We start from the raw sequence: 57,671 nt of genomic DNA on the forward strand, positions 1-57,671 counted from the left end.
TGCGGATGAGAACAAGGAATTGAAAACGGAAATATCCCGGTTAACGGAAGTTGTCAATAATCAGTCGGGACGTATAGCCGGTTTGGAGACGCAAGTCACAACATTGGAAGCTATCAGTGAGAAACAGCTTACGGAAGCCGAAGAACGTCACAAGGAAGCACTAGAAAGACTTTCGGAGCGAAAGGACATGGAGAAAGAACGTGAATTGCTGGCAATCCGGACGGAGTATCAAGCAAAGCTTGAGAAGGAACGTGAGGACGCAACCGGGAAACTCCGCGAGCAATATGAACAACGTGATCTGCTCCGAGAAGAAATTGCCAAGCTTAAGCAGCCGAAGTCCGACGACGGCGGCAAGTCATCAGAGAAGAAGTAAAAGATCGATCCATACTGAGATTTGTTTCTATCTCACATCTTCTGATGACAGGAGGGGATACACTTGAGCGAAAAGCTTCAAACGTACTTCGAAGAAGATATAGACGATTTTCAAACTTATCTTCAGAATCGAGGGTACACCCTACGTACACAAAATGAATATGTTCGTGAGGTTATCGCATTTCTGGATTATGTTAAAGCACCGACCGCCTCAGTAACTAAAGGGGATATAATGAGATTTCAAAAAGTAATGCGAGATCGAGGCGCCGGTGACGGAGCAATTAACCGAATGATCTCATCTATACGATGCTTTTATAAGGCTCTTATCGAATTCGAAAAGATCCAGGTTAATCCAGCCATCACCGTTCCCAAATCAAAAGTCGAGAAAAACAGGTCACCGGTATTCTTGAGTGAGGAGGAGCTCGCGGATTTTCTTGAATATGTAGATGGACGACACAAAATCCGTAACCTTGCAATATGTCTTCTTATGGCTTATGGGGGTCTGCGCGTATCAGAAGTCCACGCTCTAAATATCGAACATTTTCAATCTGGAGAAAATCCGACACTTCACTTTATGGGTAAAGGAAGGAAATGGAGAACCGTACCGCTCCATGAGAGTGTTGCAGTCATACTTGAAACATATCTGCAGGAGCGGGTAAATCCCAAGGATGGAGATTCCTCAGCTTTCTTCATTTCACAAGAAGGCCGCCGGATTGGACGTAGAACGATACAAAGTATAATCGATCGAGCTACAAGCATCATAAAACAAGCCCGCCCAACTCTTAAGGACAAAAAAATTAGTAGCCATAAATTAAGGCATACCTTTGCTACTAATCACTTCCGGAGCGGCACGGATCTACGAACTCTGCAAGAGCTCCTTGGGCATTCAGATATCTCAACTACGCAGATTTATACTCACGTCGATACGCAGCAGTTAGCCGCGGCACAATCGAGGATTCGTCCGAGAATACCCGCAAATTATTAATGCTTAAAGCAATAAGGGGTTATTTTTTATGGAGTGGCTAGCAATGATTACGATGATCATCGATCATATAGGTTATGTCTGGTTTCCGAATATCCCCGATTGGAGGATCATTGGAAGGATAGCTTTCCCGATATATGCCTTCGGTGTGGCAAGAGGGATGTCGTTTACTCGTGACCCCCAAAAATATATTTTTCGTTTATTATTCCTGGCAGTCATATCCCAACTACCATATTCGCTCTTGTTCAAGAACGAGTCAATAAATGTGATTGCCGCCTTTACTATTATCGTATTTGCTTTATACCGTGTAGAAGCTGCAGAGAAGTTAAGAGAAAAGCTGTTTTGGTTTATTGGAGCGGGGCTGCTGCTTGATATTTCAGGAACTGATTACGGATCATATGCGTTGTTGCTAGTCGCAATTTACCGTTATACACGTGGGTTTGAAGCGATTTTTTTACATATTCTAATCAATATTTTTGCTTGGTTTGCTTTTCATATGCCTTTACAGGTGTGGAGTATCATTCCAACACTCGCGCTGGCTTGGGTACCTCTCAGTAAAGCAGAGATTTCACCTAAGTTTAAAGTTCCTTCGTGGCTCTGGAGGAGCTTTTATCCGGTGCACTTAATGATGCTCTGGCTTCTTGCCTACTTCTTGCATTAAAATAAACACTCGGAGATTGAGGGAGAACCTATGTTGCAATGTAACCAGTGTAATCAACAGATCGAAACAAAGACGTCAACAAATATACGCCAATTTGACGGGGGGACCTTGTACGTTACGGATGTCTCTGTGCAAAAGTGTGATTGCGATGAACAGATTTTACTCGGAGATGGGGCACTGATCGCTGGTTATGCAAGATTTCTTAGTGATCGTAAGATCATTGGTAATGTCACAGTCTCTTTCACAGAGCTGAAACTGAAATTCGTTATAGAAGATTTTTTTCAGACTAATGCAGAACAATATGACACGATTTGAACGACGTGCAGCTTGATTGTCACGCCGACGACGACGTTTTACGACTACTATCATTACGTAAAATAGAGAGGAACAGGAATTGTATGGACAATCGTGAGTTTCTAACTGGGGAACGTATTTGCGAATTTTTTCAAATACCTGTCCCTCCCGCTATATGGGAGGAGTCCGGACTATCTGTAAATGACCTCCTGGGATTTCATTTTGACGCCGTAACAGGAGAAATTATTATTCGTCGAGAGAATCAAAATTCAGGAGAGAACGAGGAAGAATCACTTCATGCAATCAAAGTGATTCAAAAATTCAAGTCATATACGTTGCAACGTGGGGAACGAAGTGAATTATCTAAAAAAACTGTAACATCGTATATACAGAATCTTGAAAAAATACTCAAATTCTTAGCTGAAACTGGACGAGAGAACCTTAACTTAGAGTATCTCAATGAAGAGATCTTCGATGAGTTTATGCGAACGATCCCAAACGCTAAAAATAATACGATCAAGTTCTATCGAGCGCTTATTAATTTGATTTTTCAATTTGTAAATAAGAGTGACCTTGCAATAACTTACATCAAAAACGGAATTGATCCCAAACAAGTTGAACTGCACGAAATCGAATATTTTACTGAAAGCGAAGTTGCCAAACTTCTGAATCCTAGAGAGTATTACGCTGAACTGACGGGCCCTAAACGTCACGCTATAATAAAATTCTTCCTTGAGACCGGTTGTCTTTCAGGAGAACTATCACAAGTTAAGGTCCGTGACTTTGATATCGAGAATAATCTTATTACATTGCCCATTAGAGAGTCTGCTGAAACTAGAAAAGTACCTATGAGTGATTCTCTTAAAGATACCATTATTGATTATTTGAATTACTCTGGTTGTAACGAATGGTCCAGAGATAACGATGGGTATTTATTTATTCCACTTACTTTCGGAGATAGAACGAAACCCTATTCTCAAAGGTCAACAACTGGTCTAGTAACAGAACATTTCGAGAAAGTTGGTTTAGTAGGTACGCCGATAAAATTGCGTCACACATATGCTATGAAACTTTTGCGGACAGGCACACCTTTAGAAGAACTGGCAGCTCTAATGGGATATAATGACACGAAAACAGTAATTAGATATGCCGTCGCCTTAGATAAGGAAACATCCCTTGAATGAGCAAATGAAACGTCAGTGCTTCCTGGTCCCAGTAGGCAATCTTGCTTGTGTCGAGGGCTCGACGATGCGAATGCGAACTCGTACTGAGGGTGATCAAAGTCAAATGTCTCTCTAAAACTGATACAAAGGAAATATTTGCTAATTTGTCGAATCTAATTATAATAGTTTCATTCTAATTAGGGAGGCATATTTGAAAATGGATCATCCCGCACACTCTATTAAAAATAAACCCGAAGATGCATCTAACAAATCACCCGAAGAAATTCGGACACACGCCCCTACATCAAATTTTCAACTGCAAAGAGCTTTATCTCCATCAACGCCCATTAGTCCGGCACATATTTCGCTACTGCAAAAGACAGTAGGCAATCGAGCGGTCACTCAACTCATGCAATCCCGAATGAACGAACCGCTTCAAAAAAAAGAAAATAAAACGGGTATGCCGGAACAATTGAAAACGGGAGTAGAAAACTTATCGGGAATAGATCTGTCCGATGTGAGGGTTCATTATGGATCGGATAAACCGGCACAGCTGCAGGCACTTGCCTACGCCCAAGGAAATGAAGTACATATTGGTCCCGGTCAAGAGGAGCATCTGCCACACGAAGCGTGGCACATCGTGCAGCAACGGCAGGGCAGGGTATCCCCTAGCCTTCAGGTCGGAGGAACAGCTATCAATGACGATCCTGAGCTCGAGCGGGAAGCGGACGAGCAAGGACAACGGGCTATTTCCATGTCTCTACAGAGCGAGGAGACTTCCTTTGCGCAACGGAAGCCAAAAGAGCAGGCAGAGCAGACCAGTGCCTCTGTCGCCCAACTGAGCAATGCGGTCGATTTTGTTCTTGGTGTTGGCTCGTACAATTTGATCACTCAATCCATAATCGCAAACGGAAGAAGTTATAACGATGCTCCATTTTTGGCCTCAAGTGCGCAAAATTTAATTGATTCCGGAATGTCTGCACAAGAAGCAAGAGGATTGTTAATTGCTATGTTTCCAGTAATCGACAGACAGCCTGTGCTAGGTAGAGCGGTCGGTTACGCCGCGCAAATGAGGCAAAACAATGTACCTTATGCGACCATTATAGGGGTTCTGACGCAGCATCCCGACATATCTCTTAGTCAGCAACAGTCCGCAGGCGTCATTCAATTGACCTCCTTAAACGCCTGGACATTTCTTAGTATCGACTCGATTTTGCAAGCCTACGCAGCAAATGCCAACGGGCTTTCGCTGCAGCAGTGGGCGACCATTGCGGCCCGCTTTCCCGCCAACAATTTTGCCGACGCTGTCGCATTCTCGCAAATTGCGAATTGGAACTCGGTCGCAATAATCGCATTGGCGCAAGCCTTTACCGCCAATGCTAACACTCTGACGGCAGCCGAATGGGTGACGGTTGCTGGCATATTGGGTAATAATCAGCACGCAAATACAATCGCTTTCGCCCAGTTAGCCAATTGGGGCGCGGCTGAGATCGGAACGTTGGCGCAGGCATTCGTCAATAACGCCAACGGGCTGACCGCAGCCAATTGGATTACGTTGGCCGGATACATGGGCAACAATGCTCATGCCGATACTATCTCTTTCGCGCAGATTCCTGGTTGGAATGCTGCTTCCATCTTGGCGATTGCCCAACATTTCGGCAATAATGATTATGGCAATGACGCTGCGACCTGGACAGCGCTGGCTGCACGCAGATTAAATAACCCGGAGTACATTAGAGAGCTTGCACATTATGTCGGTAACGGTTGGCCGGATCAAATCAATTTCAACGGAGGCGTCGCCTTGCTTGGATTGGTTTCGGACGGCATCATGTACGGGAGCGGCAATCCCCATGTCACGATTCACGGACATGACGAAAACACAGGAGTCGGAGCATGGCGTTCCAATCCGGAATACCACGTGAGACTGGATGCAGGCAGTGCCAATGTATATGATTTCGTGGGCAATCAGGATAGTTTTTACAATAACGTAGATATGGACAATGCGCAGATTGCTCGCAATTTAGCTGTTCAATTCCGCAATGAGATGAACAGATGAAGAGAAGAAGTTCCCGAATAATCAAGTCGTTCATTTTATGAAGAAGTATTAACTCAATGGAGCGGCAGTCTTGGACTTTATTCTTCTCGTCCAAGGCTACCTCCACTGTTTCTTAATTTGAAGTAGTTCTAAAACTTATTTTTAGAACCTTTTAATGCCTCTCGCATTTCAATAGTCATGCAGGCTCGGGCAATTATAGATTCAACGCATGCCTCCACCTCGTAACCTCTTGGAATCGGAATTATATCTTTATTTTCTTCGATCTCCTTCAAGTCGTACCGAACCATCCCCTCATATCTATACTTATTCACTCCTTGGTTGTGCAATAAATTATAGACCTGCGCGTTATGCTTATACATAAATTGTTGTTTTAGTTCTTGAAGACTGTAAAGTTTGTCTGGAATTTCATTGACAGAAAGTAGTATCGTGTTCTCTTGGAATTCTTTCTTGAACAAGCTTAAAGAAGCTTCAACCAAAAGAGCTAATTTAGATTGGCTGCCAGCCAATTGTGCAAAACTTTCAAACATAGCATGTGATTGGAACGCCATATATGTAAGAAGATCGTAACGGTGTTCTCGCTCAACATGCACCTGCAGAAACTCCTCAAATGATGATCGGTGAAGTAAAATCCGTTTTTGTAACAGTGAGATAGTATCCACGGAGAGATCCGCAAATTCCTCAGACTCCCGAATTGCCTTGCGAATAATCGAGTTGATATTAATATGTGGCACTTTCGGTTTCAACTCCTGTAATACGTACACATAGGAGCAACCCAGGTAGGCACCCGCTTCCTCTAGAGAAAGATTAAACCCGGTATCCATGTATGATAAATAAACCACGACAATATCACGCATTTTTTTGCCTTTCCCGTCGATTTTAATGGCCATCTCATTTTTTTGATTCCATTCCCTTTTAGGAAGCGATGAATCTATGTTGTCCTTGTACATAACGTATCACCAAACCTTCTTAAGTTATATATAATTATAATTTAAAGAATGGTTATATGAAAGGTCGTAGCCGTGTACAATGTCCTTGTCCGCCAGGATCAAAGCCATTGATTGATAAAATATTTTGCGATGTGAGCAGCATAAATGTAACTTGCAATTCAGGCTGCTCTTTGACTGTTCCCGATATTAGCAAATTCACATAACTAAGAAAAGGTGATTCATTTAGAAGAAGAGTGCTTGCGAAATTCAGTTTTGCTGTAGCAGCGGTTTGTACCGCTAGGCACCGTTAATTTATGATTGATCAGAACTTTACAAAAAAATTTGATATAATTGTATTAGTCATTCGTAACCATTAATTTAGGCGGAGATAATTCATGGTCAAACTAGGCACTCCTCAATTTAGGGATCTTAAGAATTCTTTTAATTTATCCCCTAATGACATACTAAAGCTAAATCAGAATTTGAAACGAAAAGTTCGTTTAATTTCAGGATATAAAAGAGTAGTTCATTCTAAGGCGGGATTGTTAAATAGATACCCATATCTAAAATTGTACTGGGATTATGAAAAGAATACTGGCATAAATCCGAGGCACTTATTTCCGAACAGCGAAGTTTATGTATGGTGGACATGTCGCTTAAACCATTCTGTTAGAATGAAAGTGAAAAGTAGAATAAAGTTTGTTGATTGCAGGATCTGTGAGAAAATGATTACGCCCATCGATGGTTCCCTGCTTGAGCTATATCCTCATATTGCTAAAGAGTGGGATTACGAAAAGAACTATCCACTTTTACCCACCGCAATTAAACCGAAAAAACGCGATAAAGTCTGGTGGTTGTGTACCGAAAAGCAGCACAGCTATCAAGCTAGTCCTGATAATAGAGTTGGGAATTGGTCAGGATGTAAACGTTGCGCCAGTAGTAGGCCAAGAAGAAGAAGGCAACATTATTTATCTGATCACTGAAGCGGGGGATGTGGGAATCAGTACATAATATCAATGGTTTCCATTCAAGTCCCATTCAATCCTCGAAGAGGTGATTAAACTTTTTATGCTAGAAATCAAAGCAGCCTACTATAGAACACTAATTGAAAGATTGGACTACTTATTAATCGATCTATACAAAAGCAACCCTGAGTACGGAATAGCATCGGATATAGCCCAAAACCCCGTCATTACTTCTTTAACTAAAGAGCTTAGGAAAAACCCTTTGGATTACGTGGCTCCCACCAGAAAGGGAGTTATATTCCACCTCGATCATCTCAAAGACTTGCGATCTGAATTGGCAGCGAAACTAGCAGTAGAACTTCAGGTAGCTCAAAAGGTATTTGAGTTCGAATTGGGACGCATCGGAGCAATAAATGATATTCAAATTAGTATAATCGATAACAAATTTAGACTTCAAAATAATGATTATTATTGGATCGGAGACGCTGAGAGTGTAATTAATCATGTTCTTTTATTAGAAGATGGAGCAGGTGTAATGCGTTTATTGGATAAAATTAACACTTAGTGCGTTTGGAGTCTTTTTTTGTAAGTAGCACATAGGTGGGTCTTGCTCTTCTAGTTGGGGCGTTTTCTATAGCAACAATGGAGATTTCGGATATAACGAAATCCGACGAAGAAATAGAACGAAAGATACTCATATTTAAGCATCATACTTTACCAAAAAAACAACAAGGTAGGTTCAATGAAAAAGAAAATATTATATTTATCCTTAATCATGTTTCTAATAATAGGCGTATCTTATCTATATAAAATAGGATTACTCCCACAAGAATCTTACTCAACTAATCAAGACGCATCAACTCAATACACAATCATAATACCATCAGATCGTTTCCCAGAAACCGCGGCACATGTCAAAGCAGCTATTGAACATGGTGAAACTCCAGTATGTACAATTGACCGCAAAGGTGCAGAAGAGAATCGCAAGGAGTCATTAAAAGGTATCCCTACAAAACCTAATAAAGACAGAGATGAGTTTCCAATGGCAATGTGTGCAGAGGGTGGTGCTGGTGCAGATATTGCTTATGTAACCCCATCAGACAATCGTGGAGCAGGATCATGGGTAGGAAACCAATTAGAGAATTATCCTGATGGAACTAAAGTGATGATAATGGTAAAGTGATATTTATGAGATCAATTTAAGGCTATTCGGGGTCCATTTTTCCGATGATGGGAATTAGGAGGCGATTTTCATGTGCGGAAGGTATACTATTACTGCCACTTTAGACGAATTGCTAGAACGCTATGGAGTTCACGACACACCCATCCAGAATTATCGAGCAAATTTTAACGCAGCTCCTACACAGATGCTCCCGGTTGTCATTAACGATGAGAACAATAATTTTTTGGAGCTTATGAAATGGGGACTTATCCCATCGTGGGCAAAGGATCCAAAGATTGCATTTAAAACCATCAATGCTCGGGCAGAAACTGTCGCTGAGAAGCCCGCATTCCGCACATCTATCCGGCGCAAGAGATGCATAATACCTGCCTGCTCTTTTTATGAATGGAAAAATGTCGGGGCAAACAAGCAGCCGATGCGGATTACTTTGAAATCGGGTGAATTATTTAGCATGGCTGGAGTTCATGACTCATGGACAGACCCGGAAGGAAAACAGGTTAATTCATATTCCATTGTTACGACCTCTTACAACGATCTAATGAAGGACATCCACGACAGAATGCCTGTGATTCTTAAGCGAGAAGATGAGGCGCTATGGTTAGATCGTGGCACGAATGAACCCGAGTTGATCCGACATTTAATGGTTCCCTTCCTTTCAGACCAAATGAAAGCTTACCCCGTTACGACGCGTGTAGGGAATGTGAGAAATAACGATCCGGATCTGATTAAAGAAGCCTAATAAAGAGAGGAGAATGCCCTCATGATCGATAAATACCTTTACTCAAGGAAAAGGATAAGACTATGTTCGTTTTTGAAAAATCAGGCAAATATTATGGTCATATTGTCAAAAATAAAACCGACAAGGCACCGGCAAAATTGATCTTTGAAACTCCTAAATTCGGCACCGTTGAAGAATTAAAAGCTGAATATCCATCAGCGGAAGTTTAGGGCAGTGTCATTGCTTTACGGTCGCTTAGCTACGGTCTGTATAAGTTCTTTATGTTAAAATTTCTTTCGTACAAGGGTGATTTATGAATCATGAGAAAATCCACCTTTCATTTCATTATGAAACCTGCAAATCCGAACTAGAGTTAGCCAGGATATGCAGATCTATGGATCAATGTGGCGGCAGAGTGGACGAAAAATATTTTATACATGGCTCTGCATCTATTACTGTCATCTTTAGTAATGAAAAAGAAAGTAATATGTTTTTGGAACGATTTAAGGAAACTGAAGAATATAAAAAATCTGAAGAAGGTCTACGAGAACATGAAGCGATGGATTTTGTAAATACGGTTCGTCGCGGCTTCATGCAGTGGACCGATGATCGTCTTAAGTCGATCCTTGCCAATCATGACGGCTGGTGGCGTAAGCGTGGTACTCAGGAAACATGGGATCAACTGGTTGTATTTTTAAACGAAAGATACATCACGATTGAGCCTCATTTCTATGTGGAAGTTGATCCACCCCAAGATCCTGATGAATGGCAAGAGAATGACTTGTCTCGAGTTGTGTATGAATGTTTCCATGGTCGTGGTAATGGTGCTATACAATACATGAAATGGTGCGCATATCACTGGCTAAGAGCGCAAGGAATCTCCGACGATGAGATAACATTTCCAACGAGCCTTGCGAACATTGCAGCGAACTCAAAAGCAATATCGATCAAAGTCGGTGAGGGCGACCCCTTTCAAATTATCTATCACATATTAGCAGACCCTGAAGCGACATATATCCATTTTCCATATGGAGAACTGCCGGTTCTTTATCGACTGAAGGGAACTCCAAGGTTGTACCAGTTTCTCCAGGGCGATAAGTTTCATCGAATGTTTATTGCTAATTGCATCGAGATCAATCAGCAGAGAAAGGCAGTATCGTATCAAGAAGAAGAACTGGTTAAGGAAAAGGAGCAAAGGGAGTTACTCGAGGAACAGGAGCGGGAGAGAAGGGAAAGATGCATCCTTGACCGATATGAGGATACAGCGGTTTTCTACGCTTCTGAGGTTCATGAATTTCTGCAGAATGATCCATCTATCGATAAGTCGTTGCGGCACTCAACCTATGATGACGTAAAAAAGTGGATCAAATCCTTGGAACTTTACGCGACGAAGCACGGTAATCGGTGGGTAGTAAGTAAACAACATTTAGTTCAATTCATCAAGTGGAAGAAAAATCCTCCAAATCGGCTTGATTGGAGAAGATGGGATCATAAACTGAAGATTGATTTCATGGAGTATCACAATAAAGCAGTTAGGGAACAAGTCAGTGAGGATTTAGTACTCTATAATTTCGCTATAAAGCATGAACTTCATCTAGATGATTGCAAGTTGAGTCGAACGATGAACTTCGAGTCCGAATATGATGAAGAATTTACTAGATTCCTCAGGCTTGAAGATCCAGTGCATGAAGAAAATTTATTATCAGAAATTCATAGATATGTTTTTAATGACCGGTATATAAGTGAAACAGCAACTGCGGTTGAGCACCCTCATACTCCAGATGTGTGGGATGACCCCCAAAATGTGGAGACGTTCAAAAACCATGCACTTAATGGGATTAAGGCGGGAACTTCAATGGACAATATTTTCAACGAGGTAGCCGAATTAATTGTCATCCCTCCCGAGAGGTGCAAACAATACTGGTATCTAATCTTACTGCCTAAGATTCGAGAGACGGTTGAGCAAATCCGTTCTGAACTCTATCCAGAGTGGGATTCCAAACATGACCAACTTTTAATTGATGAAATGATCGATGGGGCTCGTACTGGTCAAACGGTAGAGCAAGTAGTAAGAAAAGTGTCAGCGTTGATAAACATACCCTCAAATAAGCTTAAAAATCGTTGGAATACGGCCCTTGCAAAACAATATAGAGAAGAGATAACTAACATCAAGAAAGAACTCGAAAATTCATGGGGCGAGGAACATGATCAAAAGTTAACTGCCTTGATTAAAGATGCAGGTGTTAAAGAGGGAATTGACATTGCGAGGAAAGAGTTGCAGAGGCACTTACATGACGTCGTGAAGCGAGTTCACTTCTTGGGACTCACTAAAGACAAGCTATCTGATTAACTTTAATAAGATACTCGATACTCTGAGGACGGACCGGAAGAGAAAATAAAAAAGACTTTAATCAACCTGAGGAGGTAAAGGTGATTACAGTCTTTTTTGCGGTTTTTTGCTAGTATAAATTAGAGTCTAAATCCTGCAGTTGAACCTGCCAATTGTTGTTCAGTGATCTGAACCATTCTCGGCAAATGACATTAAAATAGTCCCATAAAATTAACTTGCTGATCCTACATAGAAACGAGAGACGTCAAAAATGGTACTGAAACATTTGATAGTTGCCGCCTTGAACACTAAATATTTAATTGAGAGACAGCTATGATGCAAACTCTGTGGCATCGATTTTAGAAAAACAGGCAAAAGTGATAGGATTAAAGATATAATAAATATATATTACATCACAACAAAAAGAGATTACAATTCCCTGAGGAGAAAAAGGTATTGTAATCTTTTTTGTGCTTGCTCCTACATCAAAGTATTAGCGTTGGAAGCTGGATAGTTGTTGCTCAGCTATTTGCACTAATCTCTTTGTAATATTGCCACCTATGGCACCTGCATCACGTGTGGCAATGTTTCCGTTGTATGCGTTTGGTTGGAATGGAATTCCAAGTTCTTGAGCTATTTCAATCTTCAACTGATTTAAGGCAGCCTTTGCTTGGGGAACTACTAAAGTGTTGTTATTAGCCATTTATGCAACTCCTTCTCTAGGTGTAATATTATGATGTGGAGTGTAAGGAATTCTTATACATTTAAATTTACTGATGTCAAGTTTCTAGCTCTGTTCATGATATTGAGAAAGGTTTGAATATCATCTACTCCAAATTGATCATTAGTTTTTGCTATATCAGAATTTTTCTTTATAGATTTCAGTTCAAGTATTTGATCCTTAAGTTTTTTATTCTCTTGCAATAATTGTTCAAATATATGTGCTTGATCTTGAGCTATCTTTATAATTTGGCCGAATGGATTATCATCATATTGCTGAGATGGATTATCCGATATAGCTGTATTTGATACAGTAACAAATAGTTCTCTTTTCTGTGCTTTTTGTTTATGTTTACTTCTATAAGCTTTTGCTTCTAAAATTTTGTTCTCATACTTTTTTCTTAATTCTTTATTCCAACGAAAACCACAAGCTGCCGCGGTACGATTTATTTTTTCTCCAGTTTCTTCAAAAGCTAGTAACTGAGTACTTCCAGTTTTAATATGGTTTATCACTATCTCAGCTAGAATTGCATCATGGTTATCATTCCAAGCATCTTCGCGCTTCTTATCTTTCAATTTTACTCCACCTACTTCAATATATTGTTGTTATGCATTCTTGCCTATGATATTAAATTTATTCAAAGTTAATGCATAAAAGACCGTATAGAGTATATGCGAGTAATTAAGGATCCGTATATATAAGTTTAATACAGATATACGCTTTCCGGATTCCGATGATCCTCTTTGGGGTTTGGGGTCGAATAAGGTATGGGCCAACCCCTGAGAAATCATTCGCAAATTTTGTGATCCTATACATCTAGGGTCATTTTTGTTGTTGCTAGTTGCAACAAATCTGGTAAAATATTGCTTGATATACTAGATGTCTGGGAGGAAATTATGTCCAAGAATCAAAGAGTAATGCCGCGGAGTGCTGAAACAGTCAGACAAACTATGATGACTTTCCTCAATGGTTGTATCGATGGAATGGAAACGTTACGTGATAGGGAATGGGTTTCGAAGGAACTAGATAAATTACGGAATCCCGCCAAAGCAGTAGAAGGAAGCACTGCGGCCAGACAGATCAAATCAACCGGTGTAGTACGTGCTGTAGATGAGCTTGGCCGTATTGTAATCCCGATGGAACTGCGCCGAACTATGAATATTGGGCATAAAGAGGAGCTAGATATTTACGTAGAGGGAAGTTGGATCATCATTGAGAAGCTGGACAAAGAGGAGAAATGGTGTCGCTTTTGTAAAAGCGAAAATGACCTAAACGAATTTATGGGTGGATACATATGCGAGCCTTGTGTTGGGAAATTGTTCGATACGGAGGAGGAGGCAGCGACAAATGAGTGATGTGATATCATACGAAGAGTATGAGAAGCTTTCACGCGAAGATAGGATCGACATCATGATGCACATGCGCAAGGAGATTCCCGAGAAGGTGATCCGCGAAACGTGGGGCATGGATTACAAAAAATTTTATATGCACTTATATCATTTAGGACTCAAGGGTAAAAATGAATCAGTGGTCTTCCCGTCTCAGGAAAAGAAGAGGAGAGGTCGGCCATCCTTGACTGAAGAAGAGAAGGCAGCGAAAGCAAAAGCCAAGACGCAGAAGAAACAAGACCAAGTCAATAATGGTCGCAAGATCATCGATGCAGAGTTTTCAGTAGTGTCCATGGATAATGGCCAGAGTAATAACAAGGAGATAACTGAGCAAGAGGTAGCAATGGCACTCGCTCAAACCTGCTCAGCATCCCATGAATCTAACCCTAGACTGTCCATAGAGCAAAGTGAGTCTTACATGCGTCGGGAGTTCAAAGGCAGCCCAGAATCAATCGTGAAACGTCTGGCTGCTATATCTGGAATGCTTGAATTAGAAGATTTCGATATGGTTTTAAAGATAGAGGTATACAAAGCATAAAAAGGAGTCCGGGTTTAATCAGACCTCGGGCTCTTTTTCTTAGTTGGCGATATTGGGGGCAGGTGAAGCTGATACCAACAAAACAACCGGGTGTTACTGAGACAAAAACTCATGAATTTTCCACATCAGAGAAGATACCACAAGCTCCAGTACTATTGAGATCATTAAAGCGCTTATAAAAGCCTATGGGGATATGGTGGCCAGGTTCGAGTGTTAGAAGAAAATAAAGTTTTAGACTGAAAAGTATTACTGAGAAAAAATAGGTTTAGACTGCCGCGCCGGCTCGGCAACGGCGGTCGGCATGCGCGGCTGTTTTTTTGGGGACACCGAGACTTTTTTGTTAAACAAGCAGGAGTTTAGTTGCTTTACAATAATAGTTTAACAGCAGTGACATTATTGATTAGTTCTGATGAGTGGGGAAGGTTAGACCGAGAGCCACGATAATTTATTAAAAGGTGGTCCTTACATGGAATATCATAATCAAGTTGAATTAAGTGTTTTTATTTCTATGGATAGTAAGAATCCAGCCTTTAGAGGGATGAGTATTACACAAGTCCAGCATGAGTTTATTTTAGGCGTACTCCCTATGAGAGGTTACCTGTCAAATTTCGATAGAAGCAATTTAAACCCGTATACCACTCTTGTATTATTTCATTATAAATCCAGTGTTATTGCAAGTGCTATTTTTGTTAGACAAGAAGAGATCATTCATGAAAAATATAGGTTTGCATGTTACTTTGGTACTTCATCAATAACGATTTACCAAGACCCTATCACTATCGAAGATTTACAAAAGGTATCTGCAAGGTTCACGAGATTTCAAAGCTATATGCCGTACATCAACCGTGAAGATGTTCCAGCACTATTAATATTACTTGCAAGGAAAAATCCACATCGAGCAAACGAAATAGATAATGATGCTGCTGATGAATTTGTATTGGTAGTAGAACGAGGTATTCAAGAAATTCCAAAAACGGAGAGGGAACAAATTATTCGTTCGCGAATTGGACAATCGTTATTTAGAGACCGACTGTTAAAACAAAGACAACGTTGTGATTTGTGCCCGGTATCAAACCTTAATGTTCTTACAGCGAGTCATATTAAGGAATGGAGTTGCTGTGAGAGCAACTTTGAACGATTAGATCCTGAGAATGGTCTTTTGCTCTGTCCGAATCATGATCGATTGTTTGATAGAAAATTAATATCTTTTGAGGATGATGGTACTATTATAATCTCTACCAAATTAACTGAAGACGACCAAAAGTTCCTGAATATTGATAGGTATCGAAGAATTGACCTCAGTGGAAGGAAGCGGGTTTATATGGCCTTGCATCGACAAGCACTTGGACAATCAGAATAACATAAATGCGACATTAGCCGTTAGTCACAGTTAATCAAAAGCCCCGCTTCATATATGACCATTGAAGCGGGGCTTTTGGTTTGCGGATAAATTTTCCTGATAATACTTAGGTCACATTTAATATGGAACTTTCAATAATATGGTACAATTCATGAATGGATTAGAATAAGATGTCCAGCTTGTTAATGATGATCGATCGTGGGGGCTGTATTATTAATGCGTGATACAATTACAAATCTATTACTAGAAACTAAAAATAAATTCACCATCCATGAACTTGAAGATAAAGTCATGCGACAGCTTGGCGGCATAGATAAATATGAAAGATCCGGAGGATACCGTGGCTTTTTTCAAGCGATTCAAAGTCTTCAAGATGAAGGTGAGATTACACCTCTTAAGGCAAACGTCGAAAACGGCAAGGTGCCAAGCTTGCCTTTAAAATGGAAAAAACGAATCATCGAGGTCAGTGATACATGGGGTGATTTACAGTTTGTTCGGGCTGAAGCCAGTAACCTGAATGTAGGATTCTACAAACGACATCAAGAGATGCAGACAGAACTGGAATGGGAACACATTGAAGCTGTACTTCAGTTTTTACCAACACGCGAATCAAGGGAATTTGTATCCAAAGAAGAACGTTCCTATGAGTTGTTTGGACAGGAAAAGTGGCTGGATAAAAACGAAGACGGGTATAAGTTTCTAAAGCGGATTGGCATTACACTTGATGACTTGTATGCTAAGTCATACGGAGAGCCATTTGTTTTCTGGCAAAACCCACAATCGGCAGCATATAAACATGCGCTGATCGTTGAAAATTTATCTGCTTTCCATACGATTAAGCGAGCGTTAAATACCTTCACTCACATCTATGATATACAGGTGGATGTCTTAATCTACGGTGAGGGATATCACATTACTCGGAACCTTCCATTTATTGATGAAATCGGGAGTCCGGAGAAGATCTACTATGCCGGAGACCTAGATCCATACGGGCTCTCCATATTCTTAGATTTGTGCAAGAAGTATCCGGAATACCCGATTCTACCAGCTGAAAACCTGTATCGGGCGATGATTCGGAATCACACCAGGACAACTGAGGCCAATGGTGAGTTTATTGATAGTGTACTTGAGGACTTCATTTCGCGTCTGGATACAGATGAGGAAACAAATAGAGCAATTCGATCTTTGTGGGGGAGTAAGAGGCGGATACCGCAAGAGGCAGTAAATTTCGAAAAGATCAGCAAGGAGTACATTCATGGCTATTTATGAGGAAATTTTTGAACGGTACCACGAAAGAAAAATGACATTGAACCCATGTTTTCAATTCGGAACCGGGATTCAGGTGCCTACAGAATTCTCAAAGGTTTATAAAGATATCCTCTTTCTCATGCTCCTTGAAATCTTCTACCGCGAGCTGCGCGATAACCCCGAGCGCACCGATCGTGATTTAAAGGAGATTGCAAAAGAGGTCATGGATAAGATAGGGGTACAGGCAAATGAGGATTTTACCGACCGGTTAGCAGTTGCACTAATATCGAGCGGTACTGGACAAAACCGTGAGCCGTTTCTTTCTTCGTATTACAATGAAACAACATCATCATTTGAGGAAGAGCGCTTCTTGTATCTTACGGAAGACACCGAAGCGATGCTACGCTCAAAGTCAGATGCTCAGATTTGGAAGCTATCTGAATCGGGACAGAAACTGATCTTTTTGAGTCTTGAAATGGCTGATGAGTTTGGCATCGAGATTCAACAGCTCTATACGCTGTCCTTCATACGGAAAGGCAATTTCCAGAAGGCACTCGGTAACCTGGATCACGTGAAAGCAGCGGTCCGGGCTAAAGCCACGCAAGAAAGAGATTATGCCAAACGGATGAGAAGAGACCCACGATCGATATTCTCAAAAGAAAAAGATCAAATGGAACGTCGTAAAAGCCTGCAGGAGCAATTCCAGGAACAGAAAAAACTCTTCTACGATATGGACAACATTTTGCACGAGAAACTAAAAGATACGACAGATCCTAAAATCATCCGGGATATAGAATATCTGAAAGAAAAAGTCGATGAGTGTGTAGGCGAGCATTCGAAGTTAACGGAGCTGGTTGTACAGAACTATTCTCAGGAAATAGCTTTACAACGAGAGATTGAACGACTCCTGAACTATAACCGGTCATTTGTAAAAGATATTTGGGAAAAGCATATATATTCTGAAGGATTTATTTTTGAGGATGGGTTTGAAAGTATCTTGGAACCACTGTTCTCTCCAAAACAGGAATTCATTTATCCGCTTAGCTGGGTGTGGGACGAACATAAAGTTGGCGAGATAGAAAGTGAAGTTGCAGCGGCCGCGGAGGAAATTGAAGAACCCCCTGTAAGAAAGAGCGCAAAGAGGGTGCCAATTGATTGGGATGCTATAGCAGACTTATGGATGCCGGTATTCAAGGCGGCGCTTGAGAATCCTCAGAAAATCTGTGCTCTTCGTGATTTCCATATAGGGGAGTGGACGATCGACGCGCTTGAGATGTGGATGAAGTTCCGTGACGGCGAATTTGAATTAAAAACATCCCTGTCCCCGGTTCGTAAGTATGAAGACGATCGCGCCGTACTATTGCAACAAATCGTAAAGCGTGATCCCAAAATGATCGAAATAACGAATCAATATAAAATTAGAGTACGGACAGATGGTGGGGAAAGGATTCAAAATGATTTGGTCAGTATCACTCCGTTTACCCTTACGCTGATTCCCAAAGAATAACTTGGAGGCTACGCATGTACGATATTAGTCAGATTCATGAAGCACATAGTATTTTTTTGCATTTACTGCAGCACAAGGTGGCTAAGAAAACTGATACAGCTTTAGAAAAATACTTTCACGATATGAGTATCCAGCAGCTCGTCAAACGGTTCGCCGATACATCGAGCACGCAGGTGCTTGTTGGCAATATGAATGTACACTTAGTGACAAAGCCGAAAGGCTCTATCTTTGCCACCAACTTTACACAGATGAAGGAACAGATGAAAGAACGTAAAAGCGATGGCAGGTTGGAAACAAGGCTTGAGCTCTATGTGATTCATCTGGTCATCATGGTCTATTTAAGTGAAGTGGACGGCGAGAGCGTGAAAGGGTCTCATATCGATTTGTATGGCGGCATTCGATATATTGAATTAACTACTCGGGTTTCAGAAGTGATTGAATATTGGAGCAAGCTTTTAGAGAATGATCCGGAGTTTGGGAAAAGGCAAAAGATTGCGATGCCTCAATTAATTAATCTGTGGGAAACAACCAAACTGCAGCCGGATGAAGATGAGCAACTCCGTGCGAACAACAGGACGAAGTTTGGTATTGTACAAATGGCCATGCGTCTTCTTGAGCAGGAGAAGTTGGTGAAAATTACAGATCAACGTGTTTCAGCACTAGAAGCGTTACATGAAAGAGTGGAGATGCTTTATCATAGTGAGCAGCGTTATCAGGAATGGAAACGATTAATCGATGCTGCAGCAGGACGAGGTGAAAGGTAATGAGTGCAATTCATGCATTTCGAGCAACAAACGTTAAATACAATAAACAGCAATTCATTATGGATAACCTTTATCTAACGTTCGCCAACGATACTGATCTTGTTCATGCACTAGCTACCATGCCCAATGGCTTTGGTAAAGGTGTCATACTCCAGCTGATTTTTCAAATTTTTAAACCAGTCAAGGATTGGCAGAAAGGTAAAGGTCGCGTAACTCAATTTTTTCATTCGACCCATGGCTTTAGCCCTTATACGTTTTATTCAGCACTCGAATGGAAACTTGACGGTGCCGAAGAAAAATATCTAATCACGGGAATTGCCATGACTGCAAAACGCGTGAAAGAAGATGATAGTGGCCCCAAAACAGAAATCAACTATAAGCTTTTCACTATTAAATGTGACGCATCGAGCGAATACCGTCTAGAAAAACTTCCGTATTGGGACGAGGAGACAGGGGAGTCTTGGCCGCTAAGCAGATGGGAAGATCATGCAAAAGAGTCTGAACAGCAGATCCGTCTTTATAATAAAGACGAACTTCGTAAGTTTAGAGCATACTTGCAAGAAAACGGGATATTCGCTGATGAGTGGGATGAAATGTATGAAATGAATCAAAATGAAGCGGGAACCACAATTCATTTTGAGAAATTAGGTGCTGATCATAATGACGGTTTATTCAAGAACGTCATTATTCCATCCATTGAGTCCAATCTTCGCCGTCAAATGAGCAAAGATGGAAGGGATCTCAAAGAGCTGTTTATCGAGGTTGCCAAAATAGCACATAACTTAAATACACTTCTTGCGAGAAAGTCTTCCATGACGGGTCTGCTTGTCATGCTTGAAGAAGTTGATGGTATGTACCAAAAGGTGGAGGAATCGGAGAAGGATCTACACATCCACGCACAACGCGGTAGCTATCTGAAGTCCGGGTTAATTGAACGTATTGAGGAAGCCGATCGTGACCTGGCTACGCTAGGGAAAGAAAGACAAGATGCAGATGATGCTGTGAACGATGCTCAGTTCCGTATAAAGAACCTATCATACATCGAAAAGCAATATCAGATATCAGATCTCAATAAGCAGATTCGTAAGATGAATGAGATTTTCCAAACCGAAAAATCGAACGCGAGTGAAAAGAAACTCCATATGGAGGAAGCAGAGCTCGCAATTATTCGTAAGGAATACGAGGATATATCAAGACAACTTGATACTACAATTTCTCAAATAAATTCCTTGATGATGAGAGATCAGCTCAAAGACGTAAAATCGCAACAGGAGGAATTGAAGAATAACATCTATAAAGAATGGCCCATTCTTCTTCAAAATCTTCGTCAAACGGTTAATGATGCTATAGGGTATCAAAGCGTACTAAAGACGAACATTCAAATGGCTGACAACGAGCTTACAGAAGCTAATGTTGAAAGTCGGAATATAAGTAGAGAAATTGGAATTATTCAAGAAAAGATCAGGTCTTTTCAAAGTAAGTTAAATGAAATGGAAACTAAGTACAATGTGAATCAAACATTTACTTTAACCCAACTCATTCATCTAGCAGCTGAGGACCATCAAAGGTGCATTGAGAGAATTGATCGTGAAAAGGAAGTACAAGGTCAATTAAACCAGCGGTATGTCGAAATTCAACGAGAAACTGCAAAGCTAGAGACGCAAATACAACAGGATGAAGTGGTTATCGAATCGATTAATGATAACTACGCGAAACAGTTGAAGCTTGAAGTCGATGCAGCTGTTAAACTTCAACTCTTCTCGGGATCGGCGTTACCAGCTCATCAGGAAAGATACGCGTACTGGCTAAAGGAACAACTCCCGGAGCTAGTTGCGGAGGCATCCCGAAAAGAACAAGTTTTGAGACGGGAAGAAGAGGAAATACGACGATTAGAAAGTGAACACATGATTACTGAAGGTGGCATTTGGGTGCCAAATCCAACCATCTTACAATTAAGGGACATAATAAAGAGTCACGGCTACACTTGTCTTTTGGGAACAGAGTATATACATGAGAAATCAGAGTCGGAGCGAGATAGATTAAAACAAACTGCGAAGCTCCTACCTTATGGACTGATTATTCTTGAGAAAGAGCGAGAGCATGTACTTCGACTTGCTGCTGCCTTTAAAAATCGTATCCTATTCCAACCTGTTCCATTATTTACTGTCGAGATTATCGACATTATGGATGCACCATCCTTCATTATGTTATCTAATCGTGCCGATGAAATCGGATTTAGTCCTGAAGCTTTAGAGACATTCTTGGTTGAAGCGGAACAAGAACTGGTAAGTCGAAATCAGAAATTAAGGCATGCAATAGCTGAAATGGATACATTTAAAGGCGCACTTAAGCTTGCAGAAAAAGCGCTTGATGCTGAGAAATGCGCTGAACAATTAGGGGAAGAATGCCAAGTCCTTGAAGATGCCTGTGAGCTCAAGAAAAAACAGTTGAAGAATTATACTTACGAAGACGATACTCTACAGAGCAAGTTATCCGAAGTGCGCACTAACCTGCAGAAGCTACAAGGAGAATTAAACGGTTTTGAAAATAAAAAGCTCGCACTTGAAGAGTTGTATCAATCTTGGAATGAACATAAATCTAATGAAAACAAATTAATTGAATTAAAAGCATTCGAAGACTTAATCAACGACAAAATTAAAAAGATCTCGGATAACAAGCGGGATGCAGAGAATGAGTTGGACGAGCAGAGGAGAGCATATTCCGATTGGAAAAATAGCACTCAACGGGAGCTTGATCGCTATCGGGAGTCAATCCCATCGTTACCGGCATTTGACTTCCAGTCACAAGTTCCTAGTATATTCCCACCTGCAACGTGGCCAAGCATTCCGAAGAGTTTAGAAACACACTTCATCAACTGGGAAATTTGCCAAAAGACACTTGAGCAGGCTAATGCTCAGTTAGCGAAACTCGAAGCGGAGAAAGGAATCTACGCCAAGCTGCAAGAGGACAAAAGGCGTGAACTTTTTGCACTAAATGAAGAATGGGCTCAAAAGGTCGCTCCAACGGAATCTCTCGACGTATTGAAACAAAGGCGAATACAGATATCTGAGGAGTATGAGACTGCTGACCAGAAAAGGCAGCAGTTGGAAGTTGAAATATCGAACTTAGATGGCTCGGTACGAACGATGATTACTAGCACAGAAAATTTAAAAATTGAGATTGAGAATGTATTCAAACCACGGGAAGTCGACTTTAAAAGTGGTATTGATGTGGAATACGAGCGAAAGGAGTTCAACTTTAAGCTATCTCAAGCAAGTGAAAAATTACAAAGCACTAAAAGCTTGATTAGTGAAACTTTAAATAATAAATCGATATGGGAACGATCTAGCGAAGCGCTGCAGCACCTTAAAGAAAGTAACCATCGCGTACCGCGGGATGTATATTTAGAAGTCGGCAGTAACGCGAGGAATGTTGTCAGGGATTGGGTAATGAAAGCGGCTGACTTAGACAAGGCACTTGCTGGAGTACAAAATGTATGTTTTCAAGCGGTTAAGGGTGTTCAGAAGAAGATTAAGGATGCCAAATGGGATAATGAGATGAAACAGCACGGGGATGACTTTTTTGATAGTCTTCTTGTAATGGATCAGGCCATTCATGTACGGCAAAAAATCTCTGAGGCCAAAATGATCTATGAAGGCATTCTAGAACGTGAGGAAGCAAATCTTAATCAAGCACAAGAAGCTGAACTCAGATGGGTACAAACTGCAACAGAACATAGCCGGCAAATCATCAGTCACATTAGTGAGATGGTAAAAGGCATGTCGATCCGCAATAACTATGGCATTTCTTTTCCACTAATGAAGCTCAAAGATGATAGCATGCCGCGGATTGAAGATATTGAAGCAAGTATGAAAGAGCTATTTCGGCAGACTCTTCGATTTATTGAAGATAAGAAGGTTGAGTTTAGCAGGCTCCAAAAAAATGAATTAGGTAATCGGTTAGACCCGGGCGAAATTGTGTATGCAGCTTATAACTATGCATTTCCAACGATGCAAGTTTATAACATGAACGTTGAAAACTCGTTCTGGGTAGACAAGCCTTATGAAAAGTATTTCAAGGATTGGGAAGTATTCTTGCAAGGATCGGATGAGGAAGCGACAGGCAGTGGAGGACAACGACTTGCAGCCTTTACGCTCTTATCGATCATGATTACGACTCAGAAAAGGCGACGTGATAAGCATGCGAAGCGCTCTGTGCTTATTAACGACAACCCATTTGCCAATGCTGTATCTGAGCACGTACTTGACCCAATCTTCCGTGTTGCAGATGCTCTCGGTATTCAATGGATTGTTGTTGCGCCTCCGGAATTGGTTAATAAAATGGAAGTCAGCGAAAGGTTCCCTTCTTATTATGGTTTGGATCTCGAATCAGATGGTACTGGAAAGCGAAGAGTAGTTGTTTCTAGCAGGCACATCCGAAACAGAGTGGAGTTTCAACAATTGGAATTTACTACTTAAAAGTAGGTAAAATAATAGGGATATAGTATTTTATTTATATGGACGCAGCCTACGCGAAGCCGTGAGTTTGCGTCCTATTTTTACTTAAAGAGTATTTTGTCTAATGAGCGAAGTGTGCAGGCTTTTTTTAATGCAAACCGAAAAAAGAAACGGACAGTAAGTTCTTGTCGTCCGATGTCCGGCGCATAAACATAGGTGCTTTGAGAGCGATACAAACATAGGTGCATAATCGTTTTACGACACAAACATATGCGCATAATCGAGAATGAAATTGGCTCGACGTGCTCGCTACGCTACGGGCAGTGCTGTCGAAACATGGAAGGGTATTACGTTTTATTGAAATAAGTATGTGAATAACAATTATGACATATAGATGGGGAGCGCAATATGATACGGTTCACTAAACTACTTCTGGTCACGATCATTGCATTTGCAACACTCGTATCTCCAAACGTTTGGGCGGCATCCACAACACCAATCTTTATTGATGTACCCCAAAATCACTGGGCTATAGAGTACATAAATGAAGGGTTTAATGATGGTTTACTTAAAGGTTTTGACGACAATTCGTTCCGACCTAATCAAGGTATTACGGGCGCTGAATTTATGACGCTACTGGTAAAATCCATGAATTTGTCAGTACTATCTTCGAATCCGACAACGCAATGGTATGAACCTTATATCACAACTGCAAGATCCGTCGGGATTTATCAAGATGATTACACTCATGATTGGAACGAGCCGCTTCTTCGCAACGACATGGCCATTACACTTTTTCGTGCAACGGAAAAAGGAATCGAAGAAGAACTTCGAAATGAAGAGAAACGGAACTTTATTGACAGTATCAAAAGCGGAAACCTAAATCCGCTGTTAAAAATCGATATCCATGGCCATCTGGAGGACGCGAGTTCGTTAGAGGAAATGAAGCAGAAATTAACTGATTATTTACCGACCATTCGCAATGAACTAAGCACCGATAATGTAACGTATAGCGCAAGCGCCCTACGAGACTATGTGCAAAGAGGAATTGAGCAACTTGATCGAGCACTAAATCGTATTCATGCCAAAACCATACTTCCCAGAGAACAAATGATTTATGAAGTTTTTAAAAGAGGCTTGCTTACAGGACAAGCTGCAGGGGATATAGCCCTTGATGATGCAACCACCCGAGCTCAGGCACTCGCTGTTCTTGCTCGTGTAAAACAATTTAATAACGGAAAGCAGCTCAAGGCTGATAAATATGCGCTATCGACGGCAGAGATCAACTGGCACAAGACGAATATCGTCACAATGCTACCGCGATATTTCTCGAATGGCATCGGTGAGTTCAAAGGAAATGACTTCAAGGCTGACAGAATGAAATTCACCGCGGATGACGGTAATTTTGTCAACGAGATTAAGCAATTGGTCGTCGTAGATATGTCGGACCTGAACGATCCGAACCGAAAGCTTGTCCCGGATGATTTAATGTGGAGGGGTTGGGATCATAAACGTAAGTGGATTCCTAGTGAATCATATGTGATCTTAGGCTTGAATCACATTAAGGTGAGTAAGAAATATGGGATTTCTCCAAATTATCAATTTGGTAGATTTTCGCCTAGTAGCCGTATTGAGCCAAAGGATGTTGATCTGAAAACGGCGTATGCGAGTGATCCAGATACTCTTCTTGCTTTGGAGCCTGCTTACTCAGTCTCGAAAGGAGGGGATGCTGCGATTGAAATTAACTATCTGGGACATGAATTTGAAACCTTGAAAGAGCAGGACTATATTACAGCTTTTGTCATTCCGAAAGGGGACTTGTACTCTACTAACGGTGTTTTCTCTATAGACTATGATCAATCAAGCGATTTTGGTGGTAAACCTGTTCGACTGTTACAGTCGAAACTCGACCCTAATATCCATCAATAAGCGCTATGTAAATAAGAAATATTCATGCGTATAAAAATTATTCTCATAGTTTTTTAACAAGATACTCACCCTATAATATCTTACATATATTCGAATTTAATTAGTAGGTCTAAATAGTGAAAATCGCGATCGAGAGAGCGGATAGGGGCATGCAAACATAATAAAAATGGAAAAATATGCTATGATATTAACATGTGTAAAATAAAATTGGAGGTAGGCAATGAAGCAAGATCGAATGATTATTTTACTGGATATATTGAAAGAACAGCAAGTTATCAAACAATCCAAAGAGTATGATATAGTAGAGGCCAAACTCTTGATTGAGTCAATTAACAAAATTTCAGGGACAAATTATGAATTTAAAAAAATTCTGGATATAGAAAGAATCGGTGGAGAGACAAACAAGCAGCCAGAGGCACTTTTCAGAGATGATTTATTAGATGAAGATGCAGTCGTAGAAGTAAAAACTTTTGCCTACGAAGACAATAAACAAAAAGCAGACGTTATGTACAAAATGCAAGAACTCTATGCTTGGTTTCAGGAAGTTCATCGAGCTAATAGGTCACAAGATTTGAGTTTTGTATTCGAGATAAAAATTAAAGAACTCTCCTTCAAACCAAGTGCTCTCTTAAAAGATATCAAGAATTCTGAAAATATATTTGATTTTTCAAATAAATATGTAGATTTAAAAATATATAAATGGCATCGAGATACATACATGGAAGTGGGTGATTCTCTTGAATTTCACTATGAACAGTATCAGAATAAGATATTAGTTAATATCCTCATGGATCATATTGTAGTCCCGCAAAAGGTCTCAGAAGTATTAAATTATGATCATTATGCGGAAATCCTATTTTCAAAGTGGCAAGAGGGCAAATGGGATAAAAAATTTATCCTATATCATAAACATCGAAAATTCCTCTTAATAAAAATTCTGATGAGATCTGAAAATGGCATTGCATTTATCACTGAAGATTTTAAACTTCTGGAATTTTGCAACGTGTTTATGAGAAAATTCGAAAATATAGCATCGGTTCAACAATTAGATGGATTATTCATGTTTCTGGAGAACCAATTGGTTGATGTAAAAAATAATAAAGTTTAATGACACGCAATCAGATAGGACAGCATTAACCATAGGTGAATGGAGAGTGTTCTAATTGGCAGAATACGAAGATGTAGTACTGAGTACTATTCGCGTTGGTGGTTTTTTAGATGGCGAAACAGATATCATAACTTTCAAAGGGAAATTCCTAATAGAGAAAAAGGAGGGTGAATTTGCAGATTATCAAGCAACCTTTACCATCTATTTAACAGATAAGCAGACATATGTAGTACATAAAAAAGTTTATAGATTGAATTTAGTGAATGATGAGGAAATTGAGGTTGAAGTGCTATTTTATGATTCTTTAGGTGAACTCTTTGAGGATGACGATATTCCTATTATGGCAAGAGTTGAATTGGGTTATGATCCAGAATTATCATAAAAGGCAGTTTTATAGTAAGAATATCATGGGTTTAGGGACTTTTTTCTAAATTTTTGTTGATTTAGTTGTAACTCAAATAAGTATGCAATATTCTATATGAGAGAAATGCAAGTTTAAAGAAGAAAAGGAATTCGGAGTTAAGGAGGTTTTTTTTTGACTAAGAGAAGCTTATCCGCGATAATCCTATCAATTATTATTGCAATAGAGATATTCTCATTCTTAAATGCTACAGTTCCAACTAAAGTGTTACCTCGCAAAGAGGGATCTACGTCGTCTTTATTTGGAGCTACAGTCGTTGATAAAGCAGCGCAATCACGGCAAAACTCAAATTATGGATTTCTAATTGGAGCGACCATAATCGTTGGTGGAATAATTACTTTTTTATTAAGTGATAATAAAATTGAGTCCTCTTCAAGTGTTAAAGTTACAGCCACAGTTAAAAAATGATTAATAAAATAAAGAATGGACAGTTTTATTACGAAATAAAGTTTATTTTTGTGAGGGGAAAAAAAGATGAAAAAAAGAATTAATAAATTGATAATTGCTTCTTCTCTACTAGTAATTTTTTCTTTTTCAAATATGGCAATGGCTGTAGAAAATCCTATTGTGGTAACAATAGACGGGCAGCAACTTAACTTTGAAGTCGCGCCTATTATACAAGATGGTACAACATTAGTTCCAGTGAGAACAATATTTGAAACACTAGGCTTAAGTGTAGGTTGGGATGAAATAACTAAAACGATTATTGGAAGAAAAGATGGCTTGAACATCCAAATGAAAATTGGAAATACGAGTGCTACTGTAAATGGAAAAACTATAATACTTGAAGTTCCCCCGATGATAGTAAATGGTAGCACATTAGTTCCATTAAGATTTATTGGCGAATCTAGCGGAAATCAAATTTCATGGGATGGCAATAATCGAAGAATAGATATTAAAGGGAAAGGAATAACTTTAGGGAAGGATGTAACGAGGGCAGAAGTCAGTAGATTTTTAGTAAGGTCATTGGGACTGTTTGATGAGAAAGCGAATGCTGAATTACTAGACGTCTCGGATGATAACCCATTCTACAAAGACATTGCATCTGCTATTCAGAATAAGCTTATGTATGCATATGAAGATCATAATTTTAGACCTGAGCGAACAGTTTCAAGATTTGAATACGCAATAACATTGACTACGGTCTTAAATCTTCCATACTCATATGAAAGAAATGAGAATTCAACCATTAAAGATTATGCCGATATGCCTGGAGCATGGGGAAATATGGTCCAAGCTGCTTTTGATGTTGGATTAATTAATCTAAATGATGATGGAAAGTTTAATGGAAATAGTCCACTAAAAATGAATTTAGATCAACCAAATATGAAACTAAAAGAGTTAAAAGAAAAATATGCAAAACACTAAGGGTGCTTTTCGCATCCCTTTTGGTGAATAAAAAGCCTTCATCCTGTGACACAAAATGGGTTGAGTGGGATTGGAAAGCTTAAAACCGGTCCGTCCAGGAAATCGAGGTTCCTAGGATGGTGTTGATAATCTGGCGCATCTTCACAATATAATCCAGAAAGATGTTTAGCGAAGTGTTCGGGATTCAAGTAATTAAAGGAAAATACTCCATATAAAAAACCCGCTTCTCAAAAGAAAGGAGCGGGTTTCGTTATAGTCTCTTATCGATTAATTACGAAAATATTATTGCATCACTCGAATGAGCTTACTAATGTATCCTCGTTATCATACAATTCAGCTGGATCTGAAGACGTATTGTTCCAAATATTAGACTTTGTCCAAAGCAAATTATTGTCTGTAGTCGTTGCATCTGATCCACTAGTTAGCTTAACACTCGCGCCAGCCTTCAAAATAAAATCAGAGTTAAAAGTATACGTTTGATTACCAGTCACGCTTATGACTTTCCATCCAGTAAGGTTTATATCAGCCGATCCAACATTTGAGATCGTGACAACTTCATTTACCTTGTCAACATCAGTTATCACAATATCCCCAAGACTAACCGCTTTCGGCGCAGAATCAACTGATTGCCAAAGACCTAGACTGTTATTTCGCGCGCTAGTCTGTAATGATTTAAATAATTCAACCCAACGGACATTTGGTGGAAACGTAGCTACCTGACCGTAACCTTCCGCGACTAACCTTGCATTGAACATCACGCTATCTTCCGTATAAACATATCCGAGGAGTCGTCCATAACGATCACGCTGATCAACATCAACTTCGACATATACTGTCTTCCCAGTTAGTTGCGCTTTTGTAAATTCAGAAGCTTCTTTTCCATACTCCTGGACTGGTTTATTCGGGTGCTCAGTCTCCGGTGTGTCGACTCCTATGAGTCTAATGCTTTCGGTTTTACCATTCCAATCGATTTTTATCGTATCGCCATCAACAACAGAGGAAACGGTCGTTTTGACCTTTTTTGCTGATGATATTGTGACTGTTCTCGAGTTTCCTTCCCATCCAACCGTTGCGCCAAGTGCTTCACCTACGAATCGCAAAGGCATCATTGTTGAACCATCAATAATGACACCTGGAACAGACAGATTAAGCTCTTCTGAGTTCTTAGTGGCAGATTTTTGCCCGATGGTGTATGTAATTAATGTTTCTCCTTTAACAGCCTTAACGGTTTGAGTATCACCATTCCACGAAATTTCTGAGCCGAGTTCTTCAAAAATTTTTCTCATCGGAACGAGTGTTGACCCGTCTACGATGGTTGGTGGAACTTCGAATGATATTTGTCTTCCATCGATGAATACATTTGGAGCCGTGCTATCAGCACTAACGACTGGCGCCAAACTGAATACTAGTCCCAAGGATAATGTTGCCGTAAGAATCTTTCGTTTTAAATTCAACCTTAACCCTCCCAGTGTCAGTTACAAAACTAATGCTATCATAGGTTATTACGAGCATCCTACTATAAAGTTCCATTCATTCCGTTTTTGGCTTCCTAGAACTATCTGAGAGCCGTTTAACACACGAATCCCACTGAGGGTGGAAAGGACTTATCGATGATCTGCATAGATTAGAAGGCTTCTGCTGAACTGATGCAAAGGGATACACTGCTTTCGCTGATAACGCCAGAATGGAATAGGTAACCGATTTATTCTCGTATTGTATCACCTCCGAATTAGGTAATTATTGTATTGCATTCTATCATTCTCCACATGTAGTATAGTTCTTATGACCTAATAACTAATTTTTGAAAACTAGGTGCATGGAATAGTGAAAATAAAAGTTAACTTGAAACAATCGGGGGAAGTTTGCAATGGACAGCAACTTTGTTTTTCTACAAGAGAAGTGGCCAGTACTAGCTACTCTTGGAGCACAGGCAGAGAAAAACATTTATCAGGATACTCATACAACTCAAATGAAAGTTCGGGTCTTCGCAGAATTACTAACAAAATATATTTTCGCGAAAGAGCGAATCCGGGATACACATCAAGACCAAATATCCCGTATTAATACACTTTCAAAAGAGGGTGTTATACCAACCGAAGTGGTAAATATACTGCATCGTTTACGTATGGATTCTAATCCGGCTCATCATGAATTTACAGACTCTTTTGAGTTATCACAATCATTACTGATACAGGCGTATGAATTAGCTGTTTGGTTTTTTAGAGTATACGGGGATTCTTCATTAAAGATCTTGTCCTATCAACTCCCGCTAAAACAGAATTCAGAAATTGATCTAAAAGATCAATTGAGTTGGTTATCGAAGCAGTATGAACAACAATTCAAGAATGTAGAATCCGAATTGATTCGTCTGCAGAAGGAGTATCTATCAGCTGAAGAAATTCGTAGTCGCAGGGATCAGTCCCTACTTGCTGCCAATAACGTTCTTTCTCACGATCAAATTCATGAACTATTTGATAAAAAGCTACTTGCTGCACAACAGGAACAAAAAACTTTAGTTGGCAATAAAGATAAGTTAAACAGAAGCATTCGGATCTACAAACTTATATCATTAGGCTCTTTTGTTTGTTTCCTTATATTACTCTCCATCTTCTTTACCGAAAAACAAAGCAAACTAACTATGAACCAGACTTCAGCACCTGTTGCTAATGATTCACATGTTAACTTGAATGAACAAAGCAACACAGCACAACAAAAAATCGAGGCTTCAGTTATGCCTTCCGCGAATACATCAAACCTACCAATGACTGATACCAAATCTGAAAACAGTCAACCTACGGTAAAGGTCGAAGAGTCAAGCAAGATTCCATCATCTTTATCATCAACGCCCGTAAAGGAACAAGTAACAGGTGTAAATAAGCCTGAAAACGTTCAACCACCAAATAAACAAATAGCACCTGTAGGAACACAGGTGTCGGAAAATCCAGTTAAACCTTCTAGTTCTGTAAACAGCCAACCAGTAGTATCGCAGGCAACGAGAGAACCTGTACGAGAAAATTTAGAAGAACAACTTGCTCAAGCCATTAAAAAAAATGCTACAGATCAAGTCATTACCTTATTAAAAAAAGGCGCTGACCCGAATAACGGCAAATATATTTCTGGCATTGGTTATAGCGATTACAAACCGCTCATGTCTGCTGTTATTCTAGGAAATCTAAAAATGGTTCAAGCACTCCTGGATGCTTGTGCAGATGTAAATTATAAAAGATCTGATAACTTGAATTCCCTAAATATTATTACCAGATCCCAAATGAAAGGACAATCAAAAGAATTAGCTGGGATTGTTAGTATTCTGCTAAATAAGGGGATAGATCCTAATATTGTGTTCGAAGCTGGCGATAAAAGATCATTAATAATAGATGCTGCAAGTAGTAATAATTTTGAGATTGTAAAACTATTGGTTCAGTACAAAGCAAATGTAAATAGTTATGATATTCACGGTAAAACAGCCCTTTATTCAAATCTTAATCTCTACTCGGAGGGCAACGTGGAAATTGCTAAGTTCCTTTTGGATAATGAAGCAGACCCCTATATTCAATCAACCTACGGAAACGCAGCTGAAATAATAAAAAGTCAAACCATGTATAAGGACTTAAGAGTATACTTAAAAGAAAAAGATAGATAAGAGAAACGTACTGCAACCGTTTGAATAGTAACTCGTCGAAAAAACATAGCAGAGGTGTGTCCATGGTAGAGCTGGCCCAATCCGAACCTGATACACTGCGCAGGTTCTTCATTGATGTTTCATGGCTTTTAATTGTGGTTTCAGTTTTGTAGCAGCTTAATTCTAATGTTGGACTATATGAAGCATAGCTGGTGCCTTCAGGTACGAGCGGAAAGCCGGTAGGCAGTCCATCATATGAAAAGTTAATGGTAGATAGAGAAAAGGAGCGATATATTTTGTCATCACCGGCTATATACAACGTGATGGAACATTGGAACAGAGAGTTTGAGCGACAATCAAATCTCGACTTGTACGACCCGGGGAAACAGTTTGCTGCAGTACCTCAGAAATTTATAAAACATTTCCGTCTGGAGCTTTTTCCCCAGCCCTTTTACGGCTATCTCACCGAAGATATGACAGACGATGTGTTTATGCCGCTGCTCAATCCGGGACCTGTTAAAGAGAAGCATGTTACCGACTTGTTCAATGGGTATCCATATCCGGACGCGAAGCGACTCTGGAACGAGGTCATCCGTGATCGCCATACTAGGGGGTGGAGCAAAGCCGAGTTCCACGAGCGAGAAAGCCATTATGATAAAGTGCTCGGACCTAGACACTGGCGGCTTAAAAAAATGAATCAGGTTAAAAGCTTAATTGGTGACGCAGGTTTCTTGCATACGATCGAATTTTTCCCTTTCCATTCCGACCGATGGAAGTCAGGCTATGTTGCTCGGGAAGATTGGTTTCGCGATCTGATCTCCACCCAGCTTGCAATCGGCTTAATGGAAGACATATCAGCACGCCGACTCGTCAAACACATTCTAGGGATTGGTCTTTCTTGGGCGCATGTTTTAGAGAGTTTTCCGGAGACATTCATAATGGAAGGAGAACCTGTTTTCTTGATGGGACAAAAGGGCAAGGTGGGGCATCGAATTTTCAAATTCAAGCCGGTTCATCATCCTGATGGTCTGCCCATCGTCATTTATTCCGGCAGCTCTATGGATCTGCCGATTCACAAACCAGAAGTTGTTGAACGGCTGCGCGCGGCACTAGAAATATAAACTCCAGCAAAATAAACTGCCCGTTATGCTGAGCGAGGATTGAAATTCTTGCGGCAAAAGCTCGAGATAAACCTGAACTTGCGATAAGAAGCTTGTTGGACGCACCACTTCATTAAAATGTTTACATAATCGCTATTATAGGACTCATATTATTGTTTAATTTAACTTTAAAAAAAGTTCAAAAGATATTTTTTATTGCAATGGTAAGACCAGATATTGTGCCTGATGAGGACGTTATAAATCTTCGTATGGAGCCGCATGAGGTAAGCGATAAGAGAGGAGTTCGGAATGGAAAAGCTTATAAATGGAAGTTCCATTGAGCAACTAACGGAATCACTTGCAAACATTTTACAGGTGTCCACGCCAGCTATACATGATTTTGTGCAGAGTCAGCAGTATCGCATCACAACAAAAGGCAACGGCATTTATTATGATAATTTGGCATTTGAAGACATTGCAGAGCATTTCCAGATGGAGATCGACAACCTTTCGATTGATGGGATTACCGTGAGTCATGTGTCGGCAATCTTGGACCCCCAATCCTTTTACGACCATGGCATGTTGAGCCTAAAGGATCTTTTCGTTATCGAAACGCCGTTTAAAGCTTTTTTGCGGGATTTCGGCATTGACCTTTTGGTGGAGGATAATAATTCCCTTTCCATTCGCAGAGGAGACTGCAAGGTTTCCTCGGGCCATTTGAATCTCCGCATGACGGGGGATCGGTGCATCAATGGTTTTTTGTTTGGCGACAACCCCGAAACAATCGATGATGTTGAAGAAATGCTCAAATGTCCCGAGTTTGTCTTGGACATTGGGCGTCATATTTTTTTGTCGGGAGACTTAGAGGAAGCGTGGAAGTCTCGTGCGACCCCGTCCGTGATTACATTCAAGGCTTTATTCTCTGAACTCGATGCGAGCACGTTTGACACCGAAGATTCAGATGAAGCGAAAAGTAAGTTGATCACCGCGGCGTTTGAGAAACTTCTGTTTCACTTCCAGGGGTGCGACGATAACAACCCCATGATCTACTTAAAAGAAGAGGTCAGTATCGGGGCTGACCGCATTTTGAGCATTCGAGAAATATAGAGTACAAACGTGCATCCGACCTGCATCCCACAAAGCAGGTTTTTTCATGTGGAAAAAAATCCCCGTGGTGAACTGCCTGGTAAAAACAATCAGGCAAATCAGCAGCCGCGATCGGCGGGGTGTCTGCGGATACAATTTATCGAGGGGCAAGGGGGATCTATCTATGCGCGGTGGGGGCATGATTATAGCTATCATTTTAGGAGTCATTCTGGGGTTCCGGGCGTTATTTCGGCTATTTAAAATGAGAATGTATATTCGTTTCGGTCTGTATTTTGTGATTTGGTTTGGATATCCAATTGTAGCATATAACCTATTTGGTTATCTTGATCAGATAGATAATGTTCATATAAAAATATGGGGTATTATGCCCCTCCTGATAGCAGGATTAACTTGGCTCTTTTTTGGTTTAATGATGAACAAAAAAGTAGAGAATATTAAACTGAACATTAATTACCAAGATAAGTACTCTCGCACACGACGGATTATTGGAATAATTATGTGTGTTGTGGCATTTCTAACGTGGATTAGTGGGTTAAATTCATATTTTGGAGAATCAGAAAGTTTTGATATTCTTGGATCGCTCGGTTCTACTATGTTGTTCTGTTTCGGGGCATTGTATCTCACAGGAAAACCATTTTCGAAAATTGACGACTAGTCCTAATAAATACCGGCCATTCAATGGCCGGGAAACACCCATATTTTCACTTGAAATCTAGTATTCCTGTATTAACTTACATAAGATGAGGGGTAGACAGTATGTATCAAATTAAGAAGCCATTTGCGAAAAAATGGATAGTCTCAGTGATTGTCTTTTTAGTACTAGCTGGGTGCGCGAACAACTCGCAACCAAGAGAACAGCCAGCAGCTGCAAAAGTTGCAACAAGTGAACCAGCAAAAGAACCCCCTAATCCTGTAGAGTCTCCAAAACAATCGGAGCAACCGAAACATGCAGAAGAACAACCTAAAAATGATCTTCCAATGTTAACGCAATCAGGTGGTCTTGGTGATACACTGACTGCAATTGAAAAAAATTATGGCAAAAACGAAAATAACCCTGATACAAGTTTATCCGCGTATAACAAGGGCAGGATTCTTGTTATGTACACGGAATCGGAAAAGATAGCCCATAACGTAACTCTCCAATTCGAAGCCACCGAGAAGCCGCGAAGAACTAAAGATGAAGCAATGGCGGAAGTTCAAAAATCGATTCCAACGGATGCTATAAAGGTAAAAGAGTATAAAGTTGATGAAAATCGAGACATTATTCAATACGAAAGTAAGGCTTTAGCAGACCGTTTAGTAGAATACTACGCGGCGGTTGATGAGTCATATAAATCACTGGGGATTAGTTCAAAACCAGTGAAACACGGTACGTTTATTGTTATCCTTAAACATGACAATAGAGGGTTTTTCGCTTCTGTCATTGGACTAGGGGATAAACCGTAATACTGGGGGCTCACTAAAAACGACCACCGTGGGGACTTAACCAAGACTCAAAACCGTCCAGATAATTCGTTTTAACAGCAGCAGATCAAATCAGAAAAAATGCTTACCTTGCTGTAATTTTAGTTCCCTATAAGAGGACAAGAACATACATCCATTAGGATCCTCGCACTGCGCGGCAGTATCGTTTTATAGAAGAAGTCGGCATCTATGGGATGCCGGCCTTTCATTTTATTTACGTAAAATTCTAATTTGATAAAATTAAATATGAAGTAACTTGGAGGTCCACTTCCCAATACTTGAAAGCGAAAAAAAAGACGAAACAGCCAATCTTATAGACACGGAGCAGCTCATCAAGATGGACATAAGATAGGAGTACGTTTAGTCTACATCAATTTCGCCTTATGTCCATCCCGAATCCCTTATTCCATAAATAACCAAATCGTGCTATATTTTTTGTTATGTATTAGAGAGGGGATAAAATGATTTTGAAAAATTTAAAGGTGTTTATAGTAATTTCGACATTTGCTTTAGGACTGACAGCATGCGGTTCTAAAGACGACGTAACATCCACGGTTTCAACACAGGCAAGTACACCAACAAATAGTGTCAAACCGAGTGAACAACCTAAAGCTGTAGCTAATTCAACTCCGCAGCAGACTCCATCTCCTGCTCCTCAGAAAGTGGATAACTCAGGCAAAGAGAATGAATTTAAAGCTGCGTTGAAGAAATATGTAGATGAGAATTTTGGCATAGAAGGGTACAAAACCACTTGGTACGACTTAATTAAAGATTATAACGTCGAAATTGGAGAGCAAGAAACAGTAATTACTGTTGTAGTAAAATCATCAGCTGATCCGAACAAAGCTCCAAATATTATTTCAACTGTGCTTGGTTTTGTAAATGACCAGACTCAAAAATCATATAAGGCTCAAAAAGTAGTAATAAGTACTGATGACAATACAACTCTTTCAACAAAGATTAATCCAAACAAGTAACATACGCCTCCAATTTGGGTGCTTTTTTATCGTTTGATTACAAATATTTTCTATAACGTTGCATCCGCTTTGCCTAGCTTCCGGATATAATAGCAGCATGTCCGAACAATAAGTCGGAAGCGATGAGGGGAAGAGAGCGGTTTCGATTAGGACGGAAAGGGGTTACTTATTATGACGTTGATGGGACTATTGAATTCTATTTCAAATAATTTTATTATCGCCGCAATTATCGGAGCAATTTGTGCGAGTGTTCTCATCGTGATCTTATGGAAGATTTACGTTGTACTTATCGAGATACGAGATGAGTTACGCGCAAAACCAAAAAAGATAGATTACTCTGCTTGATGAGTTTAGTTCTCCTGTTAGACGAACTAAAGCCTGAAGGATGATCCTTCGGGCTTTTATATATTTGTTGCTGCAGCAAGCTCTGACGTTTCTTTACTTCGCAGAATAAGGGTTCTAAATACATGTTTCGTTTACATACATATGCCAAAAGCCACTCCTAATGATAGAGTGGTTTCTTTGGGTCTAATAAAAATATATCATTAAATGATTAGGGTAAAGTTATTTGATGGAGGGAAAACATATGGGTGAAAACGAAAATGTTGAAATTCTTCTATTAACAAATGCGATATTAAAAGATAATCAGCTTTCACTTAAAGCCAAGGGACTCTATTTCAATATGATTTTCTTAAATGAAGAACTGGATCTAACCATGGGCATGATTAAGAAAATGAGTCAAATTGATAGTGATCGTTCTATTAAGATGGGACTCACCGAGCTTGAAAAGGGCGGTTATATCATTCGAAAAACACTTCAAAATGGAGAATCTAGTTGGGGTTTTAATAGTACAATGAACATAAAAAACAATAAAGAAGCAACAGCAGTCAAAACCCTAGAAGAAAAGAAAAAAAATCAAACGAATAAGCCGATAAGAAATAAGGTGCAACCAAAGAAGAATACGCGAACACGGAAAACAACCAAAAAAACCGGCTTGAATCGTGCTTTGAGCAATTTCTTTAAAGAATTCTTTTAATACACAAATGGGGAAGTGCAACCAGTTTTGCTTCCCCAATGCAACCACTTTTGCTCGAATCGGCGCCTGTTTTCTTTCGGTAATGAATGTCTGACCGCGATACTTCTAAACATACAATGTCCTCATCTTCGATTTGATGAACCTTGTTATACTCGTCTAGTATATACATGGCAAACATCCTTTTTAGACTTATGTTTCCTCAAATAAAGTTTTTTATTCGACAAAATTGATATACAAGTCCTATATCGTATGGTAAAATTTACTCAATTTGTTCAAATTGTGAAAGAGGTTCGTATGAAGAAGAAAATTGTAATACTTATTTCTCTCTTTTATTTCTTATTGATAGGTTCCGCCCATGCTAGTAGTAATATAAAGGTTTATTTATATGATGAATTAGTTGATATGGATAATCCTATAATAGTAAACGGTAATACACTTGTGCCACTTAGAGTGCTTTTTGAATCATTAGGAGCTTCCGTTTATTGGGACGATCAAAGCAGGACGATCAGGGCTACTAAAGGCGATACGACACTGCTTATACCAGTGGGGAGTAACAAGGTGTCAAAGGATGGTAAAGAAATAACCCTCGAAGAACCAGCAAACATTATTAATGACAAGACGTATGTTCCTCTAAGATTTGTCTCAGAATCATTTAATCAAGATGTTAAATGGGATCAGGAAAACAATTCAATTCATATCGGAAAATCTTTAGGGGCAAAGGAAATTTCGAAATTAGCATCGCCGGCAGTTGTATACGTAGAGGTGTTTGATAATAAAAATACACTAACCGCAAGTGGTAGTGGATTTATTATTGAAAGTTCAGGCGTAATAGTGACTAACTATCATGTAATTAATTACGCTAATTCAGCAGTCGTAACCCTAACTAACGGTAAAAAGTATGCCGTCACTAAAGTAATTAATTACGATCCTGAAAAAGATATTGCAATACTAAAAGTAACACCTAGCGAAAAACTTCCGACAATTGAAGTTGGGAATTCTGATAAATTAGAAAATGGTGAACCGGTATTTGCTATAGGTAGTCCAAAAGGATTACAAAATACGATTTCAACGGGAATTGTGAGTAATAAACGTAGAACTGACGGAAATAGGACATTCATCCAAATTTCCGCAGAAATAACTCATGGTAGCAGCGGAGGGGCACTTCTAAATAGCAAATCTGAAGTTGTAGGGATTACTTCAAATGGTCTTGGTGAAGCAGATTTGAATTTTGCTATACCCATAAACGAAATAGGTGTATTACGACATATTGATAAAAACATGACTGTTGATTCTGTTTATAATTATGAACACGTTATACAGTACAACGATGGCATATATGTTGGTGATAAGAAAAATGGCAATCCTAATGGATTGGGAGTAATTATTTGGAACAATGGACATCAATATTCAGGATCTTGGTTAGACGGTTATAGGTCAGGTAAAGGAAAATACACTTGGCCAAATGGCGAGATTTATGATGGGGAATGGGTAAAAGGACTAAAACAAGGTTTCGGGAATCACAAAGATGCTTTTGGCAACATTTATGAGGGGCAATTTTCAAATGATTTAGCTAATGGTAAAGGACTTCTAACTTTTTCAAACGGTGATAAATACCTTGGAGATTTTACGAATGCTAAATTTAATGGTTACGGTACTTTTACCTTTTCCAATGGGCAAGTAACACAAGGTTACTGGGTTGATGGAAGTATAGTATCATCGCCAACATCAAATGGTACCCCTAGGACAGGATCTTCGTTAACTCCACCTGTAACGACAAAAACCCTTTCTATTTATTCTAATGATGGGAAAACATATCTAGGAAAACTTACTACAAATGTCTATGATGTTGATTCAATTTTCAATTCTTACGGAACATATGGAAACAAATACTCAACTGATAGCATTTGGAACGAATTCGGATCATACGGAAGCAAATTTTCATCCACTAGTGCTTTCAACGAATTTGCGTTTGAGCCACCAGTTATTATTGATGAAAAGGGTTCGATTGTAGGTCGTCTAACAATTAATTCAACAATAACTGGAGCCATTTCTCCTGTAGGATTAAAAGAAGCTCTAAAAACATTAGGCTATTAAAATTTCAATTTTATTTATACAATAGGCCCTATACAGATTCAAGAATTTCTACACTGGTTCGATCCAAACAAAAACTAGAAAGTAGGAGAATAAAATCTAATGAAATTAATAGGCACATTAAAAAATATGTTTAAGAGAACCGACGTCGAACAAGGAACAGAAATAGTACAGAACGATGCGCAACCCTCGGAAGTCCCGACCTCTAATGATCCCAAATGGGGCGAGTTAAATCAAAGAACCATGAAATATGCTACAGAAATGAAGTGGGGACTATACCGTAACGTCAGACTTGATATGGCGAACATACTCCTAGACGAGCATCGTTTGGCGGACGGTCTTAGGATGTTACTGTACGTCTGTTACATAGATTTGAATGGTCCAAGAAACTCCTCACCAAATTTGGTAGGTCTGTCCCCGATGTTCACACCTGATAATTTTCTTCTGGCGCCGGGGGTACTGGGAATGGTTGAGGATACTTTGTGGGAATTGAAGTTCGATCTGGAGCAGGCTAAGAAAATATTTATAGAGCATAATTCAACACTGAGGAACTCGCTCATGCCGCTTTCTCCGCAAGATGCTTGGGTTCAACTAGAAAAAGAATTAGTTGATCGGTCTATCAAGTTTCCGCGTGAGCAAGATGAGGATGAGTAGAAAAAAACGATGCGCTTTTTTTATATTTCTGTTTGTGTTATAATTTTATATATTAACCGTCACAAACAGTATTGTTAGCAATGGTGTTGTACCAGAGTGTACTTATGATCCTGATGCTTAAAAACATATTGGTGATCGGTAGAGCTGCTGACGAGCAGCTTTTTAAATATTTAATTACTTTATCGCTTTAACGCACTACTTCACAAAAGAAGTATTTTATACATATGTCTAATTATAGAACATACGTTCTCTCTTGTTCACTTGCTTCTTTGCTGTTCGGTTGACAAGAACTTGATGTCATAAAATACAAAAGCCGCGAACTACGCGGCTCTCAATGAGATAATGTTCTTGTCACCAAACACTTGCTTGTCTATTACTAATGATACAAATGTTTATTGATTATTTTTTAGGCTGGTATTTCATGGGTTTCCTCATACGATCTGATAAAATCTTCAGAGCTCTTTTTAAATTTCTCGAGTTCTTCACTGCCGATAGCTTCCTCTCTACCATAAAACGCAGCCTTACTTATCATTTCTTCAGCTGCGTTATAATTTCCCTCTTTTGAGAATATGTAAGCTAAATCAAGCAATGTATAATGGTATTCTTCATGCGAATTTGCTGAAATGCATCCTTGGAAATCATCAGGAATATATCTTTCATGAATCTCCTTAGACTTGATTAATTGTTCTTTCGCTTCCTCTAAGTAACCTGCCCTCAGTAACTTATCTCCTAATGAATAGTATACTTCCGGAGCGACCTTTACTCGATCAAATATAAATTTTGCAATTAAAATGGCATCATCAAGGCTTGTTTCAGGTGCCCAGAGATGGTACGTATCGTTGTGCATATAAGTGTAAGCGCTATTTTCGAATTCATATACATTCTCTTCTTCGGAACCGTTATCCTCGACCATAGTAAATTGGAACGTGAATTTTTCGGTAGGATCCTCAGGCTTTAATGTTCGCCCTGTATGAAGATAATCATACGTAAGTTTTGTACACTCTGCTTGCCCTAAAGTCCATAAAGGCACTAATCCACCGTTTATATATTGTACTGGAAGAGGGATCTTTTCACTAATTTCCTTAAACTCTTTACTTGATACTCCAAGTATCTTTGCGAACTCTTTATCCCCTATCCTTTCAGTTAACCTTTGATATTGTGTATTGTAAACAAAATCTAAGTCAGTTCTTATGTGATTATAAGTCAAACTCTCAGGCATACCAAGAAAGGCATCTATTATATTCTCAATTCTTGCAGTCCATGTATCCCAGAAGAAATAATTAATCCGATCTTCATCTCTTTCGCTCTGACCTAACCTATATTTAAGTATCTCAAGGCTATTTTTATGAACAATGTCATAAATTGAACGATCAAGCCAATTTGTTTTATATATAGCTTGCAAATTATTTATGTGTCTATCATGAAAATTGGGCATATATCTAAAGATCGTCTCATGATTAGTCATTTTGACTGATGTATTTTGCCATTGGCGTACGTGCAAATCGTGTTTAATAAACGCGAAGTAACTGCCTAGTTCGTTGAACTCTTTATACATTGGGTCCCCATTATTAAATAACGTAATCATTGTTTCATCCTCCCTATTATAAGTATCTATTTTATCCTCGACCTAGAAAAAAACCGAAATCTATTTTTTTCATTGACAGCCGCCCCTATCAAATTGCAATATCTTCGATATTACACGTGTTTGTAAATTGAACTATGTACCGGGACAATTCATCTTGGTCCTTTGCATACCGGATAATACCGTGTGAAGTTCGGCTGTCAAAAGACAATTCAAAATGACCTTGAGTCGAAGGATAAATATCGACGCGCCGAAGCTGATCCCCTGATAACCACCAAACCCAAATAGAGAACCATTGGTGTTTAATTTTAAAATCTTTGATTCCTGCCTGTTCGAGAATGTCGACAATAGATTTGTGAATGTTTATCCGTTCGAAATTCGCTTCTGTATCATATACCTTCACCAGAGCGTCGCCATTCCATATCAACGATCCGGCAAATAGCTGCTCCCATTCCCTGTAGCCCTTAGTTTCTTTTTTTGGGATAAACCCATTCTTAGAAAGAAAATCAACATCAACGTGAAAGCTGAATGAAACCATTTTTGCCTGATACTTCACGGCGATATGTTCAACCAGCTCCATTAAGAGCTCCTTAAAATCGGGACTATAAGATGATGTATCATCGAAGCATGCAAAATCCAATTCTGAAATTGTATTCAGGATCCCCATTTTCAACTGATTCCCAGTGCTTGTCTCCTTGATTCGGAAATTTGTACGCTTTTGAAAAACAAAATCTTTGCCGGCCGCAATGGTATACCCTCTCTCCTTACACTTTTCCCTAAGCTGCTTGGAAATCAACATATTCTCCTCATTCTCCTTCAATCTAACTAGTAGTCGGCTACAATCCTCTTTCTGCCTTTTACGGACGCCTTTGTCAGACCGGTACACGGTTACCACCCATGTTCCGTATCAAATGATTACACCAATGTACATGGCTTTCCGATCGTCAATATAGTCCGTATGAGTAAGAAACGGAAGAACAAGTAAATCCTATCATTTTGAATCTAGGCTACTCATTTACTACACATAAAATTGGAGGCTTCTTCAGCTCAACTAATACATCTTCCCAATAATGAGTGTGTGCATCAAGTCTGTTTAATAATCCTTGGAGCTCGTTAATTAGGCGTTCTTTATCTTCGATTGAAATTAGTCTTGCTGATTCTACAACTCCATGGTTCATCCAAACAGTTTTAGGTATACGTTTCTTTAGCCTGGCTAGACGTTCTTCAAGAGTCATCTCCCATACTTCTTTTCTATCCATTTTTACATATTCTCCCCTTATTTTATTTCAGATCTTAATCTATTACTACTAATTCTAACCCATTAATAGATTGTTTATTCCACTAAAAACACTAAGTTTTGGTAAGTTCAACTCTCCTGTTATCTCTGAATCCAGCAAACGATTCTAGGGTTATGTTGTACACACAGCTATAGCGCAGAAGCATCGCGCAGCCATGTCCCATATCCACGATCGTAAAACCGCGCTGCGTACCAATCCGTTAATTTTCGCCCACTGCATCCAGATCATTTAAATCCCACTTGATATCATCTTCTTGGTGGTTGTAACCTTAATTTTTTATTTGGTTGCAAGAATGTTTGTATAGCTTACTATTTGGAAATAAATAGTATCATAATCATCTAGTGTATTTGACACTAAACAAAAATAACTCTATGATAAGTGTAAATTACACTATTCAATAGAAAAGAGGGATAATATGGAGAAAATGACTACCGGGTACCCCACTACCCAGTACAAGGAGTTTAATGATTTAGGAACGTATTTCGCATACATAAAACACGAATTGAGCGTCCGCGCATGGGCAGCAAATGCAAAGAAAAATTCTGCCGAAGCACTCCCTAATTTAGCGGAGAGTATAAAAAACCGGATGGATTTATCAAAGCTCGCAGAAATCACTAGATTGGACGGACAGATTTTTCGTGTTGTACATGGCAGTTCAATAGGAAAGCTATATGAAATCCTAGAGGAATATAATGACATCTTGAAAACCGAGCTTTGGGTGTCTTGGACCGAATATACGCGAAAGTTATTAGAACTGCTTCTTAAAGCTCCGAATTTAGTACACAAAGAACATGTACGTGATGACCTCCATTATGTATACAATGAGCAATTCAATCGACTTACACAACGTATCGGTATTAAGGAATTTGCCTCGATCATCGGTTGGAGCCAGCGTCAATTGGCGGCGTTTCGATCCAACGGTGATAATTTGCCGGCTCCAGTGGAATTATTAGGTGCTACACCCATTTGGACTCTTGGCCAAGCGGAGAACTTTCTTCGAATCATCGAGTCCCGCAAGGTACTTAAAATTCGTGGTGATTGGTCCTCCATGCAAGAGCAAACTTTAGATTGGAAATTGAACTGGCAAGAAGTAAGTCTCGGTTGTGAAAATCTAAATGAACCTGACGAAACAGAACGCGTTTATTGGATTGAAGATACGGCGAGCTCCTATTCCTTCTCAATAAATCACAACTTAGATAAATGCGTAACACCAGCCGAAGTAGAATCTGCAGGTAACTTCTTAATTGAGAGACTTCACTTTTGCCCTGAGACCTATTACTACATGGGGTCAACTTATTTGAAGCACGGTTTCCTAGAGACTGCAGAATGCTACTTCACCAAAGCACAAGAGCAATATGAGACTCTTATCCCTACCGAAATGGAAGGCTATGTCCTACATACTGAAGAAGGGTATTTTTACACCTACTTCTATCTTGCTTACCTGAAAGCAGAAAAAGGAGAAATAGATTCTTCAAAAGAGCTGCTTACTTACATTCAGTCGCGGGTAAAGGTTGAGAATGGACCGGAGATTAACTTTGATGAAGAATTAAATGTAATCGAAAACGAGCCGACGAAGTTTGCGATGTGGGTAAAAGAGAGAAATGATTATTCTATCTGCGATGAAGATCCTGCACCATCTTTACCGGAAATACCAGGTCGTTTGATTGTAGATATTGAAGAGAAAAAGAAGATACTTTTGGATTACTTCAAAAAAGCCAAAGGGGATATGTATCATGCCGTTGAAGTGTTTTATGGTTGGTCGCGTTTTCAGGTTTCCCATGTCATGACCTTCTTTCGGGAGAACATGTTAAGTCTGGATCTTCATGAGTTTCAACCTGGAGACGCTTTGATTAAAGAGATCCCAGTCGGTAACTCAAGTGCCTTGTTGATCATCCATCCGAAAAAGCCCAAAAAAATCTATTTATTAGGTCTCGATATCCAAGAAGCGCAACGTTTGGCGATTCAATGGCGTTCGCAGGTAATGGATAATTTGGCTGGATAAAAATTAAACAAACCATTAATCTATCATCAGATGCCACAGAATCTCGATCTGTGGCATCTGTGCTGATCACGTGCTTCCAAGCCGCATGTTAATTATAATCAATAAAATGGTTCCGTGCGTGGATTGTAAGATTACGGAAAAGCGAAAAAATCAAAGGTCATGAAAGCATCACCTACAACTTGGAGTTGCATGCCTTACTAACCTGAGAGAATTATGCAAAAAAATAGAATTGTAGCGCGCTGCGCTGCAGCTCATCTTTCGTCATTTATTTTCTGTTCATGTTTAGTCAACATCTCTAGCTGAAGCTATCTGTCTTCATCCTGAAATAACACTTTTTCTTTATTAACTCCAACAGTATATGAAGTGGTCTCTGACACAACATTCAAAATGTATTCTACATCATCAACATCTACTGCTAGAACAGTAAGATCTTTTAAAGGAATCTGTTGTTTTTTGAAGTGTGGATCCACTATTCTGAGCATGTGAGAAAGAACGGAAGTAGCAAAATCGTCCTCTGATAGCAGAAACCCACCGTCCTCATCTCTAACTTTCCCTCTATAAGTATGTTTCAAATAAACTAATCTTTCTTCTGGATGGTATTCCAATACAATCGAATTGGATACATATCCAGTGTCTTTAACGATATGCCCTATGTATTGTGTCGGTGACCCAATCCTCTCAAAACTGTCTTTTCTAACAAGCTTTGGTTTTGCGCAGAGAACATGTGGAGCCATGAATGTAGGATCGTTTTTATAGTTTTGAATCAACACTAGAATCTCCTGAAGTTTCATCTTTTCTTTAATTAGATAGGCAACAAACTGCTCTTTGCTTATTGAATTGTTACCTCGAACCTCACTAAATAATTGTGACATTTCTACAGTATTCGGTTCGTATACAAAGCCGGCAGGAAAAGGGGTTTTCTCTAAATTTAATATTTCATTACTTAGTCGATAAATCTTTCCTTGAAGATCATGTTCAAGAGTATCGAGTGATCGTTTCAAATGTACACACCCCTTTTTCCTTAGCAGCGCCAACAGAACTTAGCGGTTGCTTTTTCAAGTACGAGAATGACAACTTTCCCGCCCCCAATTTAAGATATATTTCTAATATTAACCTATTAATTCATACATAAACATATAATCCGCGGAAACTACATTCTCATTCTTCGCGGCAACGCGGCTGCTACTTAGTTCTCCGATTTTAGATACCACTTAAAACCAGAGATTCGAGTGATGCTGAACCTTCCATCTATCCCTCGAGGCCGCCGTTATCAAAGAGAATGTAAATGCATTCAGCATTTCCAAAAATTTAACTTGCATAGACAAACCGTCTTCGTTATATAATAAGATACAAACAAATGTTCTTATTATGGTGGTGGAAATATGTCATTAGACGAACAGGCTATTACAAACGATGATTTACAACTCGTCAAAGAATATACGCTCCTTCCTATTCTGCTTGACATGCTTACTCGTGACATGAACGAAATGAAGGCATTTGAAGATCGTATCATTTACAACCATGTAATTCATTATTTACAGGATATCGAAGGCACAATATATCGAGTTATTCAGGAGATTAAGCAAAAGATGCGACAACGCGGAATTAAAATACTTAGCACAACGCCGGGTAAATCAGGTATAGACGTTGAGTATAAAATACGTGGATATGTGCATCATTTCAGCATGCTCCGCAGTTTAGTAAAAGCAGAGCTCATGACCACTCTTTCAGATTTGCGGAGCCGACTATGAAGGATCAAAAAGTTATAATGCTCGCGGATGGCATGTCTTTTTATGCCTCAGTCGAAAAGGCAGATCACCCGAATATTCGTTATCGACCCGTAGCTGTTGCAGGCTCTGTTGAACGGCGCAGCGGAATAATTTTAGCTGCTTGTCCGATCGCAAAGAGTTTTGGCGTTACGACCGCGGATCGGCTTGGCGAGGCATTAGGTAAGTGCCCGGAGCTTATTGTAATGAAGCCGCGCATGCAACATTACATCGACGTTTCCATGCAAATTACGCGCATATATCAAGAATTCACCGACCTAGTGGAAATATTTTCCATAGATGAAAGTTGGCTTGACGTGACAGGTTCTATTAATCAGTTTGGCGATGCTGATACAATTGCAAGAATGATTCAGAATCAAGTAATGCAGCAGACAGGGGTTAGGGTCAGAGTTGGTATCGGATCCAACAAAATGATGAGCAAAATGGCAAATTCGATATGGGCGAAGAAAAACGAAAGTGGTATTTTCACACTGGAGAAGGATCAAATTCCAACACTACTCTGGCCTCAACCGGTTGAGAAAATGTTCGGAGTAGCCGGCCGGATGACATCTCATTTCGAAAGACTCGGCATGCATACAATTGGCGATATTGCCAGAACACCACTGCCGAAACTCAAAGATAAATTCCGCGTACTTTTCGGCAAACAATCAGACATTCATGCCGAAATCATGTGGAGAACTGCCAATTCAATTGATAACAGTCCAGTGACTCCCAATACATTCGATATAGCGCCTAAAAGTATAGGGCACATGATGACTTTACCAAGAGATTTTTTAAATTCTCGTGAGGTGGACACGATTCTCTTAGAGCTAACAGAGGAGATATGCCGGGATGCGCGGCGGAAAGGTTTTATGGGATCGGTCGTGTCTGTCAGTTGTATGTGTAGCCCCTTTGATGCTCCTACAGGCTTCAGTAGGCAACAAAAAATGCCAGACCCAACAAACAGCACGAATGCGGTCTACAGCGCCGCGAAGACCCTATTTTATCGCTACTGGAACACATTACCCGTTAGACGTGTTGGCGTTACATTAAGCCAGCTTGCCGATGACGAGACATATCAACTCAACATGTTTGAAGATGTGCCGAAGATACGAGCACTCGAAAAAGTGACGGATACAATCAAGGATAGGTTTGGCAGCACAGCGATAATGAGAGCCTCTTCACTATTGGATTCCGGGCAAGCATTAGATAGAGGTAGCAAAATTGGAGGACATTTCAAATGAGTAAAAAGCTGCAGAACAACGGTCTGTGGGAATCTTCGAGGATGATGCTCCCTCAACATCGCGAAGCCATTAAACTGCAACAAAAAGAAGAAACACGTATCGAAAGACCGAGGATGGACGAACAAGAAGCTCACACGATGGCTGCCGCGCTTACGCAGTCACAAGTTTACAGTCAGCTGGTAGAGGTTACTATCTACGGAGAATACCAGTCGCGGACATTGACTGGCCGTGTTACGAGTCATCAGCGTGATGCATTTCGCTTGTATATCGACGCTACGGTTCAAGAACATGAATGGGTTAGGTTTAAAGATTTAATTAAAGTAGAGCTTATTGATGTTGAGTCGATGTTTGAATAAAAAAAGGTGCCTACGGCGCCCTTTTTTTTATTTGAACTTTCACTTACTTTTTGAAGAAGTATGTAATTTGTTAAAGGAGTGATATATACGCTACATCCTTTGGTCTGAAAGCATAATCAGGACCTGTAAAAAATTCATCTTTTTTATGGTCAGACATCGACTTTAGATGATCGACCAGATCATGAAAGGTATATTGTGATTTGATTTGAGCTTTTGTTTTCTTACCGCTTCTAAGTATGACTTCAATCTTATAACTATAGACCAAAGGATTAAATAACTCCTTATCAATTTTCACTGAATTATCCTTTTTATTATACTGGTTTATTAAAAATTCCCTATAATATCCACCAAATTCAAACTTAATCATTCTATAAGTTAAATATTGTCTAAAACCTTCAATGCAATGTATGCGATCGTTCATCGCTGCATATAAAAACGGCCGAAGTCCATTATTATCTTTTTGATTGAGGTTTGCTCCGGCTTCTATCAATTTCTTTATGAGTTCAAGGTTCCCCACTTCAAAGGCTGCCATTAAAGGAGTTTTCCCATGATTATCTTTAAGGTCAATCAACCCTCCATTCTCGATAATCTTGTGAATTATCCCGTCATAACCTTCTCGGATCATAGAAATTTGGAAGTAAACATTATTTAGATTTTCGGATGCGAGTTTTTCACACTTAGCTGTATTAGCCTTCCTTTCCTCAATCTTTTGAAAAAATTCCTCTTTCGAGATCAATGGGATTTCCTCCTAATATTTTGCGCATGTCAATCAACGGCCATTAAATATCTAGTAGAACGGCATCTATTTAGGGACCTACCCTTTCTAAGTTCCCGTTCTTATCCATTTGAAAAACTGTATTGGCTTCATCTGGAGCCATTTCAATTTTACGCGCCCGATTAATAATCCGAAGAATGTCGGCAGAATCCTGTTCAAGTATTTTATATTTAGTCTGCCATTCATTAGTTTCATTTTTAGCTTCATCAAGTTCTTCCAGTACATTGTGAAGTTTTTCTTTCAGTCTTTTGTTTTCAGCTTCTAACGATTCTATTTCTACCCTAATTAGATCAAGCGACTTACTCCAGTGACCGTGCTTGTCATGTTTAAAAATACTAATACTTAAATCTTTATTTTCGTCCTTGATAGTTTTACGAAGTACAGAGTAATATCTCTGCCTGATTGCTTGTATGCTATGACCAATAATCGGAGCTAATTTTCGATAGGCATCTTCTTTTTTCGATTCTACCTTGAGTGCATCGAGTATCATGAGATCATGAGTGGGTGTCCACGCCATCTGTTTTTTTACTCCAAAATGCGCTGATTTGGATTTATTAGCTTTTTTATTTCGAGATTTACGTTTAATTCGATAGAAATGATTACGAACTGTTGTCCAGGAGATTTTACGCTCTTTGGCTATCTCTTCAAAAATATCCTGAGCTTCACGTCCGGCGGATAGTGCATCATTTACTCGATTAAAGAGAATCTCTTTATCATTACTGCTCCAATGTGGATACTTATTACGATTATTAAACTCATTTAAACTATTATTATCCTCATAAATAGAGTCATTCACTGATAATCACCACCTAATAATAGTAAGATTTATCCAATCCTTCTATAATCCATGATCACCGTTTATTGCCATTTTATACTTATGTTTTAAAACTTAATTAAACTATTGGACATTTAATAGCAATTTTCTTTAATAGTCTGGATTGCATTCTTATCATCCAATTATGAAGCGGGAACGAAATTCGGTTATCCTTAAAGATGTTTCCCGCTTGCTATCACCCTATTCGCACTACTCTTAATAACGATTGCCATGATCTAAGACCTATTCAATGCTTCCGAAGGACGTCTGCATTGATGATTACGGTATCAATGAATGATTTATCCTCTGGGAGTGTTAGATTTCCCCTGAGAGCGTCCTGAACGCAATTCGTAATAAGGTTCTTCGCCCCTAAAAGGACATCTCCCAATTCGTTGCCTTCTACAGTCTTCCGGATCGCCGGTATATAAGCACTATACTCAGAATCGCCAGTGTTTTTTTCAATCAACACACGATACTCTAGGTTGCTAGAATTGGCATCCATCATCTCTTCGATCCATTCAATGTCAGTCAAGACCTCATATCGGTCGATCGTTAAAACTGCACGTATGGACTCTGAATCAAGATTTAATGTTGCTTTTGAATCAAATTCGGAAAGAACTTTATACATCAGCTTGCCAAGTTCTCTAAGTATTCCGCGTTTTTGTTTATACGGCAAAACGGGGAACAATGTATTGACGGTATGGGAAGCATCCATCATGGCCATGGGGCAGCTCCAGTCCCCTTTGTAGCCAGTAAGAACTCCTTTATCTGATTCCTTGTCAGCGATCGATATATAAAACTGCGTCTCTGCACCGGTAAACAGGGCATGGAATGTGAAATGGATATATACCCCGCCCACGCCGTATGAAATGAAGTTCACCGACGCTTCTCGCCCAACTTCTCCGATTACTACTCCCTGGATCAATCGAGCGTGCTTCTCTGCAATTTCAAGTAATTCTTTTTGATTACCGCTGTGTTGTAATAATTGTTCCATTGTTAAAAAATCCCCTCTCGCGTGTAAAATTTTGGTAATAAAAAAGGAAGCACCGTCTCATGCCTTTCGGCGAATGAGATGGTGCTTCCATCTTTATGCTGGCAGCGTTCATATAAAATGAACGTCACGCTATTCGATTAGTTGAACTACGCTTTTATCTTATCACGATAAAAAGAAAGAAATCAAGACACGCTATTTTCGAACTTTGGATATCCTCCCCATCAGCATTGCCGATCCTTTGAAGCACTCTTTAAAATAAGTTTACATAATATTTGTTATGAATTAACTATATTAAATAGTCTAGGTTCGATCTTTTAACTAGTTCTATTAAAAAATGAGTTATTCTTCAAGAACTGTACTCACTTGAGTAATTGCCGCTTGAATTTCTTTTTTATAATTAATTAATTCTACTTCCAGGTGAGACTCAACATAATCTTCTATGAACTTAGCTTTCTGTTCTTTGTCCTCACGAAACCACTTCTTAACAGGATTTTTGGTCCATTCTTTCTCTGCTTGATCTCTAAGACGCTTTCTCATACTTAATTCGGCAAGCCTAACATCTACCGCTGCGCTTCGTTGTTCTGCAATTACAACATTAGGAGCGGGAAGCATCAACTTCTGTTTAGCCTCCATTTCTTCCTTAAATCGAAGCAGTCTTTCCTCCATCATCAGTCCAAGTTGCTCGACGACGACTTCTTGATCCAGATAGACCGATAGTTTCTGTTCATCATCTTCACTAACGTATTGCACTGGAAAAGATTGCTGGATAAAAGGAACTAGTGCTTTTACCGATAAACTTTTTTCTCTCGCTGCGTGAATATATTTTGCTATAGCAATATCAGTTTCATCAAGTACTCGCTCGCCTCTCTGGTTCCGTTTCAAAGTATGTACTTTAGATTCGTGTAATTCGTTAAACCAGTTTCTTAGGGTCTGGGCCGGGATCGATATCCCCTCCTCTTTCTCAAGATGCTCCTTCGCCCTACCGATGGTCCAATGCATTCCTAAATCCAATCTATTCACTTCCTCTATTTTTGTTTAATAAACAATTAACTATGCTAATCATTTCCGGAAGACTACCACTATATTTTTTTAGCAATCTACCATCGACTTTCTAGTAGATTTCCACTTTCTATGAGTTTACCACCTGATTAACACATTTCCAAGAGGTATATCTAAATACCCCTGTCAATATCATAGAATGACTTCACGGAAACCTACCACCTTCCAGAAGACTTCTATTAAGAGGTTACCATAATTACCTTGGTAGCCTCATAATCATCAACAATCTACTTTAAATATTGAATGGCAGGTTAACATCACACGTTAGTAGATTAACAAATATGCATGGAAGACTACCATTTTCTTTATAGTAGGATACCATTGACTTACTAGTAGGTTTCCACTTTCCAGAAGGTTACCAATCCACAAGGCTTTCAAGATGATTTTGCCTTTCTAGAAGGCTTCCACATTCCAGTAGCATTCAGTTTCGGCTAGTTCATTGTAAGAGCTGCGCATTGACCAACAGGACTCTCGGTTGTGAATGTGATGAGTAGGAGGGGAGGGGAGGTTTGAGGACCACCCATAACTTTTCAATCACCATGAAAGACACGGATCTATATCCTGGGAAACTGTTTAGTTCGTGATCTTTTCAAAAAGGGAAGAGCAGGGCGTATCTTCCAATCATTCTGCTTTCTAGAAGGCTTCCACATTCCAATAGGTTATCAATCTTTATTAGACTATTTCGATTATTGGGGTTATGCCCCGTACGGATAGCTGCTGCGTTCGGAAGAAGTTAGGCTTAGCAAGCTGCAGATTTACTTGATCCCGGGTTGCAAGTGGCAAACAATCAGGTAATAAGAAGAAGAAGGGGGGGCAAGGAAGCGTAAAGAATCATGCTCGCACGTCCATATTCCTTAATTAACAATAGTTTATTAATAGTTTAAACTATTAATAGTTTATAATAGTTTATTGTTAGTTTAAACTATAGATAAACTATTATTTGTATGCTATAATTGCATTTAGTTGCTTAATTTATCCAGTTTTTATAGGGAGGCCTTCATATGGTAGCGAAAAAATTAATCACAGGAATTGATCCGGGCAACACCAGCACAAAGGTTAGCTACATTAATGAAGAGGGGACTATTGAAAGTTTTGCGATTTCTACGGTGTGTGCGCCGGCCAACGAAAAAAGTGATCCTTTCAGCAGCAATACCCAGCAAAAGGAATATAGTGATACAGAACGACTACAGGTTCGGATTCATTCAAAGTCCGTACACAGTACATATTATTTCGTAGGTGATTGGGCTCGGAACAAAGAAGGCATGTTACAACCGGACGCGGAATCCTCTGATAAGCACAATAGTGAATTACATACGGTTACTACCTTGACAGGCCTTGCAATCGCAGCACTTAAAGTCGGCAAGACAGAAGCAGATTTGGATTATTCAGGTGGTTTACCAATTGAGGAGCATAAAAGAATTGATGCATCTCATGTTCTGGAACGTTATATCGGCACTCATACAATCTCTTTCATGGACGGCAAATATGCCGGAAAAACAGTCACATTAAATATTCAAGATGGACAGGTTCATGTAGAAGGCGTTACGAGTTCTTTTGGCTTAAAGTACGATATCCGTAAGAACAAATTGGTAGCTCGACCACGCGCAAACGAGATCGGCGAAGAATTTGCGTTAGGGGACCTGGGTGCAGGAACAACCGATTTGGCTCTCTACGATGTAGATGGTTTAAATGGTTATGTGAGCACGAATATTCAGATAGGAACAAATAAGTACATTGATGCAATGATTCAAGACATCTTTGAACTAAAGGAATTTGATGCTGTTAAAGAATTATTTATTAATAACGGTAAAGACCCTGTCATGTACACTAATCGCGAAGAATTCCTTAACGACGTAATCATTCCAGGTGTTGATATTATCATTAAAGGCGATAATCCTTACTTCAAAGTATCTTGGCAACGCGTGAAGAACCTAGATGTTACCGAGATCGTACTTAAGCGTATGAAGGAATACTTCGATGCGGTTTATAATAAACTCGAAATGTTCTGGGCCGAGAAAGCTCCAAAAATCGAAACATTCCCATTAGTTGGCGGCGGAATCTTGTTTGCATACTACTACTTCAAAGATACAAAGGGCTACATGCTGCCTGAAACGGATCTTCTGAAGGAATCTCCATATATCACTTCACGTTCGTACTTGATCGCGAATTATATCAGACAGAATAGCTAATCTCACCAAGAAATGTGAGGGGGGGTTAGATTGGGAAGACACCCGAAAGCAGGTAACTCAGGCTACGAAGCAGGACAAGGGCGCACGTTTACTCCCTCTGCTGGCGCAGAATGGATAGAAGAATTTAATTCAATGATGTCCTCTCTGAAAAAAAGTCGAAATGAAATGACCGAAGATTTGATTCGTGACGGATTAATGGCACGAAAAGGCAAGGAAACAGGGCTAACAACCTTCTACAATGATGCAGAAATCGATTTTTTAAAAAATCCGATTATGCAAAAGTTGGTTAAAGACTATTACTTGATTATGCATGGTGCGGCACCTTCAACGATTCTACAGGATCTTCTATTGGATAAACCGTCTTCGGTCGCTCCTGTGATGAGAGAGAAGTCTAATGAAGCAGCTGGAATCACTGTTGACCGATCTTCAATTCCGTCCTCTGATACGCTCATTGAGCGGTCTCCTGAGGTTGTAATAAACCAACATGAGGAACCACGAAATCCGGAACAACCAGACAATGATGAAATGGACTTACTAAAAAAAGCTGCAAAAGAACTGACTAGAATGGCATTGAAAAAGACCAACCAATAGAAAGGTGCAGTCGGAGTGATTTCCCACTCCAGACTGCACCTTTCTTTATTATTGGCTTTATTCAGATGTAGATGAATGTTCCAAAGCAAGAGGGAGGGGGAGCTCCATAGAAAGGAAGCGAGGAAGTCTGTGAATTGACTTCGATCATATATAACAGACCGTTCCAATTCATACAGATAAGGAATACAAGAATCTACCGTTAATACATATCGGACCGCGCACACGGGAAAATCAACATTGATAGTTATATTAGACTAACAATGCGTCATAATACGAACGGGCAGGATAACTGCAATATGGTGAATACAATAAGAGGAATTCAGCTAATTTTGTTGAATGACATGAAGAACACAATTTACTAAAGGACGGACTGGTTCACATCAGAAGTACAATTAAGACTTGGACAATCGGAATTTTTGTCCTTCTTGGAGCTTTTCAGGTACTATCCTGGGGGATTAATGTATCCGAACGCATTTACGGGAAGCTAGACCGTTATAAAGGCTATGAGCTTAGCGAAGAAAAACATGAAGATTTAGCCAAGAGAGCATATTCAAATGGTCGTCTATGGGGAGATGTCACGGCTGAAGGATATGAGGCTGGCGGTATAGACGATATCCTTTATGAGAAAATGTCGGTCGAAGAGTACCGCAAATTGGCAGGAATGTTATTGGACGATAGAAAATTGGACTTTTATTGTTGGGGGGCTGATGATTGCGGCGACCTTCCAACAACAGAGCAGCTTAAAAAGTGGTTCGGTGCTGATTGGGGCTCCAAGAATATGCCGGTCAATGCATTCAGGTCCGGATTTATTGATGCCTTTGTTGAATACCTGGACTAATCTAAATGAACTCGGGGGAATCAAATTGCCAGGTCTAAGCCAATCAGTCGACATTAACAATCCCAAAGCAGTAGTAAGAAAAGTATTCAAAGATGCAGTAAGGAATTCCATATTCTTTGGAGTTGCGGCACTTATCGTGGCGTACATAATCACTGGGCTAGAGTGGAGGATTTTCGGATTAATTCTGGCTATTATTATCGCAATTCCAATCGGAATCAATATTGTGAAGTACGTGATTCTGGACTTACCTTTGACGATACTTGCAACGGTCGTTCTGATATGGGAGAAATCCAAGAATGAAGCCGCCGCGAGCGCAACATCGACCTATTTCACGTCTTTACTTGGCAACGTATTTCAACTTTTCGAGAATACCATCGGACTAATCATTATCTGCTACCTGTATCGCGCTTATTATGACAAGGATTTTCTTGGAATTTTAGGATTCTTCGGCATAAACTAAAGGATTTCGGATAGGATAAAGGCGGGCACTCGACTCTCTGTGCTGTTGAAATAGGGAGTTTTACTTTTGTAGACCACATGTAGACTTTGGTGGATAGGCAATATTAAATAAGTTTTGGAGTCTGCAGGATTGTGCGACTACCATGTGAAACATTTGTTACGCTCCCTCGGAAAACGATAGTTCAATAAAACAGCGGCAGTCTAGGACTTTTTCTCGTCCATGGCTACCGCTGTTTCTTTTATTGGAGTCAGTCTAATACTTATTTTTCGAAGTCAGACGAGAATGTAATTCGAAAAGACACGTAGGATCAGTACATGCAGTCTAATACTTTATTTTCTTTCAACAATAGTAATGATGTTCTAATGCTGGTGAGTGGGGATATGCGAGATTCATCACTAAACTACCGAGACCAGTATCTATAATGAGAGCCCAAGGGGAGGAGTATCCTTGGGCTGTTTCCTTCAAGTACCATTAGTCATGTATAGCTCTAAGGTGTAACATTATTATGGGTGGTGAAGATAATGTTTATTCCTCCAATGCTTTTACAATATGCCAAAAATAACGAACCATTTGATGATTCTTCCACATTTGCCGAGCTTAAGTGGGACGGCATAAGGTTGATCGTTTCTAATTTAGATGAATTAAACCTATATACAAAGAACACGAATGCAACATCAAAATATCCGGAGTTGCACAATCCGCCGATCCAGAAGGGGACCATCCTCGATGGTGAGATTGTAGTGTTAGATGAACATGGTAAGGCTGATTTCGAAGCCTGTAATGCTCGGTTTAAGTCCAGTAAGGTCAAGCATAAGGTTGTCTACTTCGCATTTGATATCTTGTACCACCGCGGCGTAGACGTAACCGCATTACCATTGGAAGTTCGCAAGGGATTACTTGAAGAGGCTATTCAAGAAAATGATCACTATCGAGTAGTCCGTCCGATCAACGGCAGCGCTACAGATTTCTTTAATATCGTCTGCCAACACGGATTAGAAGGCATAGTCATTAAGAAGAAAAACTCCAAGTATGAGAAAGACACGCGCTCCTGGTCATGGCAAAAGGTGATAAATTTCCAAAGAGCAGAGGTCTACATAACGGGATACAGCAAGAAGGAGCATTCGTGGCTCCTTGGGTATTCAGATGATGGCCGTATTCGACCTATCGGTGCTTTAGAGTTAGGTATTACTCCCG

53 protein-coding genes and 1 pseudogene (1 of these 54 running past the window's edge) are annotated in these 57,671 nt (G+C 39.7%); 42 read left to right on the plus strand and 12 right to left on the minus strand.

The annotated features are described in order from the left end of the window. The 6 genes and pseudogenes from QFZ78_RS00005 to QFZ78_RS00030 all read left to right on the plus strand — a co-directional run. Window positions 1-373, plus strand: a pseudogene (locus QFZ78_RS00005) (hypothetical protein); the annotation flags it as partial. A gap of 63 nt (window positions 374-436) precedes the next feature. Continuing rightward, window positions 437-1,357, plus strand: a complete 921-nt coding sequence (locus QFZ78_RS00010) for a tyrosine-type recombinase/integrase (RefSeq protein ID WP_307544228.1) — start codon at window positions 437-439, stop codon at window positions 1,355-1,357. Window positions 1,358-1,385: 28 nt separating this feature from the next. Continuing rightward, a complete protein-coding gene (locus QFZ78_RS00015) occupies window positions 1,386-2,015 on the plus strand; it encodes a TraX family protein (RefSeq protein ID WP_307544230.1) in 630 nt (209 codons plus the stop codon). Window positions 2,016-2,045: 30 nt separating this feature from the next. After that, entirely contained in the window at window positions 2,046-2,330 is a 285-nt protein-coding gene (locus tag QFZ78_RS00020) for a hypothetical protein (RefSeq protein WP_307544232.1), read from the plus strand. A gap of 83 nt (window positions 2,331-2,413) precedes the next feature. Continuing rightward, a complete protein-coding gene (locus QFZ78_RS00025; RefSeq protein ID WP_307544235.1) occupies window positions 2,414-3,493 on the plus strand; it encodes a tyrosine-type recombinase/integrase in 1,080 nt (359 codons plus the stop codon). A gap of 196 nt (window positions 3,494-3,689) precedes the next feature. Then, entirely contained in the window at window positions 3,690-5,528 is a 1,839-nt protein-coding gene (locus QFZ78_RS00030) for an eCIS core domain-containing protein (protein WP_307544237.1), read from the plus strand. 128 nt (window positions 5,529-5,656) lie between these two features. Here QFZ78_RS00030 and QFZ78_RS00035 read toward each other — a convergent pair whose 3' ends face one another. Continuing rightward, window positions 5,657-6,475 carry a hypothetical protein gene (locus QFZ78_RS00035; protein ID WP_307544239.1) on the minus strand — a complete coding sequence of 273 codons (819 nt, stop codon included), beginning with the start codon at window positions 6,473-6,475 and terminating at the stop codon, window positions 5,657-5,659. Window positions 6,476-6,849: 374 nt separating this feature from the next. Between QFZ78_RS00035 and QFZ78_RS00040 the strand changes: the two genes are divergently transcribed. The 6 genes from QFZ78_RS00040 (at window position 6,850) to QFZ78_RS00065 (ending at window position 11,670) form a co-directional block, all read left to right on the plus strand. Next, a complete protein-coding gene (locus QFZ78_RS00040) occupies window positions 6,850-7,437 on the plus strand; it encodes a zinc-ribbon domain-containing protein (RefSeq protein WP_307544241.1) in 588 nt (195 codons plus the stop codon). A gap of 85 nt (window positions 7,438-7,522) precedes the next feature. Continuing rightward, entirely contained in the window at window positions 7,523-7,984 is a 462-nt protein-coding gene (locus tag QFZ78_RS00045) for a hypothetical protein (protein ID WP_307544244.1), read from the plus strand. Window positions 7,985-8,161: 177 nt separating this feature from the next. Further along, window positions 8,162-8,602 carry a NucA/NucB deoxyribonuclease domain-containing protein gene (locus QFZ78_RS00050; protein ID WP_307544246.1) on the plus strand — a complete coding sequence of 147 codons (441 nt, stop codon included), beginning with the start codon at window positions 8,162-8,164 and terminating at the stop codon, window positions 8,600-8,602. 70 nt (window positions 8,603-8,672) lie between these two features. Beyond that, entirely contained in the window at window positions 8,673-9,341 is a 669-nt protein-coding gene (locus tag QFZ78_RS00055) for an SOS response-associated peptidase (protein ID WP_307544248.1), read from the plus strand. Window positions 9,342-9,403: 62 nt separating this feature from the next. Further along, the gene (locus tag QFZ78_RS00060; RefSeq protein ID WP_307544251.1) at window positions 9,404-9,550 is read left to right on the plus strand and encodes a hypothetical protein; all 147 of its coding nucleotides are present in this window, start codon (window positions 9,404-9,406) and stop codon (window positions 9,548-9,550) included. A gap of 164 nt (window positions 9,551-9,714) precedes the next feature. After that, window positions 9,715-11,670, plus strand: coding sequence for a hypothetical protein (locus QFZ78_RS00065; protein WP_307544253.1), 1,956 nt, complete (start codon window positions 9,715-9,717; stop codon window positions 11,668-11,670). Between the two features lie 472 nt (window positions 11,671-12,142). On the opposite strand, the gene QFZ78_RS00070 is transcribed toward QFZ78_RS00065, so the two are convergent. Together QFZ78_RS00070 and QFZ78_RS00075 are read right to left on the minus strand one after the other, a co-directional pair. Continuing rightward, window positions 12,143-12,352: an alpha/beta-type small acid-soluble spore protein gene (locus QFZ78_RS00070; protein WP_307544255.1), complete on the minus strand. Its 210-nt coding sequence runs from the start codon at window positions 12,350-12,352 to the stop codon at window positions 12,143-12,145. 53 nt (window positions 12,353-12,405) lie between these two features. After that, on the minus strand, window positions 12,406-12,945 hold the full coding sequence (locus QFZ78_RS00075) for a hypothetical protein (RefSeq protein WP_307544258.1): 540 nt from the start codon (window positions 12,943-12,945) through the stop codon (window positions 12,406-12,408). A gap of 321 nt (window positions 12,946-13,266) precedes the next feature. Between QFZ78_RS00075 and QFZ78_RS00080 the strand changes: the two genes are divergently transcribed. From QFZ78_RS00080 to QFZ78_RS00135, 12 genes are all read left to right on the plus strand, one after another. Next, window positions 13,267-13,725 (plus strand): AbrB/MazE/SpoVT family DNA-binding domain-containing protein, encoded by a 459-nt coding sequence (locus QFZ78_RS00080; protein WP_307544260.1) that lies wholly within the window; start codon window positions 13,267-13,269, stop codon window positions 13,723-13,725. Beyond that, the gene (locus QFZ78_RS00085) at window positions 13,718-14,296 is read left to right on the plus strand and encodes a hypothetical protein (protein ID WP_307544262.1); all 579 of its coding nucleotides are present in this window, start codon (window positions 13,718-13,720) and stop codon (window positions 14,294-14,296) included. The genes QFZ78_RS00080 and QFZ78_RS00085 overlap by 8 nt, the downstream gene beginning before the upstream one ends. Before the next feature lie 466 nt (window positions 14,297-14,762). Next, window positions 14,763-15,656: an HNH endonuclease gene (locus QFZ78_RS00090; RefSeq protein WP_307544264.1), complete on the plus strand. Its 894-nt coding sequence runs from the start codon at window positions 14,763-14,765 to the stop codon at window positions 15,654-15,656. A gap of 216 nt (window positions 15,657-15,872) precedes the next feature. After that, on the plus strand, window positions 15,873-16,925 hold the full coding sequence (locus QFZ78_RS00095) for a Wadjet anti-phage system protein JetD domain-containing protein (RefSeq protein WP_307544266.1): 1,053 nt from the start codon (window positions 15,873-15,875) through the stop codon (window positions 16,923-16,925). After that, window positions 16,912-18,411 carry a hypothetical protein gene (locus tag QFZ78_RS00100; protein ID WP_307544268.1) on the plus strand — a complete coding sequence of 500 codons (1,500 nt, stop codon included), beginning with the start codon at window positions 16,912-16,914 and terminating at the stop codon, window positions 18,409-18,411. Before QFZ78_RS00095 ends, QFZ78_RS00100 begins: the two co-directional genes overlap by 14 nt. A 14-nt stretch (window positions 18,412-18,425) precedes the next feature. Beyond that, on the plus strand, window positions 18,426-19,175 hold the full coding sequence (locus tag QFZ78_RS00105) for a DUF6063 family protein (RefSeq protein ID WP_307544270.1): 750 nt from the start codon (window positions 18,426-18,428) through the stop codon (window positions 19,173-19,175). Further along, window positions 19,175-23,653 carry a coiled-coil domain-containing protein gene (locus tag QFZ78_RS00110; protein ID WP_307544273.1) on the plus strand — a complete coding sequence of 1,493 codons (4,479 nt, stop codon included), beginning with the start codon at window positions 19,175-19,177 and terminating at the stop codon, window positions 23,651-23,653. Before QFZ78_RS00105 ends, QFZ78_RS00110 begins: the two co-directional genes overlap by 1 nt. Window positions 23,654-24,040: 387 nt before the next feature. After that, entirely contained in the window at window positions 24,041-25,561 is a 1,521-nt protein-coding gene (locus tag QFZ78_RS00115) for an S-layer homology domain-containing protein (RefSeq protein ID WP_307544275.1), read from the plus strand. 220 nt (window positions 25,562-25,781) lie between these two features. Then, the gene (locus QFZ78_RS00120; RefSeq protein ID WP_307544277.1) at window positions 25,782-26,669 is read left to right on the plus strand and encodes a hypothetical protein; all 888 of its coding nucleotides are present in this window, start codon (window positions 25,782-25,784) and stop codon (window positions 26,667-26,669) included. 55 nt (window positions 26,670-26,724) lie between these two features. Next, on the plus strand, window positions 26,725-27,051 hold the full coding sequence (locus QFZ78_RS00125; RefSeq protein WP_307544279.1) for a hypothetical protein: 327 nt from the start codon (window positions 26,725-26,727) through the stop codon (window positions 27,049-27,051). A gap of 153 nt (window positions 27,052-27,204) precedes the next feature. Next, the gene (locus QFZ78_RS00130; RefSeq protein WP_307544281.1) at window positions 27,205-27,498 is read left to right on the plus strand and encodes a hypothetical protein; all 294 of its coding nucleotides are present in this window, start codon (window positions 27,205-27,207) and stop codon (window positions 27,496-27,498) included. Between the two features lie 66 nt (window positions 27,499-27,564). Beyond that, the gene (locus QFZ78_RS00135; RefSeq protein WP_307544282.1) at window positions 27,565-28,458 is read left to right on the plus strand and encodes a stalk domain-containing protein; all 894 of its coding nucleotides are present in this window, start codon (window positions 27,565-27,567) and stop codon (window positions 28,456-28,458) included. Window positions 28,459-28,748: 290 nt separating this feature from the next. Here QFZ78_RS00135 and QFZ78_RS00140 read toward each other — a convergent pair whose 3' ends face one another. Further along, on the minus strand, window positions 28,749-29,912 hold the full coding sequence (locus QFZ78_RS00140; protein WP_307544284.1) for a stalk domain-containing protein: 1,164 nt from the start codon (window positions 29,910-29,912) through the stop codon (window positions 28,749-28,751). 413 nt (window positions 29,913-30,325) lie between these two features. Here QFZ78_RS00140 and QFZ78_RS00145 point away from each other — a divergent pair, with 413 nt between their 5' ends. From QFZ78_RS00145 to QFZ78_RS00185, 9 genes are all read left to right on the plus strand, one after another. Further along, window positions 30,326-32,101 carry an ankyrin repeat domain-containing protein gene (locus QFZ78_RS00145; RefSeq protein ID WP_307544286.1) on the plus strand — a complete coding sequence of 592 codons (1,776 nt, stop codon included), beginning with the start codon at window positions 30,326-30,328 and terminating at the stop codon, window positions 32,099-32,101. A 275-nt stretch (window positions 32,102-32,376) separates the two neighbouring features. Further along, window positions 32,377-33,201 carry a hypothetical protein gene (locus QFZ78_RS00150; protein ID WP_307544288.1) on the plus strand — a complete coding sequence of 275 codons (825 nt, stop codon included), beginning with the start codon at window positions 32,377-32,379 and terminating at the stop codon, window positions 33,199-33,201. 288 nt (window positions 33,202-33,489) lie between these two features. Continuing rightward, a complete protein-coding gene (locus QFZ78_RS00155) occupies window positions 33,490-34,287 on the plus strand; it encodes a hypothetical protein (RefSeq protein ID WP_307544290.1) in 798 nt (265 codons plus the stop codon). 46 nt (window positions 34,288-34,333) lie between these two features. Continuing rightward, the gene (locus tag QFZ78_RS00160; RefSeq protein ID WP_307544292.1) at window positions 34,334-34,942 is read left to right on the plus strand and encodes a hypothetical protein; all 609 of its coding nucleotides are present in this window, start codon (window positions 34,334-34,336) and stop codon (window positions 34,940-34,942) included. A 101-nt stretch (window positions 34,943-35,043) separates the two neighbouring features. After that, on the plus strand, window positions 35,044-35,733 hold the full coding sequence (locus tag QFZ78_RS00165) for a hypothetical protein (protein WP_307544294.1): 690 nt from the start codon (window positions 35,044-35,046) through the stop codon (window positions 35,731-35,733). 479 nt (window positions 35,734-36,212) lie between these two features. Further along, window positions 36,213-36,728: a hypothetical protein gene (locus tag QFZ78_RS00170; protein ID WP_307544296.1), complete on the plus strand. Its 516-nt coding sequence runs from the start codon at window positions 36,213-36,215 to the stop codon at window positions 36,726-36,728. A 586-nt stretch (window positions 36,729-37,314) separates the two neighbouring features. Then, window positions 37,315-37,764: a hypothetical protein gene (locus QFZ78_RS00175; RefSeq protein WP_307544298.1), complete on the plus strand. Its 450-nt coding sequence runs from the start codon at window positions 37,315-37,317 to the stop codon at window positions 37,762-37,764. Window positions 37,765-38,058: 294 nt separating this feature from the next. Next, window positions 38,059-39,858 carry a stalk domain-containing protein gene (locus QFZ78_RS00180; protein WP_307544299.1) on the plus strand — a complete coding sequence of 600 codons (1,800 nt, stop codon included), beginning with the start codon at window positions 38,059-38,061 and terminating at the stop codon, window positions 39,856-39,858. Between the two features lie 99 nt (window positions 39,859-39,957). Beyond that, a complete protein-coding gene (locus tag QFZ78_RS00185; protein WP_307544302.1) occupies window positions 39,958-40,509 on the plus strand; it encodes a hypothetical protein in 552 nt (183 codons plus the stop codon). A gap of 406 nt (window positions 40,510-40,915) precedes the next feature. Here the strand turns inward: QFZ78_RS00185 and QFZ78_RS00190 are convergent, their stop codons facing one another. The 3 genes from QFZ78_RS00190 to QFZ78_RS00200 all read right to left on the minus strand — a co-directional run bounded on the left by QFZ78_RS00190 (window position 40,916) and on the right by QFZ78_RS00200 (window position 43,350). Further along, the gene (locus tag QFZ78_RS00190) at window positions 40,916-42,094 is read right to left on the minus strand and encodes a tetratricopeptide repeat protein (protein ID WP_307544304.1); all 1,179 of its coding nucleotides are present in this window, start codon (window positions 42,092-42,094) and stop codon (window positions 40,916-40,918) included. A gap of 88 nt (window positions 42,095-42,182) precedes the next feature. Beyond that, a complete protein-coding gene (locus QFZ78_RS00195; RefSeq protein ID WP_307544306.1) occupies window positions 42,183-42,890 on the minus strand; it encodes a hypothetical protein in 708 nt (235 codons plus the stop codon). 208 nt (window positions 42,891-43,098) lie between these two features. Beyond that, entirely contained in the window at window positions 43,099-43,350 is a 252-nt protein-coding gene (locus QFZ78_RS00200) for a hypothetical protein (RefSeq protein ID WP_307544308.1), read from the minus strand. Between the two features lie 454 nt (window positions 43,351-43,804). Here QFZ78_RS00200 and QFZ78_RS00205 point away from each other — a divergent pair, with 454 nt between their 5' ends. Then, window positions 43,805-45,391: a hypothetical protein gene (locus QFZ78_RS00205; protein ID WP_307544310.1), complete on the plus strand. Its 1,587-nt coding sequence runs from the start codon at window positions 43,805-43,807 to the stop codon at window positions 45,389-45,391. A 305-nt stretch (window positions 45,392-45,696) separates the two neighbouring features. Here QFZ78_RS00205 and QFZ78_RS00210 read toward each other — a convergent pair whose 3' ends face one another. After that, window positions 45,697-46,392 carry a hypothetical protein gene (locus tag QFZ78_RS00210; RefSeq protein ID WP_307544312.1) on the minus strand — a complete coding sequence of 232 codons (696 nt, stop codon included), beginning with the start codon at window positions 46,390-46,392 and terminating at the stop codon, window positions 45,697-45,699. Window positions 46,393-46,773: 381 nt separating this feature from the next. On the opposite strand from QFZ78_RS00210, the gene QFZ78_RS00215 reads away from it, so the two are divergent. Genes QFZ78_RS00215 through QFZ78_RS00225 form a run of 3 tightly spaced genes read left to right on the plus strand, consistent with a single transcriptional unit; the run spans window position 46,774 to window position 48,757 of the window. Further along, the gene (locus QFZ78_RS00215; protein ID WP_307544314.1) at window positions 46,774-47,142 is read left to right on the plus strand and encodes a YhjD family protein; all 369 of its coding nucleotides are present in this window, start codon (window positions 46,774-46,776) and stop codon (window positions 47,140-47,142) included. Continuing rightward, window positions 47,139-48,401 (plus strand): DNA polymerase IV, encoded by a 1,263-nt coding sequence (locus tag QFZ78_RS00220; RefSeq protein WP_307544316.1) that lies wholly within the window; start codon window positions 47,139-47,141, stop codon window positions 48,399-48,401. The genes QFZ78_RS00215 and QFZ78_RS00220 overlap by 4 nt, the downstream gene beginning before the upstream one ends. Beyond that, window positions 48,398-48,757: a YolD-like family protein gene (locus tag QFZ78_RS00225; RefSeq protein ID WP_307544318.1), complete on the plus strand. Its 360-nt coding sequence runs from the start codon at window positions 48,398-48,400 to the stop codon at window positions 48,755-48,757. The genes QFZ78_RS00220 and QFZ78_RS00225 overlap by 4 nt, the downstream gene beginning before the upstream one ends. Window positions 48,758-48,827: 70 nt before the next feature. Here QFZ78_RS00225 and QFZ78_RS00230 read toward each other — a convergent pair whose 3' ends face one another. The 4 genes from QFZ78_RS00230 to QFZ78_RS00245 all read right to left on the minus strand — a co-directional run bounded on the left by QFZ78_RS00230 (window position 48,828) and on the right by QFZ78_RS00245 (window position 52,351). Beyond that, window positions 48,828-49,493, minus strand: coding sequence for an ankyrin repeat domain-containing protein (locus tag QFZ78_RS00230; RefSeq protein ID WP_307544321.1), 666 nt, complete (start codon window positions 49,491-49,493; stop codon window positions 48,828-48,830). A 70-nt stretch (window positions 49,494-49,563) separates the two neighbouring features. After that, a complete protein-coding gene (locus tag QFZ78_RS00235; protein WP_307544323.1) occupies window positions 49,564-50,328 on the minus strand; it encodes a hypothetical protein in 765 nt (254 codons plus the stop codon). Between the two features lie 265 nt (window positions 50,329-50,593). After that, window positions 50,594-51,340, minus strand: coding sequence for a type II toxin-antitoxin system HicB family antitoxin (locus tag QFZ78_RS00240; RefSeq protein ID WP_307544325.1), 747 nt, complete (start codon window positions 51,338-51,340; stop codon window positions 50,594-50,596). Window positions 51,341-51,679: 339 nt separating this feature from the next. After that, on the minus strand, window positions 51,680-52,351 hold the full coding sequence (locus QFZ78_RS00245; RefSeq protein WP_307544327.1) for a hypothetical protein: 672 nt from the start codon (window positions 52,349-52,351) through the stop codon (window positions 51,680-51,682). A gap of 1,049 nt (window positions 52,352-53,400) precedes the next feature. Here QFZ78_RS00245 and QFZ78_RS00250 point away from each other — a divergent pair. From QFZ78_RS00250 to QFZ78_RS00270, 5 genes are all read left to right on the plus strand, one after another. Then, complete coding sequence (locus QFZ78_RS00250; RefSeq protein WP_307544328.1) at window positions 53,401-54,588, plus strand: ParM/StbA family protein; 1,188 nt, start codon at window positions 53,401-53,403, stop codon at window positions 54,586-54,588. A 30-nt stretch (window positions 54,589-54,618) separates the two neighbouring features. Continuing rightward, window positions 54,619-55,179: a hypothetical protein gene (locus tag QFZ78_RS00255; protein WP_307544330.1), complete on the plus strand. Its 561-nt coding sequence runs from the start codon at window positions 54,619-54,621 to the stop codon at window positions 55,177-55,179. A 667-nt stretch (window positions 55,180-55,846) separates the two neighbouring features. After that, on the plus strand, window positions 55,847-56,017 hold the full coding sequence (locus QFZ78_RS00260; RefSeq protein WP_307544332.1) for a hypothetical protein: 171 nt from the start codon (window positions 55,847-55,849) through the stop codon (window positions 56,015-56,017). A 25-nt stretch (window positions 56,018-56,042) separates the two neighbouring features. Further along, the gene (locus tag QFZ78_RS00265; protein WP_307544334.1) at window positions 56,043-56,477 is read left to right on the plus strand and encodes a hypothetical protein; all 435 of its coding nucleotides are present in this window, start codon (window positions 56,043-56,045) and stop codon (window positions 56,475-56,477) included. Between the two features lie 521 nt (window positions 56,478-56,998). Continuing rightward, window positions 56,999-57,671 carry the 5' portion of an ATP-dependent DNA ligase gene (locus QFZ78_RS00270; RefSeq protein WP_307544336.1) on the plus strand. The gene runs 161 nt beyond the window's last position, so the window shows 673 of its 834 coding nt (coding positions 1-673); its start codon is at window positions 56,999-57,001; the stop codon falls past the right edge of the window.

The organism is Paenibacillus sp. V4I5, assembly GCF_030817255.1.
Taxonomy (GTDB): Bacteria; Bacillota; Bacilli; order Paenibacillales; family NBRC-103111; genus Paenibacillus_E.

Excerpts from the sequence above, each read along its gene's own strand:
- QFZ78_RS00120 (WP_307544277.1), top strand. The coding sequence starts at position 25,782 with ATGAAGCAAGATCGAATGATTATTTTACTGGATATATTGAAAGAACAG.
- QFZ78_RS00065 (WP_307544253.1), top strand. The coding sequence starts at position 9,715 with ATGGATCAATGTGGCGGCAGAGTGGACGAAAAATATTTTATACATGGC.
- QFZ78_RS00105 (WP_307544270.1), top strand. The coding sequence starts at position 18,426 with ATGTACGATATTAGTCAGATTCATGAAGCACATAGTATTTTTTTGCAT.
- QFZ78_RS00165 (WP_307544294.1), top strand. The coding sequence starts at position 35,044 with ATGTATCAAATTAAGAAGCCATTTGCGAAAAAATGGATAGTCTCAGTG.
- QFZ78_RS00240 (WP_307544325.1), bottom strand. The coding sequence starts at position 51,340 with ATGGAACAATTATTACAACACAGCGGTAATCAAAAAGAATTACTTGAA.
- QFZ78_RS00085 (WP_307544262.1), top strand. The coding sequence starts at position 13,718 with ATGAGTGATGTGATATCATACGAAGAGTATGAGAAGCTTTCACGCGAA.
- QFZ78_RS00200 (WP_307544308.1), bottom strand. The coding sequence starts at position 43,350 with ATGGATAGAAAAGAAGTATGGGAGATGACTCTTGAAGAACGTCTAGCC.
- QFZ78_RS00095 (WP_307544266.1), top strand. The coding sequence starts at position 15,873 with ATGCGTGATACAATTACAAATCTATTACTAGAAACTAAAAATAAATTC.
- QFZ78_RS00025 (WP_307544235.1), top strand. The coding sequence starts at position 2,414 with ATGGACAATCGTGAGTTTCTAACTGGGGAACGTATTTGCGAATTTTTT.
- QFZ78_RS00160 (WP_307544292.1), top strand. The coding sequence starts at position 34,334 with ATGTGGAAAAAAATCCCCGTGGTGAACTGCCTGGTAAAAACAATCAGG.
- QFZ78_RS00135 (WP_307544282.1), top strand. The coding sequence starts at position 27,565 with ATGAAAAAAAGAATTAATAAATTGATAATTGCTTCTTCTCTACTAGTA.
- QFZ78_RS00215 (WP_307544314.1), top strand. The coding sequence starts at position 46,774 with ATGTCATTAGACGAACAGGCTATTACAAACGATGATTTACAACTCGTC.
- QFZ78_RS00055 (WP_307544248.1), top strand. The coding sequence starts at position 8,673 with ATGTGCGGAAGGTATACTATTACTGCCACTTTAGACGAATTGCTAGAA.
- QFZ78_RS00250 (WP_307544328.1), top strand. The coding sequence starts at position 53,401 with ATGGTAGCGAAAAAATTAATCACAGGAATTGATCCGGGCAACACCAGC.
- QFZ78_RS00155 (WP_307544290.1), top strand. The coding sequence starts at position 33,490 with ATGGAAAAGCTTATAAATGGAAGTTCCATTGAGCAACTAACGGAATCA.
- QFZ78_RS00115 (WP_307544275.1), top strand. The coding sequence starts at position 24,041 with ATGATACGGTTCACTAAACTACTTCTGGTCACGATCATTGCATTTGCA.
- QFZ78_RS00035 (WP_307544239.1), bottom strand. The coding sequence starts at position 6,475 with ATGTACAAGGACAACATAGATTCATCGCTTCCTAAAAGGGAATGGAAT.
- QFZ78_RS00015 (WP_307544230.1), top strand. The coding sequence starts at position 1,386 with ATGGAGTGGCTAGCAATGATTACGATGATCATCGATCATATAGGTTAT.
- QFZ78_RS00090 (WP_307544264.1), top strand. The coding sequence starts at position 14,763 with ATGGAATATCATAATCAAGTTGAATTAAGTGTTTTTATTTCTATGGAT.
- QFZ78_RS00225 (WP_307544318.1), top strand. The coding sequence starts at position 48,398 with ATGAGTAAAAAGCTGCAGAACAACGGTCTGTGGGAATCTTCGAGGATG.
- QFZ78_RS00040 (WP_307544241.1), top strand. The coding sequence starts at position 6,850 with ATGGTCAAACTAGGCACTCCTCAATTTAGGGATCTTAAGAATTCTTTT.
- QFZ78_RS00185 (WP_307544302.1), top strand. The coding sequence starts at position 39,958 with ATGAAATTAATAGGCACATTAAAAAATATGTTTAAGAGAACCGACGTC.
- QFZ78_RS00110 (WP_307544273.1), top strand. The coding sequence starts at position 19,175 with ATGAGTGCAATTCATGCATTTCGAGCAACAAACGTTAAATACAATAAA.
- QFZ78_RS00205 (WP_307544310.1), top strand. The coding sequence starts at position 43,805 with ATGGAGAAAATGACTACCGGGTACCCCACTACCCAGTACAAGGAGTTT.
- QFZ78_RS00195 (WP_307544306.1), bottom strand. The coding sequence starts at position 42,890 with ATGTTGATTTCCAAGCAGCTTAGGGAAAAGTGTAAGGAGAGAGGGTAT.
- QFZ78_RS00045 (WP_307544244.1), top strand. The coding sequence starts at position 7,523 with ATGCTAGAAATCAAAGCAGCCTACTATAGAACACTAATTGAAAGATTG.
- QFZ78_RS00190 (WP_307544304.1), bottom strand. The coding sequence starts at position 42,094 with ATGATTACGTTATTTAATAATGGGGACCCAATGTATAAAGAGTTCAAC.
- QFZ78_RS00080 (WP_307544260.1), top strand. The coding sequence starts at position 13,267 with ATGTCCAAGAATCAAAGAGTAATGCCGCGGAGTGCTGAAACAGTCAGA.
- QFZ78_RS00175 (WP_307544298.1), top strand. The coding sequence starts at position 37,315 with ATGGGTGAAAACGAAAATGTTGAAATTCTTCTATTAACAAATGCGATA.
- QFZ78_RS00070 (WP_307544255.1), bottom strand. The coding sequence starts at position 12,352 with ATGGCTAATAACAACACTTTAGTAGTTCCCCAAGCAAAGGCTGCCTTA.
- QFZ78_RS00170 (WP_307544296.1), top strand. The coding sequence starts at position 36,213 with ATGATTTTGAAAAATTTAAAGGTGTTTATAGTAATTTCGACATTTGCT.
- QFZ78_RS00030 (WP_307544237.1), top strand. The coding sequence starts at position 3,690 with ATGGATCATCCCGCACACTCTATTAAAAATAAACCCGAAGATGCATCT.
- QFZ78_RS00060 (WP_307544251.1), top strand. The coding sequence starts at position 9,404 with ATGTTCGTTTTTGAAAAATCAGGCAAATATTATGGTCATATTGTCAAA.
- QFZ78_RS00145 (WP_307544286.1), top strand. The coding sequence starts at position 30,326 with ATGGACAGCAACTTTGTTTTTCTACAAGAGAAGTGGCCAGTACTAGCT.
- QFZ78_RS00220 (WP_307544316.1), top strand. The coding sequence starts at position 47,139 with ATGAAGGATCAAAAAGTTATAATGCTCGCGGATGGCATGTCTTTTTAT.
- QFZ78_RS00180 (WP_307544299.1), top strand. The coding sequence starts at position 38,059 with ATGAAGAAGAAAATTGTAATACTTATTTCTCTCTTTTATTTCTTATTG.
- QFZ78_RS00050 (WP_307544246.1), top strand. The coding sequence starts at position 8,162 with ATGAAAAAGAAAATATTATATTTATCCTTAATCATGTTTCTAATAATA.
- QFZ78_RS00020 (WP_307544232.1), top strand. The coding sequence starts at position 2,046 with ATGTTGCAATGTAACCAGTGTAATCAACAGATCGAAACAAAGACGTCA.
- QFZ78_RS00100 (WP_307544268.1), top strand. The coding sequence starts at position 16,912 with ATGGCTATTTATGAGGAAATTTTTGAACGGTACCACGAAAGAAAAATG.